This window comes from Enterococcus sp. AZ126, from assembly GCF_051714545.1.
Taxonomy (GTDB): domain Bacteria; phylum Bacillota; class Bacilli; order Lactobacillales; family Enterococcaceae; genus Enterococcus_L.
Map to the genome: position 1 here is coordinate 1 of NZ_JBIOSB010000002.1, position 57671 is coordinate 57671.

General features: G+C 34.1%; 65 protein-coding genes and 2 pseudogenes (1 of these 67 running past the window's edge). 58 read left to right on the plus strand and 9 right to left on the minus strand.

From position 1 onward, the window contains the following. From IGI43_RS16035 to IGI43_RS16055, 5 genes are all read left to right on the plus strand, one after another. Positions 1-1793: CHAP domain-containing protein (locus tag IGI43_RS16035; protein ID WP_438758872.1), on the plus strand; the 1793-nt coding region annotated here is incomplete at its 5' end. Positions 1794-1811: 18 nt separating this feature from the next. Next, a complete protein-coding gene (locus tag IGI43_RS16040; protein ID WP_438758873.1) occupies positions 1812-2447 on the plus strand; it encodes a hypothetical protein in 636 nt (211 codons plus the stop codon). Then, positions 2422-2727 carry a hypothetical protein gene (locus IGI43_RS16045; protein WP_438758874.1) on the plus strand — a complete coding sequence of 102 codons (306 nt, stop codon included), beginning with the start codon at positions 2422-2424 and terminating at the stop codon, positions 2725-2727. Before IGI43_RS16040 ends, IGI43_RS16045 begins: the two co-directional genes overlap by 26 nt. Next, the gene (locus IGI43_RS16050) at positions 2714-4033 is read left to right on the plus strand and encodes a hypothetical protein (RefSeq protein WP_438758875.1); all 1320 of its coding nucleotides are present in this window, start codon (positions 2714-2716) and stop codon (positions 4031-4033) included. Before IGI43_RS16045 ends, IGI43_RS16050 begins: the two co-directional genes overlap by 14 nt. A gap of 56 nt (positions 4034-4089) precedes the next feature. Further along, the gene (locus tag IGI43_RS16055; RefSeq protein ID WP_438758876.1) at positions 4090-4401 is read left to right on the plus strand and encodes a hypothetical protein; all 312 of its coding nucleotides are present in this window, start codon (positions 4090-4092) and stop codon (positions 4399-4401) included. Here IGI43_RS16055 and IGI43_RS16060 read toward each other — a convergent pair. Then, a complete protein-coding gene (locus IGI43_RS16060) occupies positions 4355-5287 on the minus strand; it encodes a hypothetical protein (protein ID WP_438758877.1) in 933 nt (310 codons plus the stop codon). The genes IGI43_RS16055 and IGI43_RS16060 overlap by 47 nt on opposite strands. 66 nt (positions 5288-5353) lie before the next feature. On the opposite strand from IGI43_RS16060, the gene IGI43_RS16065 reads away from it, so the two are divergent. The 9 genes from IGI43_RS16065 (at position 5354) to IGI43_RS16105 (ending at position 16827) form a co-directional block, all read left to right on the plus strand. Next, the gene (locus tag IGI43_RS16065) at positions 5354-6556 is read left to right on the plus strand and encodes a hypothetical protein (RefSeq protein WP_438758878.1); all 1203 of its coding nucleotides are present in this window, start codon (positions 5354-5356) and stop codon (positions 6554-6556) included. A 15-nt stretch (positions 6557-6571) separates the two neighbouring features. Next, complete coding sequence (locus IGI43_RS16070; RefSeq protein WP_438758879.1) at positions 6572-6796, plus strand: hypothetical protein; 225 nt, start codon at positions 6572-6574, stop codon at positions 6794-6796. Between the two features lie 18 nt (positions 6797-6814). Continuing rightward, entirely contained in the window at positions 6815-12268 is a 5454-nt protein-coding gene (locus IGI43_RS16075) for an LPD1 domain-containing protein (protein WP_438758880.1), read from the plus strand. Between the two features lie 17 nt (positions 12269-12285). Next, the gene (locus IGI43_RS16080) at positions 12286-13974 is read left to right on the plus strand and encodes a hypothetical protein (protein WP_438758881.1); all 1689 of its coding nucleotides are present in this window, start codon (positions 12286-12288) and stop codon (positions 13972-13974) included. Further along, entirely contained in the window at positions 13943-14302 is a 360-nt protein-coding gene (locus IGI43_RS16085; protein WP_438758882.1) for a hypothetical protein, read from the plus strand. Before IGI43_RS16080 ends, IGI43_RS16085 begins: the two co-directional genes overlap by 32 nt. 163 nt (positions 14303-14465) lie before the next feature. Further along, the gene (locus tag IGI43_RS16090) at positions 14466-14852 is read left to right on the plus strand and encodes a plasmid mobilization protein (RefSeq protein ID WP_438758883.1); all 387 of its coding nucleotides are present in this window, start codon (positions 14466-14468) and stop codon (positions 14850-14852) included. Between the two features lies 1 nt (position 14853). After that, complete coding sequence (locus tag IGI43_RS16095; protein WP_438758884.1) at positions 14854-15162, plus strand: relaxase/mobilization nuclease domain-containing protein; 309 nt, start codon at positions 14854-14856, stop codon at positions 15160-15162. Positions 15163-15199: 37 nt separating this feature from the next. Beyond that, positions 15200-16423, plus strand: coding sequence for a relaxase/mobilization nuclease domain-containing protein (locus tag IGI43_RS16100; protein WP_438758975.1), 1224 nt, complete (start codon positions 15200-15202; stop codon positions 16421-16423). Positions 16424-16467: 44 nt separating this feature from the next. After that, positions 16468-16827: a hypothetical protein gene (locus tag IGI43_RS16105; RefSeq protein ID WP_438758885.1), complete on the plus strand. Its 360-nt coding sequence runs from the start codon at positions 16468-16470 to the stop codon at positions 16825-16827. A gap of 249 nt (positions 16828-17076) precedes the next feature. Here IGI43_RS16105 and IGI43_RS16110 read toward each other — a convergent pair whose 3' ends face one another. Continuing rightward, on the minus strand, positions 17077-17328 hold the full coding sequence (locus IGI43_RS16110) for a hypothetical protein (protein ID WP_438758886.1): 252 nt from the start codon (positions 17326-17328) through the stop codon (positions 17077-17079). Between the two features lie 129 nt (positions 17329-17457). Here IGI43_RS16110 and IGI43_RS16115 point away from each other — a divergent pair, with 129 nt between their 5' ends. From IGI43_RS16115 to IGI43_RS16180, 14 genes are all read left to right on the plus strand, one after another. After that, positions 17458-17883 (plus strand): hypothetical protein, encoded by a 426-nt coding sequence (locus IGI43_RS16115; protein ID WP_438758887.1) that lies wholly within the window; start codon positions 17458-17460, stop codon positions 17881-17883. Between the two features lie 13 nt (positions 17884-17896). After that, positions 17897-18157, plus strand: coding sequence for a hypothetical protein (locus tag IGI43_RS16120; RefSeq protein WP_438758888.1), 261 nt, complete (start codon positions 17897-17899; stop codon positions 18155-18157). A gap of 40 nt (positions 18158-18197) precedes the next feature. Continuing rightward, positions 18198-18719: a single-stranded DNA-binding protein gene (ssb, locus tag IGI43_RS16125; RefSeq protein WP_438758889.1), complete on the plus strand. Its 522-nt coding sequence runs from the start codon at positions 18198-18200 to the stop codon at positions 18717-18719. Positions 18720-18874: 155 nt separating this feature from the next. Continuing rightward, on the plus strand, positions 18875-19453 hold the full coding sequence (locus IGI43_RS16130) for a thermonuclease family protein (RefSeq protein WP_438758890.1): 579 nt from the start codon (positions 18875-18877) through the stop codon (positions 19451-19453). Positions 19454-19496: 43 nt separating this feature from the next. Further along, positions 19497-19652, plus strand: a complete 156-nt coding sequence (locus tag IGI43_RS16135; protein ID WP_438758891.1) for a hypothetical protein — start codon at positions 19497-19499, stop codon at positions 19650-19652. A 35-nt stretch (positions 19653-19687) separates the two neighbouring features. Then, positions 19688-21673 (plus strand): DNA cytosine methyltransferase, encoded by a 1986-nt coding sequence (locus IGI43_RS16140; RefSeq protein ID WP_438758892.1) that lies wholly within the window; start codon positions 19688-19690, stop codon positions 21671-21673. A 125-nt stretch (positions 21674-21798) separates the two neighbouring features. After that, positions 21799-22275 carry a transcriptional regulator, ArpU family protein gene (locus tag IGI43_RS16145; RefSeq protein ID WP_438758893.1) on the plus strand — a complete coding sequence of 159 codons (477 nt, stop codon included), beginning with the start codon at positions 21799-21801 and terminating at the stop codon, positions 22273-22275. 103 nt (positions 22276-22378) lie between these two features. Then, on the plus strand, positions 22379-23878 hold the full coding sequence (dcm, locus tag IGI43_RS16150; protein WP_438758894.1) for a DNA (cytosine-5-)-methyltransferase: 1500 nt from the start codon (positions 22379-22381) through the stop codon (positions 23876-23878). 144 nt (positions 23879-24022) lie between these two features. Then, positions 24023-24247 carry a hypothetical protein gene (locus IGI43_RS16155; RefSeq protein ID WP_438758895.1) on the plus strand — a complete coding sequence of 75 codons (225 nt, stop codon included), beginning with the start codon at positions 24023-24025 and terminating at the stop codon, positions 24245-24247. Positions 24248-24339: 92 nt separating this feature from the next. Beyond that, a complete protein-coding gene (locus tag IGI43_RS16160) occupies positions 24340-24939 on the plus strand; it encodes a hypothetical protein (protein WP_438758896.1) in 600 nt (199 codons plus the stop codon). A 38-nt stretch (positions 24940-24977) separates the two neighbouring features. Next, a complete protein-coding gene (locus IGI43_RS16165) occupies positions 24978-25217 on the plus strand; it encodes a hypothetical protein (protein WP_438758897.1) in 240 nt (79 codons plus the stop codon). A gap of 382 nt (positions 25218-25599) precedes the next feature. Further along, a complete protein-coding gene (locus IGI43_RS16170; protein ID WP_438758898.1) occupies positions 25600-26337 on the plus strand; it encodes a hypothetical protein in 738 nt (245 codons plus the stop codon). Between the two features lie 17 nt (positions 26338-26354). Beyond that, complete coding sequence (locus tag IGI43_RS16175; protein ID WP_438758899.1) at positions 26355-26945, plus strand: hypothetical protein; 591 nt, start codon at positions 26355-26357, stop codon at positions 26943-26945. Then, positions 26942-27412 carry a hypothetical protein gene (locus tag IGI43_RS16180; protein ID WP_438758900.1) on the plus strand — a complete coding sequence of 157 codons (471 nt, stop codon included), beginning with the start codon at positions 26942-26944 and terminating at the stop codon, positions 27410-27412. Before IGI43_RS16175 ends, IGI43_RS16180 begins: the two co-directional genes overlap by 4 nt. Before the next feature lie 195 nt (positions 27413-27607). Here the strand turns inward: IGI43_RS16180 and IGI43_RS16185 are convergent. Further along, a pseudogene (locus IGI43_RS16185) lies at positions 27608-28162 on the minus strand (tyrosine-type recombinase/integrase). 249 nt (positions 28163-28411) lie between these two features. Between IGI43_RS16185 and IGI43_RS16190 the strand changes: the two are divergent. From IGI43_RS16190 to IGI43_RS16210, 5 genes are all read left to right on the plus strand, one after another. Beyond that, entirely contained in the window at positions 28412-28645 is a 234-nt protein-coding gene (locus IGI43_RS16190) for a hypothetical protein (protein WP_438758901.1), read from the plus strand. Between the two features lie 154 nt (positions 28646-28799). Further along, positions 28800-29144, plus strand: a complete 345-nt coding sequence (locus IGI43_RS16195) for a hypothetical protein (protein ID WP_438758902.1) — start codon at positions 28800-28802, stop codon at positions 29142-29144. 443 nt (positions 29145-29587) lie between these two features. Next, a complete protein-coding gene (locus IGI43_RS16200) occupies positions 29588-29815 on the plus strand; it encodes a hypothetical protein (RefSeq protein ID WP_438758903.1) in 228 nt (75 codons plus the stop codon). A gap of 41 nt (positions 29816-29856) precedes the next feature. Beyond that, on the plus strand, positions 29857-30501 hold the full coding sequence (locus IGI43_RS16205; RefSeq protein ID WP_438758904.1) for a hypothetical protein: 645 nt from the start codon (positions 29857-29859) through the stop codon (positions 30499-30501). Between the two features lie 142 nt (positions 30502-30643). Then, positions 30644-30838 carry a transcriptional regulator gene (locus tag IGI43_RS16210; RefSeq protein WP_438757330.1) on the plus strand — a complete coding sequence of 65 codons (195 nt, stop codon included), beginning with the start codon at positions 30644-30646 and terminating at the stop codon, positions 30836-30838. A 252-nt stretch (positions 30839-31090) separates the two neighbouring features. Here IGI43_RS16210 and IGI43_RS16215 read toward each other — a convergent pair whose 3' ends face one another. After that, positions 31091-31822: a LysR family transcriptional regulator gene (locus IGI43_RS16215; protein ID WP_438758905.1), complete on the minus strand. Its 732-nt coding sequence runs from the start codon at positions 31820-31822 to the stop codon at positions 31091-31093. Positions 31823-31936: 114 nt separating this feature from the next. Here IGI43_RS16215 and IGI43_RS16220 point away from each other — a divergent pair, with 114 nt between their 5' ends. From IGI43_RS16220 to lepB (IGI43_RS16275), 12 genes are all read left to right on the plus strand, one after another. Next, positions 31937-32470 carry a DUF4865 family protein gene (locus tag IGI43_RS16220; RefSeq protein WP_438758906.1) on the plus strand — a complete coding sequence of 178 codons (534 nt, stop codon included), beginning with the start codon at positions 31937-31939 and terminating at the stop codon, positions 32468-32470. Positions 32471-33013: 543 nt separating this feature from the next. Next, positions 33014-33193, plus strand: a complete 180-nt coding sequence (locus IGI43_RS16225) for a hypothetical protein (protein ID WP_438758907.1) — start codon at positions 33014-33016, stop codon at positions 33191-33193. 52 nt (positions 33194-33245) lie between these two features. Then, positions 33246-33923, plus strand: a complete 678-nt coding sequence (locus IGI43_RS16230) for a CPBP family intramembrane glutamic endopeptidase (RefSeq protein WP_438758908.1) — start codon at positions 33246-33248, stop codon at positions 33921-33923. A 1199-nt stretch (positions 33924-35122) separates the two neighbouring features. After that, on the plus strand, positions 35123-36241 hold the full coding sequence (locus IGI43_RS16235; RefSeq protein WP_438758909.1) for a tyrosine-type recombinase/integrase: 1119 nt from the start codon (positions 35123-35125) through the stop codon (positions 36239-36241). 304 nt (positions 36242-36545) lie between these two features. Further along, positions 36546-37223: a winged helix-turn-helix domain-containing protein gene (locus IGI43_RS16240; protein WP_438758911.1), complete on the plus strand. Its 678-nt coding sequence runs from the start codon at positions 36546-36548 to the stop codon at positions 37221-37223. A 167-nt stretch (positions 37224-37390) separates the two neighbouring features. Further along, on the plus strand, positions 37391-39841 hold the full coding sequence (locus IGI43_RS16245; RefSeq protein WP_438758912.1) for a WxL domain-containing protein: 2451 nt from the start codon (positions 37391-37393) through the stop codon (positions 39839-39841). Between the two features lie 14 nt (positions 39842-39855). Then, entirely contained in the window at positions 39856-40179 is a 324-nt protein-coding gene (locus IGI43_RS16250; RefSeq protein ID WP_438756809.1) for an LPXTG cell wall anchor domain-containing protein, read from the plus strand. Continuing rightward, positions 40176-40985: a WxL domain-containing protein gene (locus IGI43_RS16255; RefSeq protein ID WP_206836523.1), complete on the plus strand. Its 810-nt coding sequence runs from the start codon at positions 40176-40178 to the stop codon at positions 40983-40985. Before IGI43_RS16250 ends, IGI43_RS16255 begins: the two co-directional genes overlap by 4 nt. A 33-nt stretch (positions 40986-41018) precedes the next feature. Continuing rightward, entirely contained in the window at positions 41019-41816 is a 798-nt protein-coding gene (locus IGI43_RS16260) for a WxL domain-containing protein (protein WP_438758914.1), read from the plus strand. Positions 41817-41899: 83 nt separating this feature from the next. Next, a complete protein-coding gene (locus IGI43_RS16265) occupies positions 41900-43048 on the plus strand; it encodes a DUF916 and DUF3324 domain-containing protein (protein ID WP_438758915.1) in 1149 nt (382 codons plus the stop codon). 22 nt (positions 43049-43070) lie between these two features. Next, positions 43071-43739 (plus strand): hypothetical protein, encoded by a 669-nt coding sequence (locus IGI43_RS16270; protein WP_438758916.1) that lies wholly within the window; start codon positions 43071-43073, stop codon positions 43737-43739. A 15-nt stretch (positions 43740-43754) separates the two neighbouring features. Further along, entirely contained in the window at positions 43755-44456 is a 702-nt protein-coding gene (gene lepB / locus IGI43_RS16275) for a signal peptidase I (protein WP_438758917.1), read from the plus strand. Between the two features lie 230 nt (positions 44457-44686). Here lepB (IGI43_RS16275) and IGI43_RS16280 read toward each other — a convergent pair. From IGI43_RS16280 to IGI43_RS16295, 4 genes and pseudogenes are all read right to left on the minus strand, one after another. After that, positions 44687-45975 (minus strand): annotated as a pseudogene (locus IGI43_RS16280) (ISL3 family transposase). Positions 45976-46170: 195 nt separating this feature from the next. Further along, complete coding sequence (locus tag IGI43_RS16285; RefSeq protein WP_438758918.1) at positions 46171-46488, minus strand: type II toxin-antitoxin system RelE/ParE family toxin; 318 nt, start codon at positions 46486-46488, stop codon at positions 46171-46173. A 3-nt stretch (positions 46489-46491) separates the two neighbouring features. Next, the gene (locus IGI43_RS16290) at positions 46492-46743 is read right to left on the minus strand and encodes an AbrB/MazE/SpoVT family DNA-binding domain-containing protein (RefSeq protein ID WP_438758919.1); all 252 of its coding nucleotides are present in this window, start codon (positions 46741-46743) and stop codon (positions 46492-46494) included. A gap of 69 nt (positions 46744-46812) precedes the next feature. After that, positions 46813-47790 carry a hypothetical protein gene (locus IGI43_RS16295; RefSeq protein ID WP_438758920.1) on the minus strand — a complete coding sequence of 326 codons (978 nt, stop codon included), beginning with the start codon at positions 47788-47790 and terminating at the stop codon, positions 46813-46815. 258 nt (positions 47791-48048) lie between these two features. On the opposite strand from IGI43_RS16295, the gene IGI43_RS16300 reads away from it, so the two are divergent. The 5 genes from IGI43_RS16300 to IGI43_RS16320 all read left to right on the plus strand — a co-directional run bounded on the left by IGI43_RS16300 (position 48049) and on the right by IGI43_RS16320 (position 51283). Beyond that, entirely contained in the window at positions 48049-48648 is a 600-nt protein-coding gene (locus tag IGI43_RS16300) for a site-specific integrase (RefSeq protein WP_438758921.1), read from the plus strand. A 131-nt stretch (positions 48649-48779) separates the two neighbouring features. Further along, entirely contained in the window at positions 48780-49382 is a 603-nt protein-coding gene (fic, locus tag IGI43_RS16305; protein WP_438758922.1) for a protein adenylyltransferase Fic, read from the plus strand. Between the two features lie 340 nt (positions 49383-49722). Then, complete coding sequence (locus IGI43_RS16310; protein ID WP_438758923.1) at positions 49723-49872, plus strand: hypothetical protein; 150 nt, start codon at positions 49723-49725, stop codon at positions 49870-49872. Between the two features lie 47 nt (positions 49873-49919). Continuing rightward, complete coding sequence (locus IGI43_RS16315; RefSeq protein WP_438758924.1) at positions 49920-50633, plus strand: YoaK family protein; 714 nt, start codon at positions 49920-49922, stop codon at positions 50631-50633. Between the two features lie 209 nt (positions 50634-50842). Continuing rightward, positions 50843-51283 carry a DUF5348 domain-containing protein gene (locus IGI43_RS16320; RefSeq protein ID WP_438758925.1) on the plus strand — a complete coding sequence of 147 codons (441 nt, stop codon included), beginning with the start codon at positions 50843-50845 and terminating at the stop codon, positions 51281-51283. Between the two features lie 103 nt (positions 51284-51386). On the opposite strand, the gene lepB (IGI43_RS16325) is transcribed toward IGI43_RS16320, so the two are convergent. Beyond that, positions 51387-51926 (minus strand): signal peptidase I, encoded by a 540-nt coding sequence (lepB, locus tag IGI43_RS16325; RefSeq protein WP_438758976.1) that lies wholly within the window; start codon positions 51924-51926, stop codon positions 51387-51389. A gap of 266 nt (positions 51927-52192) precedes the next feature. Here lepB (IGI43_RS16325) and IGI43_RS16330 point away from each other — a divergent pair, with 266 nt between their 5' ends. The 8 genes from IGI43_RS16330 to IGI43_RS16365 form a co-directional block, all read left to right on the plus strand. Further along, positions 52193-52372, plus strand: coding sequence for a helix-turn-helix transcriptional regulator (locus IGI43_RS16330; protein WP_438758977.1), 180 nt, complete (start codon positions 52193-52195; stop codon positions 52370-52372). Positions 52373-52507: 135 nt separating this feature from the next. After that, positions 52508-53089, plus strand: coding sequence for a histidine phosphatase family protein (locus IGI43_RS16335; protein ID WP_438758926.1), 582 nt, complete (start codon positions 52508-52510; stop codon positions 53087-53089). A gap of 129 nt (positions 53090-53218) precedes the next feature. After that, positions 53219-53653: a MepB family protein gene (locus IGI43_RS16340; RefSeq protein ID WP_438758927.1), complete on the plus strand. Its 435-nt coding sequence runs from the start codon at positions 53219-53221 to the stop codon at positions 53651-53653. A gap of 35 nt (positions 53654-53688) precedes the next feature. Next, positions 53689-53916, plus strand: coding sequence for a hypothetical protein (locus IGI43_RS16345; RefSeq protein WP_438758929.1), 228 nt, complete (start codon positions 53689-53691; stop codon positions 53914-53916). Between the two features lie 453 nt (positions 53917-54369). Next, positions 54370-54564 carry a transcriptional regulator gene (locus IGI43_RS16350; protein ID WP_438758930.1) on the plus strand — a complete coding sequence of 65 codons (195 nt, stop codon included), beginning with the start codon at positions 54370-54372 and terminating at the stop codon, positions 54562-54564. Between the two features lie 226 nt (positions 54565-54790). Beyond that, positions 54791-56509: an IS1182 family transposase gene (locus tag IGI43_RS16355; protein ID WP_438758931.1), complete on the plus strand. Its 1719-nt coding sequence runs from the start codon at positions 54791-54793 to the stop codon at positions 56507-56509. 373 nt (positions 56510-56882) lie between these two features. Then, the gene (locus IGI43_RS16360) at positions 56883-57470 is read left to right on the plus strand and encodes a recombinase family protein (protein WP_438758932.1); all 588 of its coding nucleotides are present in this window, start codon (positions 56883-56885) and stop codon (positions 57468-57470) included. Between the two features lie 4 nt (positions 57471-57474). Further along, on the plus strand, positions 57475-57671 hold the 5' portion of the coding sequence (locus IGI43_RS16365; RefSeq protein ID WP_438758934.1) for a hypothetical protein. 172 nt of this gene lie beyond the right edge of the window; 197 of the gene's 369 nt are visible here — the first part of the coding sequence; its start codon is at positions 57475-57477; its stop codon lies off the right edge, out of view.

Genomic DNA, 57671 nt, shown 5'->3' on the forward strand with positions numbered 1-57671 from the left:
TTCCAAAAAAACAAGGATCAGGCTTTAAGGGAGAGCCTAAATCCTTAACAATTCGTGCTGGCACCATTGCAAAGTTGAAAGAAAAAGCTGCATTTGGTTCCACCAACCATAAGAAAAATATGGTGAATGAGAAAAAAAGCAAGCAGAAAAAAGACAATAAAAAGGATCATTCTTCTTTTAGTGAAAAAAAAGAAGCATCAAAGAAACAATCAAAAAAAGATTCTTCCACGGAAGCGAGCAACAAAAAAACGCAGCAAAGATTCCAAAAGAAAAAAGAAGCGAAAAAAGCTGAAGCCTATAAAAATAAAGCAAAGTCCTCTTCCTTTTCGTCTAGTATAGCTAAAATTAGCACAAAACAATTTTTAGATAAAAGTTTATCAGCCTTGAATCAAGAGGAAGAAAATGAAGGGTTAGAGAAATTTCGTGGTACAGCGAAAAACAGTAATAAGTTGTTTAAAACAGCGAAAAAAACACGTGGTTTTGTGACAAAAAATGAAAAATTTTCTAAGTCTGTTACGTCAGGAAAGTTGGAAAGTATTCGTTTTTCAGCTGGAAAAGAAGGAGGAGCAGCAAAAAAGGTAGCCAATAAAGCACTTAAAAAATCAATGAAGCAAAGAACAACGTCTCAGATTGGTGCAACAATCAAAAAGACAGTTGTGCAAGGCGTAAGTAAAGCGATTAGTGTCGCAGCAACTAGTAACCCAATCGGCTGGATCGGTGCTTTATTGGGATTCCTTTTATTATTATTTATGGGTATGTTGTTGATGTTTAGTTCTGGATCCTCGTCTGCTTCAGATAAGGGATCTGTTTACGTGAAGCATTGGGACGGAAAGGATGCGTATCATTCGTCACTTCTTGCCCAACGATATGGGATTACGGCCAAACAAATAGATGAGTTTATCAAGAATGAAGGATATACGGTCGATGAACGAGCAACAGGAAAAGAATTTCTTCGTTTACAAACTCTGTCAGGAATCGATGTACGAATGTTGGTTGCTTTTGCGCAAATGGAATCCTCTTTTGGGACGGCTGGTGTGGCCAAAGAGTTCCCGAAAGCGAATATATTTGGGTATGGGGCGTTTGATAATGACCCAAATCAAGGTGCTTCATGGGACAATACACGGGCGGTTAAAGAATTCAGGAGTACACAAATTGACAGTTTTGGGAACAAAACGATTGCGATCATGGATGATCGTGCCAGAGCCTATCATAATAATACGCTAAAGCCTGGTCAGTTTGTGTATTGGACCGCTTTAGACGCAGGCAAGCCAAGAGCAGCAATAGCAGAAAAACTGGATAAGTGGATCGATGATCATGGCGGAACGCCTGACCCACCAGGTGGTTTTGGACCGACAGGTGGAGGAGGAGCTGGATTGGCTGTACTAGATAAATTGTTAGGGCAATCCGTTTCCGGTGAGTTCGGTGGTATGTCGGGGCAATGTTACGCCGTAACAGCGTATTATGCTCATTCAATTACACCAGAAATTATACTAAGAGGTCACGATGCAGCAAGTAGTATAGGGGATGATTATCCCTGGTCAAGTTGGAAATGGACAGTGGTAAAAAATCCTAGTTACAAAGATATTCGTCCAGGAGATATCATCAATTTTCATACCGGAGCGAATATGGGGACATGGGTTGCGGATAGTATGTATGGCCATACTGGTGTAGTTGGGAAAGTAATGGGAAACAATCAATTTTTATTATATGACCAAAACCCAGGACCTTTAAAAACTTGGACAGTTACCTATGTTCCTGGTGGAATATCTTCTGTGATACACCCACCAAAATAAGAAAGGAGAAAATTACTTATGCGAGATAAAAAGAGAATGAATCTATTCTTAGGGATAGGATTTACAGTGTTTATAGTCTTCTTAGTTGGCTTATGTTTTCTGAGTGTTCGAGTGATGAACTCAAAGAAACAAATTGTATTGCCAGAAACAACGCAAACAACAACCAATGAAACGTCTCAATCAGAACAGACAACAAGCAGCATGAAAGAAATCACGGAAAATAGTGAACTAGAAGAATTTTTAGAAACCTATTTTACCTGGGAATTAACAGAGGAATCGGTAAGTAATCGTGCAATTAAACTCGAAAATATGATGAGTGCAACCTGTTATGATCTGACAGAAATTCAGTCAGATAGGGAACAATTGACGAAAATGATTCAAAAGTATGAAAAAACAAAGGAAATCAACACGTCTAACTCCATGCAGCTAGTCTCCAGCAAATATCTTTCCTCACAGATTTATCAGGATACCAAAGACTCTTCTTCCTACTATGTAAAAGTGAAGATTGAGCAAAAAGCACCGTATCAAGAATCAGCCTTTCCAATGCAAGAAGATGTTCGTATCACGTTAAGAAATGGAAAGATTACTCAAATAAAAACACTAAATTCTTCTCAAAGGAGTGAACAAAATGGGCAAGAAAAAGAATCAAAGTAATTTAGAGCGATTTAAAGCTCGATTAGACGAAGCTGTTGAGAAAAGAGACAAGCTGAATGACGATATAAAAAAGTTGCAACAACAGATCACTGAAGAAGAAAACAAAGAGTTTCGTTCTGTTATCAATGAAACGAAGTTATCCTTTGAAGAAGCCCTGGTTCTTTTACGAAAAGGAACGAAAGATTCTGTGTTAGGAACGTCTTTTCCAACAAATAATCAGTCTTCAGAAACAACTAGTTCAAATCCTGTAGAGAAGGAGAATAGCCATGCGACTGTTTAATCGAAAACCAAAGTTTTTATATGAATTTTCAGGGGTCGATTCTTTTCACGAAAAAGAGATTGTGGATCCACATGAGCTAGTTAATCATATGATCGATGAAGATAATCGATTTAGACGTGATTATCTTGAAGGCAGCATTACAGTGTCAAAAGTGAAGAATGATAAGAACGGGCAAATTTATTACGCCGAGCGGTTTGATTTACCACAAGATGAGGGTTTTGATTGGTTAGCTGCATTATCTTCTTTTTTCGTTAAAAAGCCGCAAGAGTACGATTTTAGCTCACTCTCTTCAGAGCGTGAAAAAAAACCTTTGGATACTGATAAAGAAACAACTGAAACTGTACCAGAAACCAACAAATCTCTTACATTAGAAGACTTTGAAGCAACGCTTCAATCTGATTCACCAACTCAGAACGACGAGTTATCAGCTGTTCCTAATGAAAAACAGGCTCAAAATGAGGCTATATTAACGAATCAAAGTGAAGTAGCAGCTGTAAAAGTAGAAGACGAAGCAGAGGTGGTTCAGCTCACGAAAAGTGATTATGAAGCTTTAAGATCAGCTATACAGGAACAAAAACAGGAAACGGAGCGTTTGCGTGAAAAAATTAGCCAACAAGAAACGCCTTCAGTAAAACCAGAGCCAATCCCTGTTATTCCAATTGAAAAGGAAGCCCCTTCTGTGATCGAGAATCTTTTTGTACAGGAAACGGAGCCACCTAGCGTGGTTGTTCCTGATGAACTTGTTCCAGGCGTTCTTCGTTCAACTCAAACAGAGATTGATCAAGTTCTTTCCCAATTTGTTCAGACAGAAACAACAAAAATCGATGAAGAAATCCAACAATTAGATAAACGTGATCAAATTTCAGGAATTATTTCTGAACGTCTTCAATTAGAAGAAAAAGAACAGTTGGATCAGCTAAGCCAACAACAAGCAACCAAAAAGAATCAGCTACTTCAAGAAGAAAATCAACGTCACCAACAGAAAGTACAGGAAATTGAGCATACCTGCAAAGAAGAACATCAGAATAAGGCTGCCGAAATTCGGTCTACATTTGAAGAAAAAATCACTACAGGTATCAAAGAAGAATACGACAAACAAACAGAACAATTAGTTCGTGTCTTTCAAGGGAAAATGGAAGAACTTCAGTTACGCCAACAAGCTATGAATGACGGTTTAGGTACTATTCTTAGAGAATCACTAGAAAAATTCAATCAGCAGCATAACCAAGTGATCCAGGAAGTAGAGCGAAAAAAGCAGGGATCACCTATTGATTTGGAAGAGCAGCGAAAGCTGAAGCAAGCGTAATAACAACAAAAGGACACATTTTCCTGTGTCCTTTTTCGTGTATAGGAGATGATTTAATGGAAACCCAAAAATGCTATTTGATTTTGATAGTACCTTTGCTAGAGTCAATACCTTCTAGTAGTCTTTGGCTACAAGTGAGACGAGTAGAAATACAAGGAGAAGAATATTTTCAATTTGATTGGACGAGTGAAATCAGAGAGACTATTTATTTCGATTCCAAAGAAGAAGCACAAAAAGTTGCTGATAAGCATGCTGAGATTGTTCAACCACGATTTTGTAGCGTAGTTGAAGTTAAGCAGCATGATGTTAAATTTTTAGGAATTAGTAAGGGAAAAAAATTAGAAAATCTAAGGCTTCTTGACTATTAAGATCAAAATTGATGTAAAAGTTATCGTTTGATTCATTCAAAATAAATGATCCAAAAAAGTAAACTTTGCACTTTGTACCTACTCTAGCTTGTTTTTCTAAGAATTTTTCTTTGTTAGCGACACCTCTGTGAATCGAACTTCTTTTGTTCATGTTTAAAGTTGGTTTTGCAATAACATTCATTAATTCGCATTCACTTGTTAGCTTTAAATGGTAATATGGATTATCATTTGATCCCCATAAAGCAACCCAAGCGTCTGCAATGTAAATTTTTACAAGACCTTCTTCGAGTTCTGGATGGATTCGCAAATCATGAAAGTGATTTTCTAAGTTGAGAGGGACTCCTTGTCGATCTACGATATCAAAAAGTTCTCCTTGTCTAACTCTTTCGTAATAGTCAATTAAAGATTTTAGGGACTTTATTTTTTTATGAAGTTCCTTTTTTTTCGTGTTGTCTGTAGAGTCTCCATTAGAAGAAGTGTAAGAAGTTGATCCAGTAGGAGAACCGGTCACTGTTTTTGTAGTCTTTGAGTTAGATACTTCAACTAATAGTCCTTTGATTAAATCTAGTTCAACAGTGATTTTGCTGTTATTGCGTGTAAAAGAATAACTATCTTCCCTCTGACCAATTCTAGCAATTGCTTGTTCTTTCATTAAAGTACAACCAGCAGTATGACTTTGTTCAAGTTTAGCAGAACGATAATGAGGTGCTTGAATGTAATCTTTCTTGCCAAAATTTACTAAGATAAGTTGAAAATCACAGTCTTCTGAACATTGAAATTTATTATTTTCTTTCAATTTCTTTTCGATGGATAGTTGGTAGGCCTCGTTTGGTTCTAACGGTTTGTTTAATTCTAAAGAATAAGCATTTTTGTATACTTCTGACATTGTAAGACTCCTTTCAAGCTGACATTTTATAAAAATTATATCACAAAAGATTTGAGGTGAATGTATATGACAGAATATAATCCAAATCGACTCGTAGAAATGGCCAAACAAAAGAGTATTTTAGACGTTGCAAGTTCTCTTGGAATGGAATTAAAGAGAGAAGGGCGAAATTATGCATGGACAGAACACCCCAGTTTTAAGATAAACCCTGAAAAAAATTATTTCTCCTGGTTCTCAAAAGGAAACGAACTGCTAGGGAAAGACGTTATTGCAATGGTGGAAGTCGTAAACCAAATGTCTTTTAAAGAAGCGTTGCATTATCTACTAGAAGCAGAAGTAGGGACGTTTGATGTGACAAAGGTTCCTAAAAAAGAACCCTTTAAATATACTGTGAAAGAAGCAAAGATGTTTGATTACGCACGAAACTATTTGAAAGAGGAACGAGGTCTATCGGATGAAACGATAGACTTTTTTTTATCGAAAGGGGTGATGGCACAAGGGATCCATAAAGATTTTGAAACAGGGAAAACGGAGCCAATGATTGTATTCAAGCATTTAGACATAGACGGAAAGGTTGTCGGAGGTGCTAGGCAAGGGATTTGGATTAACAAAGAACTTTATCCAGAGAGAGGCCGGCTGAAGAAAAACTTGTATGGCAGCGGTACTACAGGCTTTGTAGTGGATATTGGTGATCGTTCCACTTTCAAAAAAGCAACGGTTGATCAACCTTTTAAAGTTTATGCCTTTGAAGCGCCTATCGATATGTTGAGCTACTACGAATTACACAAGGATACATTGAATAACTGTCGCTTAGTAGCCATGAACGGTTTAAATAAAGGCGTAATCTCACGAGCAATCGTTGAGGCTTTAGCTGTTGATTCTAATCAGGTAAAAACGATCGCTAAAGAAGTTAGGTTAGAAGAGTGGTTGCATAAAATTGACGATATAAACTTCAAAAATGGTCGATCCTACGGACAGTTAAAAATTATCTTAGCAGTTGATAATGACGAATCAAAATTTAATCCACAAACAGGAAAAATTGAAACACCAGGGAAAGATTTCTTTGAAAATTTTGGGTTAAAAGACATTGAAGTAATTCCTCATATGCCCAAGTGTCATGCTGGTCAGAAGAAAAATGATTGGAATGACGAACTGAAATATCAAAAAGGCTTGCTGAAGGAAAAAGAATCAGAAGTAACCCTTCAAAGCCTTATCGCAAAAGTTCAGGTGAAATCGGATCCAGTGGAAACGTTGGGTATGGAACTGTGAGAGGAGGTGAAAAGAATGGAGGAAGAAACATTCAATACAGGTAGTTTTAACCAGTATTTATTACAGCTGATTCAAGATCACCAAAAAGGACCCATTAGTGACTACAATAAAGGCGCTGTAACAGCCCTTTTAGAAGTGTCTGAAGAATTCCATAGACTAGTTGACGAAATGGACAGTCAAGAAGATCCGCCAGCTGTAGGGGGAACCACAAATGATCCAATAGAAGCAGATAATGACTAAAAGAAGGGAGTTTAGTGCATGGAAAATCAATTAACTTCTTTGATGAAGCAAAAATACGGAATGACCAAATCTTCTCCATTGGTCTTTACAGAAAAAGATACGTTATATACGTCGTTCCGAAAACTTGCAGACAATATTTACAAAAATGGTGAGTGGTCACCTGAAGATGAACGAGCTGCTGTTGATACCATGATACGGAATCAGCAAGGTCTTCCGGTAGGACAAGAAACACTGACCTGGCGTTCAAAAAATACAGAAGAACCGCAACCATTAACCATTACTATTCAGGAATTATCTGAAAAGGAAAAAAACTTCTTTGAAGCAAGAATTGACAGTAATCGCAGTGGCTATAAAGCAATTACTACTAAATATGATGAAACTAGTGGTGCTGAAGAAGTAAAAGAAAATTTCATTTTTTTAGATCCAACAAACAAGACCGGAACAAAACACAATCTAAGATACTATTACAATGCCGATGCAGATATTTATTGGGATGGTGACAGAGTAGATACTCGAACCTTTTTTGCTGAAGGGAATATGAATCGAGGAATCGGCTACGATAAGTTACAACGGGATATTCTGAAAGTGTATGACTCTCGATCAGAAGAATTATCTGAAGCAGGATTAAGTCGAACCGATTTAGAGAGACTTTTAAGAGATTTAACAAATCCAAAGTATTCGGGTAAAAAGTGGTCGTCAACCTTCAGAAAGCATGAGTATGGTGAACTAACAGACGAATTCTTAGAAACGCTGCCACGAGACGAGAGTGTCCAATATTGGCAAGTACCTCCAACAAAAGAACAACTGGAAGAAGGCCAGTATGATAATTTTAACTGGAGAGATATCACTACAGCTCCACATAGTCAAAATAAATTGAATTTAGATAAAGCACCTTATATCCTTGAAAGTACTGACGGGTTGAGTCGTAGATTTTTGTATCCTAATCGCATAAAGGATTACCGTAAACACAATCGAGCAGTCGATTTTATTGAAATTTATATTCAAGACACCTATGACGTTTTTCTTCAGAGAGAGTATGAAAAGGATATTGAAAAACAAGTTCGAGCTAGTGCATGGCAAACAAAGAAAAATATTAATAAAGAGACACAAGAATTAATGAACCAAACAAGCCTAAACGATCATTTTGGCTTTATTGAGGTAGATAATGACGTTGATTTGGCTCTTTTTGATCAGTTCGAGAAAGAAATGAATCGAATAAGTACTTTACTACCCAAAACACAATCTACCGCTGATTTACGCTTAAGAAAGCTAGGGAATTATCATGCATTGGGAATCTATCATCCCTTAACACAAACAATAGCGATTGATTTCAGAGACTATGAAGATTCAATCGGAGGAATTGGGATTCAATCCTTCGTGCACGAATATGGCCACTTTCTAGATTATACAAGTGAAGAGAAAATGTTGAGCTTAGAGGAAGATTTTCAACCATTTGTGGCAAGGTATAGATCGAATCTAACGAAGTTACCAAGTGATAGTGTTGTCCGGAATAAAGCAGCTTATTATGGTACGCCAACAGAAGTATGGGCTAGAGCATTTGAGGTCTACGTTTCAGATGCAGGACTGAAAAGTAGTTTCTTGCAGTCAGCTGATGATTATAAAATACAGGATGCTTACCTGGTATTTGATGAAACGATGAGAAAAGAATTATCCGATTATTTTGATCAACGATTCCCTGAATTAAAAAAATCTATTGAGATTATGAATGAACATTCAATAAATGAAGTGAAAGAACGCACTGAGGTAGAAGAAGAACAAAGTCAAGCGGATGTGTCTTCTGAAGAATATGAAGTTGAGTCAGAAGAAAGCGATACTGAAGAGAAAGTTAAGGAAACTACTACTTCTATCGATAAACAAAAAAATGAGCAACTTGAAAAATGGAATAGTCTTTCTAGAGACGTGCAAAATGAAATTACGGTTATTTACGGTGAAAATCCTGTAAATTTTCAATTAGCATTAGAAAAACACGGATTAGAAGACGTTCATGAGGTTTTTACAGGCCTTGATTCTGTTGTCCATAATGAATGGATTAGACGGTATACAGAAGAGCTGGCAGCCCTTGTAAAACCATTCAATGAGGAAAGAAAAGAATGGTTGAATCATTATGGTGATGGGAAAACTATGTACATTCCAGAAAGCTTATGGGAAACAGCCGAAAAGCTTGGAATGATGGAGAACTATCCTAAAGTAGAAACTAATACTGAAGAATTTATTGATGTAGCAAATGAAGAATTAGACGCTATACCACAAGTTAATGAAGAACAGGACAGCGAGACTGAAAATACTCTAGTAGATGAAAACGATAATAGCCGTTTAGCACAAGCAAAAAGAAAACTTAATCGCTTGGAAAAAGAACTTAATGGAAAAATTGATCAAGTATATGCTCACCAACGTCTGACTAATGGTCAACCAATGAATGACAAGCGAAATGGACAGTCCTGGTTTAATCGAAAAGAACAACTTGAAAATTCAGCACAAAATCTTTCAAAAGAAATTGAATCACAGAAAGAACGTGTGGCCAAACTTGAATGGGCTGTGAGAGCTAAGGCTAGAGGAATGAATAAACAAGGTGGCTTAATTATGAGTGTTGATAATATTCCTCGTATTAAAGCTGAGATAGAGAAATCTAAGATAGGAGAATCACACTACTCTAGAGAAACAATTTTGAAATATGAAAAACAACTTAAATTATTGGAAGTCGAAAAAGAACAATCGAAAGTAGCTGAAAAGAACCTAAGCAATCATGCTGCAAGACTTATTGAGAGCGGAGAAATTACACAATGGGCTAAAAAACCAACCATATACTTTGTTAAAGGACTACGTAAAGTTGCCTTAGAGCTAACAATGGAGGGAGACTTCAAACAGTCCGAAAATTATCTGCCGCAAACAGATAAAGAAAAGTATCGTGTCGAAGAACTACTATTGGGCAATGAAAAATCGAAAGAGGGTGCCAACATGGCGGAAAAAGATCAAGTAGTAGAAAGTATTGATGGAGAAAAAGATCCTAAAGATGCATTTAGAAATTTTTATGAAGAACTCAATGATAATGAGAGAGAATATATTCAACTATTGAACGATTTTAATAGAGAAAAGTTAGACAATCACTTTGCTGATTACTCTATTAATCATAGTCATGAAGCAAAACTAAGTTTGGAAGAATTCTCAAAAAAATTAGATCCTACACGTATTGAAGAATTAAAAGTCAATTACACAAACCTTGTCAGTACAAGTATTTCTAAAGATGATTCAATGTTACACATGGACTCGTTGTATAAAGTCACGAACGAAATAGACGAAGAAAAGAAAGAAGAAAGAGAAAGAGAACTCTTAATTAATAAAATTAGTCAACTTTCTTCTGAGCAAAAACAGTATTTGGAGCTAAAAGTAAGTAATACTCTTTTATCGGAAGAGATATCGAATCTCAATGAAGGAATTATTGAAGAGGGTTCCTATAAAGAATATTACGAAAGTCAACTTCAGGATACCACGAATATTAGTGAATCAATTTCTAATTCCGAAAAAAGAGTCAATGAGTATGAGGCTATTTTATCTGAGGCTGAATCAAACTTAGAAAAATTAGATCATGCGCTTTCCGAAGATGAAAAGCAACAAATTGAAGAGCTTCTCTCAACAATTCCTTATGATGATGTACAAGAATATATGGAAAAGGCAGTACAAGCTACAACTGAATTAGACCAAACGAAAGAGAATTCAACGGGTGAACATAGCCTAGAGAGTTCTCTTTCTTCTGTTAATGAAGTAGGAGATAATCGTTATTTTCAAGTGGAATTTAATGAATCAAACCCTGATATTGGAATCAATCGGTATCAAGGAGAGATCGTGACCCCAGAGTTGATTTCAGAATTACAATCATTGGAAAGTTTAGCAGCTGACGAGTCAAAATCCTTTAAGTTTTATTTTGATGAGGTCGTTGATGGTGATGTTGTTAAACACCATAGAATGGACTTAGGAGATCAAGAAGGAATTAACAAACCAATGTATGGATTGCTAAGAGAAGGCGCAGTGAGTAAACGAAGAGCAATGCAAATTAGACCAAATAGAGTTGTTGTAGGCGGAAGAACTGCTCAAAGACAAACTAAAATGTCTTTAGATGATCAACAGACCGATCGCTATTTCCGTGTAGAGTCCAATGAAATGGACCAACGAGTATTTTCTACTGATTACAGTGGCAAAGTTGTTACGAAAGATTTTATTACTGAAATGTATAAATTAGAAGGAAAAGCTACCTATCCAGAAGCTTCAAGTGAGTTTGTATTTGCTGAAGTAACAAATGGAGAAGTTACTGATCACGCTGAAATTGAAGTTGGCCGAAACTTTGCTGAAAATAAATTAATCTATGATCGCTTATCTGAAGCAGCAGTGAGCCAAGAAAAGGCAAAAGAGCTTGAAAATGTGCAACCAATTCAACCTTCTTCTACCGAATTGAACGAAACAGTGAAGAACAATCCTGATTTCAATAAGATCATGAAGGCAAGTTCTTCTGAGTATCTCAGTGATTTTAAACTAGCTTTAGACGAAGTGTTTGATGTTATGGAAGAAAAGGAAGAAGGAACGAGTCAATATCTCACACGTGCCGAAATCGACTCATTATTAGATGAACATTTGACTAAGATCGAAAAAATGATTTCAAGCTACACAACCGCTGCTGCTGCATTAGAAAATGCAACGAAAGAGCAGAAATCAACATTCCTACAAGAAATGTTGAAAAATATTAAAGCTGAAGTAACGCAATTCAAGGAGAACTTGCTGCGTACATTGACCACTAAAAAAGACAACGTGATTTACAATGTTCAAGATAAAACGGATACGTTGCGAATCAACGTTAAGAATTCGATCAACAGCCGTATTCTAAAAGTAAACGACTCTATTAGAAAAATTGTTGAAAAAGTAGATCAAACATTTGTATTGGAAGAGAAAGAATTGCGCTCGAAAATCGATTCTAAGACCACAGAGGAGCAAGTAAAAGAAACGACAGAACAATCTGTTGAAACCCCTGAAAGTCCGCTAGAAGAGAAGATAGAGCTGCCAAAAGAAAAAGAAGAAGCAACGCAAACTTCTCTTGATCATGAACCTACGGTAGAAACAAAAGTGGAAGATCGAATACCTGCTTCAAAAGTAGATGAAAAGAAAGAAATAGAGAAATCTGTTGAACCAGCTGACGAGGATTCTATTGAGAAAACTGATTCCATTCCTGATAACAATCAACCTGATAAGGAAATTATTGATCATGAACCAACACAAAATAATTACACCGAACAGATTGAGCAGTTAAGTAAACAACTAAATCTGAAGATTACTGATGATGACAGAAAAGCAATCGAAGGATTGTCTACAGAAGAAAAAGAAGGATTGATCCAGGAATTAACTACAACTATTTCAGCAAGTTCAAAATCAGTTTCTACTGAAGAACCTGAGCTTGAAGTCGGATAAAAGGAGGCGCTTAGGATATGCCCACATTATTTCCTGAAGATTATGAAAAAGCAGCTATTGCCAAAAAACGAAAGTTGACTAAGTTTTTCAAAGAAGAAAGCGAAGTAACGGCATTGGCTATTGCTCTTCATGCACATGAAATTTATGACTATCTAAGGCAACAGGGCGTTGAAAAACCTAATCGTCTATTTGTTGAGGCATTTCAATATGCCTCAACAACTTTAGATGTTCCTTATGATATCATTGATGAAGCATTTTTGACTCAAACGAGATTAACAGAAAAAACACTCTTTGACGTTTCACAAAAGTTTAATCCCAAAGCAACGCTTCCTCCAGTTAAAGAATTACCACAAGTCCCTATTACGATTGATTTTTATAAACTTGTTGTTGCTCTTTTCGAGAAGCTTCCTGCTTCATTTTGGGAACAGTTCCGCAAGAAAGATAACGTACTTTCTAAAAATGTTAAGCAACTGTATGATCTAGAAGCACTTTTACAATCATTCTTACAAGAGGTGTGGTCAAAAACAAAAGCAGAAATAGAAGCAAAAAAAGAACCAACTCTTGAAGAAGCTCGCCAAATGTTTCTCGCCTATTTTTACCGAAATGATCAGAAGTATTATCGGAAAGAAACACAAGAAATGTTGTTGAATTGCTTTGATAAATGTTTGGAAGCACACTCGACAAAGAATGTTCACCTCGATGAAACGCTCAAACGTCTGTTAGAAGAAAGTGATTCGGAAGGAATTGCTGCTTACGTAGTTGATCACTTAGATGATTGGACCGAACAGGAAAACTACAAACGATTCTTAAGAAGTATTACTAAAACGAAAAACCTATCATTAATGAATCAACTGCTATTGCTTTACCAACGTTCTGAAGCTTCTGAAACAAAAGAGGTACATGATTGGATTCGAGAAGTTCGATCACTGAAAGAAGGAGCAACTCCGATTTTTCTTTTTGGTGAGAATGCGCATAAAGTAAATGGCGATACTGGAGAAATTATTGAAGAAAAACGGTTATCGTTAACAGATCATGAACAACTGCCGATCGTTCCCTATTTTGAAAAATCAGATACGGAAGGAAGAGGAACAAAAAACAAAAATGAAACAAGCCCCACTCAACTATTTCTGATTTTTGAAAAGATGAGTAAGCAAGAAATCATTTTTGATCGAGTGGAAAAATCTACGGTTGATGACTATAAAATTCGGTTAAAAGCAGATCAAAGTGAGCAGCAAACGTTGCAAGATTTGCTTGTTTGTCTTATTGAAAAAGAAGAACCTGAGCATAATAAGATTATACGTTTTGAAAATCAAAGCGTAGCTTCTGTCCTTTGTATGGTATTTGGAATGGATCCATTACCACTTGATTTTGAGGTGTTAGACAACCTTCGGTCTCTAGAAAATGGCAAAGTAAAAATTCAACGTGTATTAACAAAAGTAATTTTTAGAAGTGAACAATTCTTAAAAAGGTTTGAAACACACTTAAACGAAAAAGAACCTATAAAAATTCGTGCAACGTTAGAAGAAGAAATCAAGCAAGCCAGAGAATTACAAAGTCAAGCAATGGCCAATATTTCAACCAGTAAAGAAAACAAAGCAGAGAAAAAATCAGATACGCCATTTAGCATGAGCGACTATTTAGAAAAATTCAAAGATGGAACAGAAGGCAATAATGATGATGGAAGCAATAAAGAAGCGGCCACTTAGTCAGTATTATTTATGGCGTGTTTGTCAAAATTATACTGAAGGTGAGAAAGAGGATTCAGAGATCCTTACAGTAAAAAAAGTGATTGGCCAATTAAAGGCAGAACGACGTAATCTTGAAAAATTAAACGATCAAACGATCAGTGTTCATATTTCAAGTTTAGCTTTTTTAGAAGAGTCGTTGAAGGAACTATCAGAAGAATCGTTACAAACGCTCCTACAGGAAGTTCAAAAAAAGTATTTGCCTAGTGAAGCAGTAAATGAAAAGAAATGGGGTTTGGGGCATGCCCCAAAATTAAAAACAAAAAAAGGCAAATTTGAAAATCTGTGATTTTCAAATTCTGCTTTTTTTATTTTTTTCGTAAGGTGTACCCACCTTGCTATGCTTGCCAGAGAACGAGCCTCCGCTCAGGGAGCGGACGGTTTTACGGATCGTCTCTGTAGCAAGGCGAAGCCTTGCGTGACGATTTTCAACAAAGTTTGGAGATGAATGTATGAAAAGGAAGAACCTGTTTCGCAGTGAGATGCTGAAAGTATATGTAACAGAGGACGAAAAAAAACAAATTACTAAAAATATGGAGATTGCTGGTCTAAAAACACTTACCAATTATATTCGCATGATGGCACTAAACGGTAGGGTTATCAAAATTGATTTTTCCACACTAAAAGAATCACTTGCTGAAACAGGACAGTATGTCTCTGAACTTAACAGAATTGGAAATAACTTGAATCAAATCGCTCATAAGCTCAATCAAACGGATATCGTTGAGAGAGAGGATGTTGAGTTTCTGGTTTCTGAGTTTGCCAAAATGAAAAGCAATTACAATCAGAGTCAGGAAATATTACTTAGAGAAATACAAAAAGTTACGAGGAGTGAGTAAATTGCCAACGACAAAAGCACTCACTGTTAAGGGAGAAAAGAATTTAAAACGAGCTATAGAGTACATTTTGAATCCTGAAAAAACAAAAAATCAAACATTAACTAGTGGGCATAAAATTAATGCAGTGAACAACGCATTTTTTGAAATGAACTTAACAAGGAAATTAGCTGAGAACGTTCTAGGACAGTCGAATAAAAAATCAAATGATGAAGTTATTGCACGACACCTTATACAAAATTTTGATCCGAATGATAATCTTACGCCAGAAGAAGTACACGAAATAGGTAGACAGACAGCGACAAAATTTTGATCCGAATGATAATCTTACGCCAGAAGAAGTACACGAAATAGGTAGACAGACAGCGCTTGAATTTTTAGGTGATGAGTATGAGTTTGTGATTGCTACGCACGTTGACAAAGATCATTTACACAATCATATCATTTTTAATACTACGTCAACTGTAGATTTAAAAAAATACAGATGGCAAAGAGGAACAGCTGCGCATTTAAGAAATTCCTCTGATAAGGTTGCTGAGTATCATGGAGCTATGATTCTAGAATCTGTAAAGAAAAACTCATACACCAAATACCAAGAATACAGAAGAAAATATGCTTTTCGTTTTGAGTTGAAAGAACGACTCAACTTTCTTTTGAAACATAGTACAAGTTGGGATGATTTTCTAATTAAAGCCAAACTGTTGAGTATTGAAGTTGATCCAAACCATAAATCAAAAGAATATGGACAAGTGATCAACTACAAATTATTGGATATGCCACAAAAACGTCCTGCTCGTGATTACACGTTAAATAAGAAACACCGAATCTATAATGTAGAAAATATTCTTGAACGGACTAGCAAAAATGATCCAGATGCAGTTTTTCATGTGAGCGAAATTGCTCAAAAGTATGCAGAACAAAAAGCGGAGAAAGAAGAACTACCTGACTTAACTTTTGTTATTGAGCCGTGGCAAATACAAAAAGATACAATGACGGGAATTTATGTGGAAGTTGCGTACAGTCGATATGAAACAGGGGTAATAAAGATTCCTGATTATAAATTGGATCAACGAGAAGATGGACGATATGAAGCTCATTTTAATTATAAAGATACATTTTATTTTTGGAGTGACGATCAAGCGAACAAAAATAAATTTGTCAAAGGTTCTAGTTTGGCAAGCTATCTTTCTGGTGAAAGTGGATTAGTACCAAAACGAAAAAATTCAGCCATTCAACAAGTAAGAGAAATGGTCACAGCGTTAAATATTCTATCTGCAAGACAAGTCAGCAGCCAAAATGCTCCAAAAGTTTTAGGTAAAGATTTTCATGATAACTTTGAAGCAGTTCAGTTTGCAAGAAAAACACTAAAAGAAAAACTTTATAAAGCAAATGAACAACTTAAATATGAACCAAACAATCCTGAGTTATTAAGCAAAGTGAAGGCTTTGCGAGAAGAAAACAATGATCTAGAGAAGCAAGTGAAAATATTTGAGAAACAACTCAAAGCATATGATGCTGCTATGGGAATTCTTACAGATAAAGGAATGAGAGAACCAGGTGAATTTGAAAAATAAAATTGAAATAGCAACAACAAAAGAATAATAGAGGATGAATAAATATGATCCAATACACAGCTCGAGAATATAAAAATAGTCGTGTCACAGGAAGGATAAAAAATTTTAATGCTGAAAATGAATTGCTAGAATTTCTTAAATCGAATGAAGGAAAATCATATCGTGGGGAAGTTTTAAGACCAGTTATCTTGTGTAAGAGTTGTATTCATATACTTAAAGGTAGTGAAAAAGTATACTGTCGTGATTGCCAAAAAGAATTAAAAATGAAGGGGAAATATTTTTGTACTCGTTGTGAAAATATTTTAGAGTCAAAAGAAGAAGGTGAGAATTATTGCCTAGATTGTTATGAGATCCTAGCCCAAGAATGGGAAGATAAGCTATTAGATGATCATACTAGAAGATAAAAAAGACTTCTTCGTTTATGTTCTAGGAATTTTAGTGGATCGGATTCTTAAAAGATGGAGTTGATTTTTTTAAAAGTAATAAGCACTTGCGTTTCTTTTTTTCTAAAGAATGTGAAAAAAGAAATCTTGACGTAATAAAAAAAGACAAGAATCAATTGCTGCATGCGTAGCGTATAATGCATGGGAAAATAAATGGTTATCTCCTGATTGATTATGAACAAAAAAATAAGAACTCACATAGGTGGGTTCTTATTTTTTATTTATTTGTTTTTTTGTCTTTGCATATTCTTCTAATTGAGATTTCAAATACAATTTAACTTTTGCAGGACCTTTACCTTCAGTTTCAAAAATTGGATGGATATGCCCCATTAAAACAGATTGATTAAATGCAACAGAAGTTTGATCAGTTATTAGTATAGCTTCATTTTTTGTTAATACATTTTCTTTAAGGAATTCTTTGAACTCTTCTAATTCTTGTTCGTTGGATAAATCAATATTCATATTCATTCTCCTTAGTAATATATAAGTAATAGTATAAAGAAAAAAGAAAAAAAAAGCAACAACATAGTTGTACTTATATATAAGTAATGATATAATAAGGTATAAGGAATTAAGAAAAGAGGAATAAATATGATAACAAAAGAACGAAAAAAAGAACTGAAAAAAATGTTTCTTGCAACTCAAAAAGCACTAGAAATCAAAAAAGAATTAGCTCTCTTTTACCTGTATTTAAGAGGATGGATACTCGCTTTTCCAGAAGAAGGTTCCAAAGATGCACAGCTTATGATCAGCATTAAAGACGTCATAAAAGCACATGATATCTCATTAGATGTGATGCTAGAAATTGATCATAAGTATACCGTTAACCTAATTAAGGAAAGTTTAGTTCAACAGCACTTAGCACTTGCTAAAGTGTTAACAGCAATGAGTGAATGTGGCTTGGATAATTTACCTTCGTGGGATTCGGATACATGGACTATCAGTGCAGTTCATAATCTTTTCGTGGACCTTGAATATGTACTTAATGAAAATGAACTTGAAATCATTTATCCATAAGGAGGAACTTCAAATGAAGATAGTAGACAATTTTTGGTCAGGAAAAAGAAAACTTAAGGAAAATCACCCTCTTACAAAAGAAGAGGGTGAAGCAATCCTGTTCGTTCTTACTGAAGTTGACGAAACGTTGGTTCCGACACCAAGAGAAGTGGAATTTTACGCTGAAGCCAAACAAACGTTAGAACATTTCAACAATCGAGATCAGCAAGAATCTTTATACAGCTACTTTGAACCTGTAGTCAAACAGTTTGAAAAAAATATGAAAAATTATTGAGAGTAGCTTAGGCTACTCTTCTAAAAAGGAGAGACTTTAAATGATCAATAATGTTGTATTAGTCGGACGACTCACGAAAGATCCTGATTTACGCTTTACACATAGTGGTTCAGCAGTTGCAACGTTTACTTTAGCAGTAAACCGTAACTTTACAAATGCAAATGGAAATCGTGAAGCAGATTTCATCAACTGTGTTATCTGGCGTAAACCTGCTGAAACAATGGCGAACTATGCGCGTAAGGGTACATTGTTAGGCGTAACAGGTCGTATTCAAACTAGAAACTATGAGAATCAACAAGGTCAACGTGTTTTCGTCACTGAAGTTGTGTGTGAAAATTTCCAATTGTTAGAATCACGAGCTACCGCTGAACAAAGAAACAATTCTATTGGTAACGATCAACCCAATTCGTTTCAGAATAATCAACCCAATTCTAATTATGATACCCATACTCAACGTCATTCTCAGGACAATAAGTGTATGCCTGATTTTGCTAGAAGTTCAGATCCATTTGTTGGAAGTGGATCAACGATTGATATTTCTGATGATGACTTGCCCTTTTGAAGATGTTGTTAAAAGAGAAGTTAATCCAAACGCAATCTTTGATGTTGCTGAAAATATAAAGAAACCACAAGGTGAATATCAACCCTCTATGGACGGATTAGATCCAAGAGGGTTCAATATCAAAAGGTAAATATAATTAGTTTAAGGAGAATCAAATGTATAAAAAACGTAAAACAATAAGAAAAATAATTCTCTTGATCATTTTTCTATTTGGTAGTGGGTTCCAATTTATTCATTCAAACCTTCCTTCAAATAAACTAGATTCAATAGAAAATACTGATCAAAAAGAAACGATTCATTCAGTTTCACTGAGCCGATTAATTGATGGAGACACAACTGAATTTTTGATTGATGGGAAAAAGACAAAAGTTCGATATTTACTGATAGATACACCTGAAACGAAGAAACCTGGTACACCGATACAGCCATTTGGATTAGATGCTAGCAACCGGACAAAGGAACTGCTTCAGCAAGCACAATCAATTGAGCTGAAGGAGGACCCAAATAATTCCACTGACAAGTATGGACGTTCGTTGGCCTATGTTTATGTTGATGGTGAGTTGTTACAAAAAATACTCGTGCGTGAAGGATTAGCAAGAGTTGCATATGCTCAAAGTTCTTCTGATAAAGGGATTCTCGACTCTTTATTAACTGAAGAACGACAAGCAAAAACTGAGAAAATTGGTATCTGGAGTATTGATGGCTATGTAACGGACAAGGGATTTAAACCGTAGCCGTTAGAAACTGACTAAGACAATAATGAGGAGGATATTTATTATGATTGATGAAAAAGTGATGGTGCTAATGTTTTACTTGTTTTTTGGTCTATTATACTTAGCAATTAAATATACATTTAAAGTTTTATTTTTACTTGTTAAAAGTGTTCGTTTCGTATTAAAGATGATTATTCAAAAGAAAAAAATAGTTATCTAATTACAAAGATACTGAAGAAAAGGATAGAGTGAGACATGAGAAAAAACAAAGAGATTATAGTAGACAACTTTGCAGGTGGTGGTGGTGCTTCAACTGGAATGGAAATGGCAATTGGGCGATCGGTGGATATTGCTATCAACCATGATCCAGATGCTATCGCAATGCATACGGCTAATCACCCGAACACGAAGCATTATTGTGAGAATGTTTTTGATGTAGATCCAATCAAAGCTGCGGCTGGTAGACCAGTAGCATTAGCTTGGTTTTCTCCTGATTGCAAGCATTTCAGTAAAGCTAAAGGAGGCACACCAGTAAACAAAGAAATCAGAGGATTAGCGTGGGTTGCACTTAATTGGGCTTCTAAAGTCAGGCCAAGAGTTATTATGTTAGAAAACGTTGAAGAGTTTATGACATGGGGACTATTGAAAGCTGTAAGGGATGATGAAACAGGTCGAATAGTGACAACGGATTTGGTGCGTTTCTACAATAAAAAAACAGGAAAATGGACAACAAAGAATCGTATTGCTGAACCTGGTGAAGTCACTCCTAATGAAAAACAATTATTTGCACCAATAAAAGAAAAAAAGGGACAGATTTTCAAAAAATTTATTAAACATTTAGAAGCATTGGGTTATTCCGTTGAGTATAAAATTTTAAAGGCTTGTGATTTTGGCGCTCCTACAACAAGGAAGCGATTATTTTTAATTGCAAGATGTGACAAACGTCCAATTGTATGGCCACAACCGACTCATGGACATAAAGATAGTGAAGAGGTCGAAAAAGGGGATTTAAAACCATATCGTGCTGCTAGTGAAATCATTGATTTTTCTAAAAAAGGTAAATCAATTTTTAACAGAAAGAAGTCACTTTCACCAGCAACAATGAAGAGGATTGCCCGTGGCTTATTCAAATTTGTTCTTAACGAACCAGATCCATTTATTGTAAGGATAGGTCAAACTGGATTTGGAAAAGACGGATTACAATACCCTATTGATGAACCGCTGACCACAATTACAACAAAAGCAGAGCATTGCTTAGTAACGCCAACACTTTTAGTAAATACAACAGGGCATAAAGGTAGTAAGGTTGATGAACCATTGAAAACAATCACGACAGGTGGACACCATGCACTTATAAGTCCTACTCTAATTCAAATGGGTTATGGTGATCCTGAAGGCAAGAGAGTACTGAATATGGATCAACCAATTGGAACTGTAACTAGTGGCGGAAATAAGTTTGCCTTTGCTTCAGCTTGGATCAAAGAAGACTATGGAAATAGTACGGGAACAACTGTCAATAATCCATTGGGAACAATTACGTCTCAAAGTAACCACCATTCACTAATGACAGCCTTTCTTTCTAAGCATTATGGGGGAAATTATACAGGCGCTGGTATTGATCCTAGAAATCCTACAGATACTATTACCCAAGTAGATTACCATAGTTTAGTTACAGCATTCATTTCTAAAAGTTATGGCGGTCAAACTAGATCAGTAGCGAGTGATATAAAAGATCCATTGCATACAATTACAGCAAGAAATGTTCATTCATTTTGTGAAATTGAGCTAAATGGAAATATAGACAATAGCTTACAAGTGAAAAGTTTTTTATCCGAATACAGTACGGATGTTTCTTTTGGGTATAGTCAATCAGCTTTTTTAACAAAATACTACGGAAATGATGTAGGACAATCACTAGATGAGCCAATTCATACAATACCAACAAAAGATCGATTTGGACTAGTAACGATCAAAGGCGTTGATTATCAGATTACCGATATCACACTGCGAATGTTAGATCCACGTGAGCTATTTAATGCGATGGGCTTTCCTGAGAACTATGTGATCGATCGAGACCACGAAAATAAGATAGTGCCTAAAAGTGTGCAAGTAGGAAGATGTGGAAATGCAGTAAGCCCGAATATACCTGTTCATTTGGTAAGGAGTAATCTTCCTGAGTTATGTAGCATGGCGCCATTTGAGGAACAAGTGGAATTATTGAATGCTGACTTTGGATATTGATTGGAAAGACAAAAAGAAAAGGCTAGGGATGCCTCCCCAGCCATTCTTCGTGCCACTATAAGACTAAAAATATAAGATCAAAAGCCTCACAGTAACTTGCTTATTATAACATAGGGAAGTGATAAATGGTGAGGCTTTTTGATGTCGAAAAATATGAAATCCCTACAATCGATAAGATTAACTGGAAAGAAACAAAAACAAACGTGGGAATCTTTTTATCTGCGTATAAAACAGCACGGGAACGTGTAGGGCTTCCTATGCTGCCAAAGTTAACAACAGTGTATCATTTGACCAATGAAGAAAATAGTTGGATACAGTCGAATGAAGGACTGAACGCTTATGAAGAATATCGTTATGATTTTCTCCGATTAAATAAATTATTTATATTGGGCTATTCCTCTATCATGCACCCTTATCGCCCTGAAGTGACTGAACGTAGTAGAAAAATATTTATGTTGCGTTATGTTTATGGGCTTTCTGTACCATTGATCAGTGAACGTATCAATTACCAAAAAAATATTATCATTGAAGATTCCAAAGAGTCGATGTTACAGTTTTCTCGACCTTTAGATCTACTGGTTTTAAAAACCAACATTCCATAAACCTTTATACAACAAAGATCCTCCTCTTTACCAACGGACTAACCGTTAAACTATGTATATCAAGCGCTTGAAATTCTTGATACACATGTGGGAAAGAAAATATATGAATACTTTAAAAGAACAACAGCAAGTTGACACACATTTACCAATAATCAAAACAACAATCAAGAAGAATAGATCATTAACTTTTTTAGATCTGTTTGCTGGTGTAGGTGGTTTTAGGTTTGGAATGGAAAAAGCTGGTCATAAATGTATTGGATTTTGTGAAATTGATAAGTTTGCAAGACAAAGTTATAAAGCAATACACAATACAACAGGAGAGGTGGAAATGCATGATATCACAACAGTTACAGATGAATTTGTTAGAGGAATTGGACCCGTTGACGTTTTGTGTGGAGGATTTCCATGCCAGGCTTTCAGCATTGCTGGAAAACGGAGAGGATTTGAAGATACAAGAGGAACTTTATTCTTTGAAATCGCACGGTTTGCTAAACTACTCAAACCTAAATACTTATTGCTTGAAAACGTCAAAGGATTGCTCAACCATGAAAAAGGATCTACCTTTGAGACAATCCTCAGAACGCTGGATGAATTGGGGTATGACTGCTCGTGGCAATTGTTTAACTCTAAAGTATACGTACCGCAAAATCGAGAACGGGTCTATATTATCGGATGTCTTAGAGGAGAAAATACCCGAACAATTTTTCCTCTCACGGGAGAAGACAGCGCAGCTGATTGTCAATCAAGCAAAATAAATTTAGCTGGTACTACACATAAAGACAATGATTGTTCTAAAAACACAAGAGAGCGCACATTTTATACGGATGGGTTGATGGGAACTCTAACTGCGACTGATTACAAAGCCCCAAAACAGATTGTGATTGGAAATGTCAATCCGTCAAAGCATGGGCTGAATGGCAACGTTTATCATGCAGAAGGTTTGTCACCAACGATCACGACTAATAAAGGAGAAGGCAGTAAGATTGCGGTTCCAGTTTTAACGCCAGACCGACTAAACAAACGCCAGAATGGGCGCAGATTTAAAAATAATGGTGATGAAATGTTTACGATTACTGCACAAGACAGGCATGGAATTATGGTAGTGGGTCAACTACCTGGTACCTATAGACAAAGTGGTAGTGTGGTTAGTCCTGAAGGCGTATCTCCCACTTTAATGACAATGCAAGGTGGAGGACAAGAGCCAAAGATAGCAATAAAAGAAGCAACCAAAAAAGGCTACTCTGAAGCAACACCAGGTGATAGCATTAACCTTTCGTTTCCTGGTTCGGCATATAGACGTGGACGTGTTGGGAAAAAGCTGTCAAATACAATTTTGACAGGTAGCCAACAAGGAGTATTAACTGAGGAATTCAGAATAAGAAAACTTACTCCTTTAGAATGCTGGAGACTACAAGCTTTTCCTGATTGGGCATTTCTTGCTGCTAAGTTTGATAGTAAAGAAATTGCATTTGATATCTTAAAAAGAGGTTTAGATCATTATGATTGTGAGTATGAACAAAAACAATCAAATAGTCAGTTATACAAGCAAGCTGGAAACAGTGTGACAATATCTGTTGTCTATGACATTGCTCGCCGATTATAGAATAAATATGTAGAAAAGTAGTGAAAAAAATCGCTACTTTTCTACATATTATAGTTGTACTTATATATAAGTAATGATATAATAAGGTATAAGGAATTAAGCAACACATTTCAAGAAGCTAAAAAAATAATAAGGAGAATGGCTATGAAAATTAACAAAGATAAAGTAAAAGAAATGGACTCAAATTGGAAAGAGGTGATGAGAATTGCTGAAGAGAATGGATTCATTTTAGATGCGTATAGTGGAACTGCTTCATTAGCAACAATCAATGCGCAAATTGAATTTTTAGGAGAAAAAGAATTTATCAAAAGGTTCAAGGCTAGGTTTGGTGAGAAAGCTTTATCAAAGATTATTACAACAGAGGATTAATAAAGTAATTTAATCAAATAGTTGAAGTCAACATGAGAATAAATACATGTTGACTTCAGTAAAAAATACATAGATGTAAAGGGGAAATTAACATGGTAGCAGTTGAAGAATATGTAGATTTAGTGGAGTATTCAATGACTTTGGAAGAAGAGATTGTTGCTGATCTTAAAAATAAAATACAGGTTGTTGGCGAAATGCTATCCGATAAAACACAACACTCAGACTTAGCAATTATTTTAAATACTGAAACAGTTCTGAGCGATTCAGTAGCAAATATGGCTGAGAGTTTTTCTAAAGAAATTGTACTGAATATGGAAGATGCACACAGAGTATATTCTGATAGTAAATACTTTTTTATCCGTGTGGGGACAGAAATGGGAAGTGATAGTTCAGGTGATTGTAAACACGAATTTTTAACTGTGAGTAATATAGAAAAAGTACCTTATTATGAAACATTGTGGGGGTCTCCAGCTGTAGAACGTTTCAAGTCGTTACTTAATATTTTAGAAACATACATTTCAAATAATTATGATGTAATCATATTAGATAATGTTTTATTTGAATCTTATAATCAAATAAGCTCTATACTTGATTTATGTTTACAGTACCCAAACACAAAGTTTTTTATCTTACTAAGTGAAATGTCAGATCTTAAATATGAAGAAATCGCCAATCATTTTTTTATTGAATAAAACGACGGTTTTTGGGATAAGAAAGAAGGTTGAAAAATATGGTTAATACACAAGGAATTAAGAAAACAGAAGATAGTCAATTTATGATACCTTTTACAATTGATGAAGTAAATTCTATTTGTGAAGCAATATCATTCTTAGATAAAAATAATTATTCTAGAACAAATGAATTAGAAGCTGTCACAAATAAATTTGTAACTTGTTTATACATGGATGCTGTTTGGATAGACGGAATTTATAATACAGAAGAAATCGAAGATGATTGTGAGTTGAAATGATTTGAGAGAGAAACATATAGAAAATTCTCTATGTCTCTTTTATCATTATGTGGTGTAAATATAGAGTATAGTCAAAAGTGATCTTGTGCAGTTGTAACGAGATCACTTTTTTGTTGTAAATTATACGTGTAAATAATCAGAATCTTACATAAGCACGTTGAGTAAGATTTTCTTAAATATGCCTATACCAAAAACATTGGTTTTTGAAATAAATAATAAACTCAGATTACATTCAGAGCAAATCATAAAAATGAAAAATCAAAAGAAGATTAATGTTCGCAATGACTCTCTAGCATACTTTTTCACATTTATGTACATGTACCTCAAAATTAAAGATATGGTATAATAAGTAATAGTGGTGAAAAAATCAAGGAGATTACATATGAATTGTTCAGAATTTTATAACAAGTATTGTACAACTACAAAAAAAAAAGATATTGTATTATTTTCTTGTAGAAATAATCAACTACAAATAAATAAAAATGAAAGTGAAAGACAATATTTAGAACTAAATATTATCTTTAGGTATGTTAACCCTAAAGTTTGTATGACTGCTGATCATATTTCAGAGGAAAAATTAAACGATGATTTTGATTTAGCAATAAAGTATCTTACAGATAATAAATTTGAGAAATTGGAACTGGATGTAGATAACAAAGAGGTTTATTTTTTACCTAGTGACCTTGAGAGAATATTGAAAGATGTTTTACACAATAATAAAACTAAAAAAGTATCTTCAGAGATAGAAAAATTTATTCCAAATGAGTTGCTTAAGAAAAAGTCAATTGAGTTTAAAGAATTAGAATCTAAAATAGTTGAGTATGAAAATATAGGTAAATACTCTGTTTCGTTTTTCAAAATATTCGATAGTAAAAATGAAGAATCAGATGTTGAAAAAACTAAGTTAAAGCTTAAACAAATAAAAGATGAACTTCATGCTAAATTTATAGGTGAGTTTGATTATTGCTATATTGGTAATATTCCTAAAAATTTTGGATTTATAGAAAGAAATTTAAAGTGCCAATTCCCTGACCCATTAACATTTCACTATAATTTCTGGGAACTCCCAAATTATTCATTTGAAAAGCTTTTCGAAAACTTTGAATTAGAAGAAATATAAGAAAGGAGTATAATAGCATGAATAATAAACTAAATGAAATAGATTCAGTTATCTCTCAAATTACAAAGGGAAATAATAAATCAAATATATTACCATTAATATGTTTTTCAACACCATTATTTTTTATAACAACGCAACTAGATGATGTTTTTTTCTGTTATGTTTTACAAAATAGAGCTCTAACAGATGGGAATAATAGTGCGGATATAAAAGAATTATATATATCAAAGACAACTTTTGACCTTGCATTAGAGATGCTGGATAGGAAAATTAGTATTTATGAGGCTTTAAATAAAAGCGAAGAGAAATACAGAGTAGGACAGATAGGAAGGAAAGTATTTCCTAAAAAAAAGGTATTTAATCTTACGGAAATTGCAAATAGAATACCGAAGAAAAATTATTTTTTAGAAATAAACAATGATAGTATTAAGTATGCTCAAAATGTTCTTCATAGTAGAAAAAATATAATTGACAAATTTGATGTATTTGAAAAAATAATTGATATAAGTGATCAGCAAAGGAAAACTGAAATTATTACCAAGATTAGAAAAATAGATAATGAGACAATAGAAAAAGACTATACATTTATAGACGGGGTAACTCAATGAACATTATTTTGGAAGATTTAAACACTTGTATAAATAAACTAACATACGAAACTTTTTTACCAGAAGAACTAGATACTGAAAATGGTATTTCTGAAACGCAACATGTAGATATATCTGCAAAACTTGCAACAGCAAAAAAAAAGAAAAATATGTTTCTATTTTTGTGTGAAATTTCTGTAACTGGGAAGAATGAAGAATATATACTAAGGAATTTTGATATAGATATTTTTTTTGTGTATTCTTATAAAAATTTTGAAGAATATAAAAATTTTTCTAATAGAGAAAAAAATAGTATAAACCAGTCTGTTTTGTTAGAATGTTTATGTAGAATAGAAGAAATAATTAATTGTAATACTAAGATTGGACAAGTTGATCCTTTATCAATCCAAGATGATATAGAAATATTAAAGGACAATATTAACAAAGACTCCTTTAAATGTGACATACAAATTGATAAAGATGATTAATTCTAAAAGATTTGAATAGACAAATTATCGATCGTAGGAAAAAACTGGCCTCTTCATTTTTTTTAAATGAAGAGGCCTTGATTTTACACTAGAACTATCAAAACTTAAAAGTATCGATTAAATAAAATCAAGCAATAATAATCAGGAAGTTTGGCTATCAAAAGTTACAATCATAAACAACTCTGCACAACCCATTTAAAAGCCTAAACGGAAATTTTTTAATGAATCGCTGATTTCGTCTTGAGTGATCCCAATGTATCGTTTTGTGATCTGTTGATTTGAGTGGCCGAATATTTCCATTAAAAAAACAATATCCTTAGTACGTTTATAATAATGATAGCCAAACGTTTTGCGGAGTGTGTGTGTTCCAATATCGTCTCTGTCTAATCCAGTTGCAACCTTTTGAAAAATCTTGTACACAGCTTTCGGCTGAAGGTGATCCTTTCTATTTCGACTAGCGAACAACCAATCATTATCGTCCATGTCTTTTATGTAGTCTTCAATCTGACTTTGCATACTCTCTAAATAGAGGGTTCTTTTTTTTCCTGTTTTTTTCTCGATGATTTGGGGTGTACTGGAATATGTTATATCACTTACTTTGCGACAAACAATATCGGACATTCACAAACCTGTATTGATCCCAAACAAAAAAAGAAACACGTCTCTTTTAGCATATCGATGTCGGCGCAAGAAAAAAAGAAAGTCATTAATTTCGTCATTTGATCGCAATGGCTGCACATTGTAACTCATGATTTTACCCCCTGATAGAATGCGTTATTATATCTATATTTTAGCATAATAACGCATTGAGAGCTATTGGAAATAGAAACCTATATTTCACTGTGATTTGAAAGCGTAAAAATGAACATATTTACGCATTGGAAAAGAAATGAAAAAATTCCACCTATTAATAATTTTTTGAATAAATTCGCACTTTAGTGTTGACTAACGCACTAAAGTGCGATATACTGTATTTAAGATAAAGAGAGGATGATTTAGATGAATGCAAAAAGAAGAGGCGTACTAAAAAATATTGAAAAAGCCTTACACGTTGAGTTAGAAAAATTAAGAGACGTTTTGGAAGAGGAAGAAACAGTGCTTGATAATATACCCGAAAATTTATGGGGAACAGATCGTTACACAAATTGTGAGGATGCTATAGAGAGTGTGGAAGATTCTATAAATTCTGTTGAGGAAGCGATGGAGACTATCAATTATGTTGTTAATTTGTAAAAATAAAAAGGATAACACAAGAAAAAAGCTCCTGTCCTGCTGTAACAGAACAAGAGCGCATATAACGAAAACCTACTAGAGTCATTCGCTACTATTATACTATATCAAATTTAATAGTAGCGAACAACTTCGCTGCAACGAAAGGGAATTGCTTATGTATGCAGATAGAAAATTAGTTGAACAACTTTTATTCAACACTAAAATGACAAATACTAAAATAGCCGAGGTTGCAGGTATTAAAAGCGAAACAACGATTAGGAAATTCAGGAGTGGTGAATCTAATCTCGACAATATGAGGTTAGGAAATGCTGAAGCTTTAACTTCATTTGCAAAAGAGACGTTTTATCCTAATTCAGATATGGATAAAAAACTAGAATGGATGTTAAAAGAATTTGATGAAGCAGGCAATGAGATCTCATACACTGAGTTGTTAGAAAAAATGGTAGATAATTATTATGAGTTGATGAAAGGTAAATTTGTACAAGCAGAAAAACAATAAATTAAACCTAAACTTATAACTAAATCTATATTCGGTAAAACTACGTTAATGGTAGAGAGATTCTAAGCTCATTTCAACTTTTAAACTGAGGTATTATCTTGAACAAGCAATCAGAGGATTACCAAAAACGACGTTTTAGGTAGAATAAAAAAGTTGCCCCAAAACTAGGACAACTTCCAGTAATACTCTACTTTTATATTAGTCAAACCATTAATAAGTCAAATTTTCGAAAACGCTCGTTTTAGGTATAACAAAGAGTTATCTTAACTTTAATGGTAAATGAATATTGTAACATTGTCAATTTTAAAAAGGATGAGAAGGAGTAATTTGTATGGAAAGTTTAATTGAAGCAATTGTAAATTTTTATGATTCTATTGTTTTAGCATTGTTTAACAAAAGGAGAAAGTAATTTTTATCAAAAAGGAGCAGTAGGAGGAAAAATAATGAAAAGAACGTTAAGTGAGATTGAATCAGACTTCAATGAGATCAAAAATCAGAAAGGCTCATACAATAGGAATTTGGCACTCGTAGAATTAATGAATGAACTGGAAAAGCATTACACAACAATGATGATTTATGAAACTCAAGAGCAGCTGCAAACAGAATTAAAAAAGAATGCTGCAATGAGATTATACAGGGAAATTTCTTTTGCTAGAACCGATGAAGATTAAATGCCAAAAAGGATTAATACAAGAAATGAGGACTTTTAAGTATGAAGATTAACATTCAGCAAGAAGAGCGAATTATAAATTTAACAAATTTTTTATGGGAACAAATTATCGTAGTTAATTGTAACCTTGATATAATTTTACTTCTGTCAAAAATGAAGAAGAATTATCCAGAAGCAATGGCGTTATCTCCAGCGTTCTATTCTTTAACTTACAAGTCCAGCATAGAATCCTGTTTATCAATCATAACAAGATTATATGATAAAAACGGAAAGAGTACGATTATTTCCTTATTGGAGTGGTGCGAAAAAAATCCTGAAACTATTGTCGCTATTCAAAATAAAGTTGGAAATAAACAAATAACCCTTAATCATTTTAAGTCTGTAATGGTGGAAGGAAGAAAAGAATTTGATTCAATGTTACCAAAACTTTTAAACTTAACAAAATTGAGAGACAAAGTAATTTCGCATAACGATTCCAAAAGTTTGGATTCGTTAGATAAAGTTATAAATGAAAATCCAATATATTTCTCAGATATAAGATATTTAATTGATTTTGCTTCGGAGTTCACCAAATGTATAATCACATATTTAACTACTGTCGTAAGGAATCAACATGCAAAAAATATAAGTGATTTAGAAATCACACTTAAAAAAGTGGATAATGTTCTTAAAAAGGATCGTTCGTAAAAGTAGTTGATTTCTGCCAGATGCAGTGTGAGATCCACCAGGTAAAGCTTGACTATAAGCGAACGATCGATAATGCCAGGGCAATGGCCAAACTCAAAATGGCGAACTATACGCCAAAAACGATAGATAGGAGGAAGTTAGAATGGCTCGAGCAGTATATGATAGTTGGGAAATTCCAATCGATAACTACAATAGAACCACGCCATTTTACGTGGAGTGTAATTGTGGTAAACTGGCAAGAAAAGTATACCAACATTCCTATTTTGATTGTCCAGAGTGTGAACGTAGATATGTGCCACATGCAGGGACATATGTAGAAGTGAATAAGAACAAATGAGAGCAACAAAGTTATTAACGATTCTTTCAATCTATTTCAAACACGGATAATCAATGGATTGAGTAGTAAAAGCAGTAATCAGCTTAAAATGGAGAAAGAGCTTAAGACTTATGTCCCAAGCTCTTTTATTATTTAAAATGATAAGAATTTTAAAACACTATCAAAACTTAACAATGTTGATAGCTTTTAAGTAGTATGTGTGATTTTTGGATTTAAATGGCCGCTTTTTTGTAGATAAATGGCATTAAAATGCTAGTTTCTATGGTGATAGCTATAAAAATTTATTTTGAAAATATTATCGTCAACAGGAATAAGACCTTCTTTTTCTAAGTATATAGGTAATAAAGCTGATGCCTCTCCTTTAGAAACTAACTGTATAATAGCTTCTAAAGAATCTATTTCAATTAATCGTTCTGTTTCTTTGATTAATTTTAGTGTTAATTTTCTTAATGGGCATGAGGCGTCACTATTGATTAATATTGGTAAATTATTTTTTTTATCTGTATTGCCACATAAAAAACTAGTAGATAATTCGTGAACTGATTTAAGAACATAGTCTGGTCTATTTAATTTTTTAAATGTTATTACAAGACTATAATAATTTTTATTCAGTTCTGGATTTATGCTACTTGTTTTCACACACGTTATTTTTGTAGATTTGATAGAAATTAACTGATTATTCATTACTAAATGCTTAAGTAATAATTCTGAAGTTAGTAACTTAGGTCTCTCATTAGAAAAACTTTGTTTCAATGAATCAAGTTTAGATAGAGTAGTAACAACAAAACCATAGAATTTCTCTCCATTTTTAGTAGGAGTTACACCAATATAATTACGAACGAATAAAGTAGTATTGCACTCCTCTTCAATGGCATGGAGACGTGCAGTAATGTTAGATTGCGCATAACCTAATTTTTTTGAAGCTTTGTTTATTGTTTGTTCTTCATAAATAGTTTTAAAAATAGTCAAATCGTTTAGATTCATTAGTCTGACCACTCCTCGCTTATCATTTTTTCTGATAATAATAACATGATTTTGTATTATGCACCACTAGATAAGTTAAGTATATTGTAGATATAAAGAAGGAGGTTAAACAACATGCAAGCAATGCAATATAAAATAGGATTACCTACTGACTACGATATGGACATTATTAAAAAAAGAGTAAGAAATAACGGGTATAAAACAGACGGATTCCAAGATTTGCTATTTAAAGCTTATCTAATAACAGAAAGAGGAACAGATAACCAAGAAAACAGCTATTGTCCTCTATATGTTTGGAAAAAAACGGAAGGAATGACAAAATTTATTTTTGGAGGATTTTTTGATAATATAATTGATTCTTTTGGATGGCAGAATATTGAAGTAGGTGTTACTTCAAGTCTCAGTTTAAGTCCTTCTTTTTCAAAAAGCAAATATGTCATTGAAGAGTACCACAATATTTATAAACAGCCTTCACTAGAAAATATAACATTTAAAGCTGGAGATTTTAAAAATACATTAGGCCAAGTAACTATTTACAATCCAGACAAATGGAAGTATGTTAATTTTTATTTTTTTGAGCAAAAACCAGAAACTTTTAAAGAAAATCAAAAGTTGTACTCTATTTTACATTTGTCATTAGAAAAATAATTAAAACAGAGTGTACAGGAAATGACATTCTTTTAGAGCGAATATTGCCATTTAAAAAGAAAAATGACAAAAATCAAGCAAAAACAATCAGAATATTAGGCTATCAAAAGTTATGATCATAATTTGAACAACAATAGAGCTGACACAAAAAAAGTGTGTCAGCTTTTTTTTAAATGTTGGTTTTAGGTGAAGAAAAGAATGATCCATTTCATATCAAATTAATAAGTAATTAAAAGTGATTTTGCGCAGTCGCAGCGAGATCACTTTTAATTTATAAATATTTGACTGATCTGGATTTGCTTAATCAGATAATTCTCAAAAACAGTCGTTTACGGTACCTCCTAAAATTTCCCCTTATTGTACAAAATAACAGCAAAATTTTTAAATTTATGTCTTATCGATACAAATTGCCCGTAGGCGCTCGGGACCCCTATTATAAAAACACAAAAGTATAATATTTGAAAAAAAAAATAATTAAAGATATAGTTGGCATGTATCTATCACTATAAATTCATATAATAGTATTGAAAGGGTGAGATTTTTATGCAAAACTTAGCGACTGTATTATTTATTATTAGTTTATTCTTTCTAGGTATTGCAGGTGTAAATTATGAATGGAGAGCTGTAATGAACAAGCGAGCATGGAATGGAATATCTAAACCATTCTCTACAATTGGAACAATCCTATTAATTATATCGATAGGATTATTTTACTTTTTTTAATGGGTAATCATTAATAATTATTTTATGTTGATAAAATTCTAAGGGGGAAAATATGTTAAAAGTTATTAGAAGATCCGTTTTATTAATTATTTTGTTTTTAATAAGTCAGATACCTACGACTGTTTTTATATTCGCAAAGGAATTATATTCATTATCTGGACAACAAAGTGTTTCTAACAGTGCAATATTATGTATTGTCCTCTTAACACTGATTACTATATTAGCAGTCATTTTTTTAGCTGAAAAACTTCATTTTTTTGATAGATTACGATTGGATTTTCTATCTAAAAAAAATACTACAATTATACTAGTTAGTTTGTTCGCACTCTTTTTACTATCCTTTCTATGTACAGTTGCTTTAAATAGTATGGGAATATCAGATACAGCTAATGAAGAAGCATTTAACAGCTTATTTAAAAATGAGAATCCGTTACTTAATATTCTTTTAGTTGGAATTGCTGCACCATTAATGGAGGAAGTAGTCTTCCGTGCAGGTATCATTCGATATTTGCTACCTAATACAAAATATCTAAGTATCGTTTTTAGTTCAGCATTATTTGGATTAGCCCATGGCCCAACCAATATACCAAGTTTACTACTCTATGTTTCTATTGGTTTAATATTAGCATTAACATATGTTAAGACTAAAAGAATAGAAGTAAGTATGAGTATACATTTACTCAATAATCTAATTTCTGTTCTTTTATTCATTTTTGGTATAGCCATATAAATGCTTTTAGGAAACAGTCAATGTATTAACGATCGATATTATACCCAAAAAGTTATGTAGTTTAAAAGATTTAAGCCGTGACTCATTCTGATATACTTTATAATACTGTACACTTTTCAAATTTGTACATTCAATTCCTCTTTTTCCTCTGGAGTTCTTTTCTATATAAATCCTTTCATATTATTGAGCCCCCAGCGCTTCAATCATTTGATTTATTAATAAGATTTTGCATGATATCCGTTCATTTATGAATGAATGTGACAAAACTTGTTTTATTATTTTTACGATTAATACAAATAAATTTTTAGTACACAATTTAGTAGGGCAACATTTATCAGGACCTATTCCTCTGAATGGTAAAAAGGTTGGAGATGGAAGTGGACGTTACTAATTTAGGCATGTTACACATGACAAATATTGAGTAGGTAGAATTGAAGATAATGACGAAACTATTCTTAAATTTTTTTCTCAATCTCTATGTTTCACTATTAATAGTTAATAGTCCAAATTCTGTATTTAATGAAAATACATATAAAAAATATCAAAATTTAGTCAATGAATTGGGAAACGTGTCACATAATACAAAAAATAAGTTCTTTTTTAACTAAGAATGTCAAGAATTAACTTTTGATAAATCATAACTGACGGTAAAAACTGACATAAACTGAATACGTCAGTTTTTTTAATATACTAATTTAAAAAAATATTACGAGTAGATAATGTTTGCTTGTAAAAAAGTAGTACCTTAACTTCTTTTGATACTCGATAGAGATACATTAAATTTTATCTAAAAATACTAATTAAATCATAATATTATATAAAAATAATAGAGGCAATAACGAAATTATTTTAAAATTATATGTAATAAGAACTAAAAATAGTAAGTAATATAAGTTCTTATATTGAATAAAAAAGATTTTTTTGAGGTCATAAAGTTGAATTTGTAGATTGATATATACAGGATGAATAAAATAATTTTATCGATCTAATACATAATATTTCTTAGAATGATTAATACCAAGTAAATAAATGAAAAAACTTTATTTATAAAGTAATTATAATCATTATACTTACTAAATACAAGCTTAATTTTTATCATTAATTTTAAATATTTTTTAAGAAATTGATAAAAACAGCCTTTTATCTAGTAATTATCTATGTACCGTCAAATAAGCCGTCAAAAAGAAAGGAAGAATTATATGTCTAGAAGAGGCGAGAATATTTATAAAAGAAAAGATAATCGATGGGAGGGACGTTATAAAAAAGGACGTAAAAGTAATGGTCAATTAAAGTATGGGTATATCTATGGTAAAACATATGGCGAAGTAAAAGAACGCCTATACGCGTTAAAATTAAAATACCAAACTCTTATTCAACTTCAAGGAGAGAGCGCCCTTACGTATGAAGAATGGGGGGAAATATGGTTGAAACAACAACAATTTACCACGAAACCATCCACTTATAGTGCGTATCTGTATAAATTAACTCGCTATGTCTTTCCTATCATAGGAACAACGGCTCTTAACCAAATAACAAAGCAAACGATTCAAACCATTATTGATACCTGGCAAGAGCAAACATTACAACCGAGTACGATTCAAGTATTGTATCAGATCATGAAAAAATCATTGAAGGATGCCCATGAGCAACAACAGATTCTTACACTGCCTTGTCAACAAATCCGATTACCAAAGAAGAAGAAACCTACAGTAAAAGCACTATCTACTCTGGAACAACAACAGTTAGAAAAGCAAGCGAAAGCATTACCTTTACACAAGGGACTTCCCGTTTTGCTTGCATTGAACGCAGGCCTAAGAATAGGAGAAATCTCTGCTCTACGTTGGGAAGATATTGATCTAAATAATCGAATGATTTATGTAAAAAAAACCTACCAACGATTACCAATTACTGGCTCCATAACAAAAACACAACTTGTCTTAGACAGTTCAAAGACAGATCAATCAATACGCGTAGTTCCAATGACGTTTAGCCTTTATAAGTATCTTAAAAAATGGAAAAAGAAAGCACCAGGAATCTTTGTTTGTTCAAATAAGACAGCACCTAGTGAACCCCGTTTATTGACCTACTATTTTCATAGAATTCGAAAAATGTGTGGTATTCCCTCTACTCACTTTCATCATTTGCGCCATACATTCGCGACGCGTTGTATTGAAGCAAATGGGGATATTGCATCTGTTAGTAAACTATTAGGCCATGCATCAACACAAACAACATTAGATGTTTATACAGATTCATTAGTAGAAAGTCGTCAACGAGTGATACAACAAATGGAAGAAAAGAAGGAGGGACAGGAATAAAAAAACGATTGTTTTTATAATAATAGAGATTCTTTCTTCCTTTATTGCAACTAAATGAAAGCGCTATCTCGCCCGTTTTATAAACAATTTAGAATAGTAAATGTATCCCTCTTTCTTTTCAAAGAAAGTTTCCCTCCTTTTTTTGCGCCGTCATTCATCGTCAATGAACTAGTAAGAAGGTTGGTCTATCAAGGATTCTAAAATAGAACTTGGTATTAATCATTCCAAGATAGTTTAATAACATTTTTTAAAGAATATATCCCAAATGTTATCGTTATATAGGGAGAGGAGGAATTAAATTACAATGTTAACTATAGGCATATTAGGAATTAATCCATCAATGTATCAACTACTAGAACAGCAATTTGAATCTCAAACATATCGGGTAGTTAAAGTAGAACAAAAAGAGCAATTGAACCAGATAGATGGATTAATTCTTTCTATGGATGAAAAAGAGCAAATGAATCTTGTGATTGATTGGTTGTTAATTTGCCAAAAATCACCTAGCGTATTTGTTTGGATTTTTTCAACTATTCCACTTGATTATGAAGAAAATATCTTATTCGCTCTTGGAGTCAATGCTGTTGTGATGACCAAAGAAAAAATGCATTATTTGACACACTTAGTTAATAATACATTTAGTCGGTTAGAAAATTCAAATATAAAAATAGAAAAACAATCTACGAATCAAATAATCAATGAGAAAAATCAAACTGTTTTAGTTAATGGTGTTGAACAAGCATTAACAAGAAAAGAATATCAGATATTTTCACTGTTATATGAACATAGAGGTACAACATTACCATATGAAGAACTGATTGAAAAAATATGGACAAATCAGCCAAAAGAAAATAATTTTTTGATAGCGAATACCGTCTTTCATTTACGAAATAAGGTGAATGGAAGTAATGATTTCGAGATAAAAACAATACGTTCTAAAGGGTATATGTTAAAACTCAAAACGAGTCAAACAGATCAATGACGACGTGTACATCTATTTTTTTAAGTAGTATTTTCAAAACATTAACTAGTTTTTATGTCAAACATACAACTAAAATATCTATCTGTCTGAATCAAACATATTTACTGAATTTAAAAATTATTTTTATATGACGTTTACATAAATTAGAAAGGAGGTGAATGTTATTAATGAATTTTTATAAGAGACAATCCATGATAAGTTTTTTATTATTTGTCAGCATGCTAGTAAGTTTCACTATTTTCTATTCTGATAAAGCAGAAGCAATAGTAGGATCTAATCATGCTCCTGGTCAACCAGTGGATGTGACCTCACAACAATGGAAAAATCAAGAACTCACAAAAGTAAGTCCAGCGATGACTGGTGCTGAGAATTTTACATTTGTTGATCCTAATAATCCCAAAGAAATTGACTATTTAACACAAGTGCAATTCAAACTTAATGAAGAGACTTCATATGATAGTAATATGACAGTTTCACGTGGCAGCCTCACAACACCTGCTTCTTATTACTATGAAAAAAGTAGTGCATTATCAAATGCCTACTTTAGGATAAATAACGCAGGAACTTACTTTGGGAAAAAAATAGACATACTGTATAGTATACCTAATAAAAACTGGGATGCTACTCCTGCTGGAACTCAAGCACAAATAATCTTTTGGGCACCTAGGTATGATCAAAAAGATAACGAATTTACAAATTCTTTTTATGGTAACACAATGAGCACAACCTTTATGGGCTTTTGGCTGTTTGTTGCTGGATACAATACTGGCGTAGCTATAGATGTCACTTTATTTGATCATGAAACAGGAGAAGAAATAGCTGCTAATGGGATATACTCTATGGGAAGAATGCACTTTGCAAGACAGTACACAGCAAGTACAAGTGACTTCTCTAATTTTTACGTTAGAAATGATACAAATGTGTGGGAAAGAACTATTTCAACAAACCCACTTACGTATGAATTCACATCACCAGCAGCTTCAAGTTCAGCAGATTCAACGAGTCCAAAGAATTCTCTGGGAATGGAATTTAAGGATACGAGTAAGTTTCGATTTAAAGTAGCTAATTCTTGGATTTTACAAACTAATGTTAGTAGTACTAGTCCAGTAATAAACCATTATCCATTTAAACAAAGTGACCTTGTTCGTTATAATCAGATCGCACCTGAAGTTATAGGGGAAAAGAATGATGCAACTCATGAAGATACAAAGTATAAAAATCTCCTATTTAGTGTGAAACAACAAATCCCACCGAACTATCAGGGAGCAAGAGATGAAAAAGATATGATTAGACTGAAAGTGCCAAAGGGATTTGATATTAAATCTGTTGAACCTAAAAAAGAGGACGGCACGTCAGCAGCAAACGTATTTAGTTCACCAAATAAAGTAGACAATCAAACATGGGAATTTTCAGCAGTAGATAGTACATCAGAAGATTTCGTAGACCAAACCTACTTATTTGAGGTTACAGCCACTCCTAATGCTCAATTTAAGTTAGCTGATTATGGCTACAATAAAGAAGATGGGTATATGCATATTGAAATGGGGATGAATGATTTATTACCTGCCACAGAGGGTGTTGAGACGCCAACTGCAGAATGGCTATCTACTTACAAAGGAACAACGAAAACATTGTCCAGCAGTAAAGTAGAGCCCACTAGTCAATCTCAAATCAAATATGAAGGTATACCATACGGACAACCTAAAACAGGACTAACAATCCCTGTGGGAAAACAAATTACAGAAGTATATGCGCAACCAGAAGATTTATTAGAAAGCTACGGTACAGATACGAGTAGTCCATTAGACGAACCAGTGAGTATTGCCTATAAAGGCGGGAAAGCACCAGATACAAGTACATTAGAACCTGGAAGTACTGTGACTGTACCGTTGACGTTGACTTCAAAACAAGGAATTGAAACAGAAGTGACTGTTACCATTCTTATACAAGGCGAAAACGGAGAATTAACCGTTAATTTTGTCACGCCATCAAATGAGCCATTGGCTACTGCAATAAAAATCAATACTACTGTTGGAGGAGATACAATTGATTTGACAGATACAACATATGGTATTGATCAAATAATCTCTTCAATTATAGACAAAGGGTATACATTAATAAGTCGTCCATTGAACGAAACAGAAGTCAAGATTACCGATAAAAAGCAACAGGTATCTTATGAGTTTGAAGGATCACTGATATTACAATCTGTACCGATGTCATTTGATTTTGGAAAGATAGAGTATACGGCAAAGCATGTTCAAGTAGACGATCCAAAATATACTCAACCACTTGTTGTCACGGATACAAGAACAGACCAAAGTGATGGCTGGTATTTGACAGCTACATTAACTTCCCCAATGAAAAATGGTAAAAATCAAGAATTAGTAAATGTACTGCGGTATGTAACAAAGGGAGAAGAGAAGATATTAAATTCGGATGCCCAAGTAGTATATGTAAATACTGTTGAAAATTCTGGTAGCTACGCTGTCAGTGATGATTGGGGAACAACTGCTAATACTGATGGTGTGAAACTTAAAATTGATTCAGATGACACTATCTATACAGGTACGTATACAGGGACTATCACGTGGAAGGTCATGGCAGGACAACCATAAAAGGAGAGAGAAATATGAACCATTCACGCATTATCTTGTTCGGCTGTTCTCTGCTTCTATGGCTGGGCGCAATCATTTCAGGACCCATTGTCCAAGCAAGTGAAGGGACCGGTGGTCAAGTCAGTACGACAGGCAAGATTTCATTTTATGAAGAAGTGACTGAACCTAGCAGCTCTGTTTCCACGGAACCAAGCACAGCGAAGCCGACTAAACCCATTGGGAAATTTCCTAGTACTGGGGAACAAATTCGAACGTACAGTTTGATTTTGGGCAGCGTGCTCCTCTTATTCCTCCTCTTACTCTTTTTACGGAAGCGTAGAAAGGAGGAACAGGAATGAGAGTGACACAACAAACTTTTTTATTCAGCAGCATAATAATTACCGTGCTTTTCAGCACTACTCTCGGTTTGACTGCTCATGCAGCACCTGAGTCGTTGAACCAATCTGGCGCTGTTTCAGTTGAAGGAAGCGTCGTGACAAATCCAATCGACCCTGAAAATCCTGGAATACCCGTTGATCCAGGACCTGGTCCGTCTACGGAAGGGCCACTGCGTATCGACTATGCATCAGCTCTGGATTTTGGCGAAAGCGAAATCAGTAAAGGTACGCGCAAGTACAATGCATTAGCGCAGCAGTTTTTTGGAGAAACAGGTCCTAGAGGGAGTTATATCCAAATTACGGATCAACAGGCAGATTCCTCAGGTTGGATGCTGCAAGTCAAACAAGAGACTCAGTTTACCAACCCAATCATTCAAGAAAACGGGGAACAAGAATTAAAGGGAGCTGTCCTGTCATTAGACAAAGGCTGGGCGAATTCCAGCGGCACCAGCGAAGCACCGACGGTGACCCGTGAAACAATTGCGTTGAATTCTATTGGTTCAGCATATGAAGTAGCTACAGCACGAGCAGGCAGTGGAAAAGGAGTCTGGACAATTGCATTTGGGGCATCACAAACCAATACGAATGATCAGCCTCACACCTTAACTCCTGTAGTAGATGCATCAGGCAAACCAGTGATAGACCACACATATAACAAACCAGTCTATAGTAATTCAGCAATCACTTTAACTGTACCAGAAACGACTGTTATTCATCCAGTCGAATACCAAACGGAGATAACTTGGATACTAGCCAAGTTGCCTTAATAAATCACACACATTTTTAGGAGGAAAAACAATATGAAAGCAAGAAGTCTTTGTGCAACAACATTAGTAGCAATTTTAGGAGTAACAGTAGTAGGAACTGCATCTCCAGTGTCTGCTGCACCAACAGAATTGGATTCGACAGGAAATGTAACTGTAGAAGAAGGAACTGCCGGTGGTGGTGAGCAAGGAACAATCGATCCAGAACATCCAGATCAAACATTACCAACACCTGATCCAGACTCTCCAGGAGAAAATACAAATCCAGATACTGGTTCTTTAGTAATTGAAAAAACAACAAATTTAGATTTTGGAACAATTAAAACATCAGCAAATGCTGTGACAAGTTTTGCGAAACCAATGAGTTTTGAAACTGGTGCGAAAGTACGTGGTGCTTATGTACAATGGGCAGACGTTCGTGCAGGAGGTACTTACGGATATACAGTAACGGCTCAATTATCAAGTCAGTTTAAAGATAGTACTGGAACAAATGTATTAACAGGATCAACTATCGATTTCAGCAATGGAATGATTGCAGCACAAAGTGATAATACAAATCCAATCCCATCAAGCGCACAAACAGCTTTCCAATTAACAGAAGCTGCAAATGATGCAAAAACAATTGTAACGGCAAGTAAAGATCAAAAAGAAGGAAAAGGTCGTTTCATAATGGAATTTGGTCAAAGTGAAGACTCACCTACAGGTACGAAAGGTACGGATGCGAATTCAGTGAAATTGACTGTACCAGCAGCAACAGCATCAAATATGGCAGTAACAGATTACACAGCAACAGTGACATGGAAAATTACTGCTGCACCTAGTGCAGAAGTATAAGATAAATTTTTAGTTTTGCAGAGCAACAGGTTTACTTGTTGCTCTGCGTACATAGAAAAAATCTAGAATAAACGAGGTTGGTTATGAAAACACATATAGTTTCTACAAAACAATGGATGAGTATCTTATTGAGTTTCATGGTTGTCGGCGTCTTCTTTTTAAAACCAGTTCCTAATTATGCTGCGGATAAGAACCCGGCAGGTGCAACAGGTTTTACGTACAATATTACGTTTCCGGACAATCAAGTAGACAAAGAATTAGGCTATTATCAATTAAAAATGACGCCAGGACAGCACCAAAAATTAGCGATTGCGTTAAGCAATCCCAGTAATGAAAAAGTGACTATTGATGTGAAAATCAATGGAGCAAAGACCAATCAAAATGGTGTCATTGAATATGGAGAGTCTACGATCAAAAATGACCCATCGTTAAAATTTGACTTTACAGATTTGGTAAAAGCACCAGAATCTGTCGAACTAGCGCCAGGAGAAACCAAAAACTTAGAGTTGACGGTGGCTATGCCAGAAACCGGCTATGATGGCGTCATAGCCGGAGGTATTCAGTTGATGCGTGCTGGACAAACAGACGCCACAACAGACGGTGGAGGCTCAAAAATCATCAATCAATATGCCTATGTTATTGGGATGGTTTTACAAGAAACAGAGACAGAGATAGTTCCAGATTTGTCTCTAAATAATGTCAAAGCTGGCCAAAGCAATTATCGTAATGCCATTTTCATCAATTTTTCTAATGTGACAGCTGCGTATTTAAATGATATGACTGTTGAAGTACAAATTACAGAAAAAGGAAAGGGGACGGTTTTATACGAACGCAAACAAACAGCGATGCGTATGGCGCCAAATTCATTTATTGATTTTCCTGTCAGTATGAATGGAGAGCGTATGGTTCCGGGAGATTATGAAGCTGACATCCTAGTTACTTCAGGAGAAAAAAAATGGGCATGGAAAGAAGACTTTAAAATCAAAGACGAAGATGCCAACAAATTTAATGAACGGGATGTAGGTTTGGTTCAAGAAAAAGGATTAGATTGGAAATTGATTTTACTAATAGTAGCAGCCTTCTTGTTCTTTATCATTCTAGTTTTTCTTTTTCTACGTTTTCTTCGAAAAAAGAAACAAACCAAAGAGGATATAGCGAAAAAAGCACGCCAACAAAAGAAAAAAAAAGTAACTGAACCAACAAGTAATAAACGAAAGAAGCCAAAGAATTAATGGAGTATAGGAGCTGAAGAGAGTGTCTATCGTAGATTGGATTTTCGTTACAGGTATTGCACTAACGATCGTTGCACTCCTAGGATCCGCCTATTTTTTGGTACAGGTCTTACGAACATGGCAACAGATTCGCCGGCTACCAGTTAAACGAATAAAAAATAAGAAAAAACGACGTGTTATCGCGCGCAAACGTCAACAACTGACAGATAAGAGGAAACGAAGCCTTCGGAATTGTCTTATTCTATTGGTAGTGACTGTTTTATTTGGTGGAGCATCTGGTTATCTTTCCTACTATCAATCAATGAATCTGACAACAGATGACTCAGATTCTGTGGTTAAAGGGTACTATCTATTGCGGGATTTTGAACAACAGATTACCATTGCCAAAGAAAAGGGCGATGACGAAGAAAAAATGCAAAAAAATATTCGATATCTTGCCACAGCAATGGCAAGTTACGGCTCGAAAACAGCAAGTACGTCCAATTCGCAAGAAGGACAATTGACATTGAATCGATATTATAATGCAGTCAAGCAAGTAGGGATGAATGCCAGTACTCAAACTAAAAATTTTTACGGAAATGATGCTGTCGTAGATGATTTTTTAGAGGATATCAAAAAGGCACAGACGTATGAAAAAGCAGCATTCGCTTACTATAATGTAGATGAGTCTGCCTTCTCACAAGAGAAATAAGTGGAGTGAGAAACGATGAAACAACGACCGACTTCCGACGCACGAAAGCAGACACTGCACAAAAAAAGGACGCAACGACCAACACCTAAAAAAAAGAGAACGATCAAAGTTAGAAGCCACGCCCATACATCACCTAAGGGGAAAAGACGCAGTCACCTAAAAAGGAAGCGAAAATCTAAAAAAAAGTGTCGAAGACACAAGTGGCAGATAAAAGAATTTTTTGTAGCCTTGATTTTGGGCAGTATGATAGCCATGGGGTTGAGTGTTTTCTTTGTCAGTCTCATAACGGTCCACGGCTATAGCATGGTTCCGGCGTTGCGTGAAAGAGATAAGGTACTGATCAAAAAAAACAGCACGTTCCGCAGATTTGATTTAGCTGCATATACTGTTGGTGATGGAGACCCGCAGATTCGACGAATCATCGGATTACCAGGAGAGACGATCCGATATACGCAAGATACGTTGTTTGTGAATGAGCAGCCAGTGGACGAAAAATTTTTGGTAGATGAAATCAATGAAAGTCAAAAAAACGGGCGTGACTATACGGAAGACTTTGAGCAACAGCCAGTCGTTATTCCAGAGGGCTATTATTTTGTATTAGGAGATAACCGCCCATATGCGACAGATAGCCGACATTACGGATTGATTGCGAAAAATCGCTTCATTGGTAAGGTGACCACACAACTGTTTCCGTTCAATGAAATCAAAGCATTCTAAAATTGAAAAGGTATGATTGGAAATCTTATTCAAGGTTGTGTTGCAAAGTAAAAAAAATAGACAGACGCATCCAATTTTTGATTTATGGTCTACGCTGCCTTAAATAGATTTTCAATTTCATCCCACGGGGAAAAGGCAAAGAAGGTAATTTCGGCTCTTTGTTAAATAATGTTGGTGAAGAAAATCCAAAGAATTAAATCAATTATTGTAAGGCCTAGAGGAAAATGCCTCTAGGTTTTTCTATTCGGCTGAAAAAGAATGTTACCGAAGCATAAAGCAATTCTCAATTTAAAGTTATAAAAGTTACGAAACCCATAAGCATTTCTCTTCAACACTTTAATATGGTTATTTAAATATTCCAATGGTCCATTAGAATAAGGCAATTCTAGGGCAATTCTAGGGCATTTTTAATGTCATTTTGATATTTCTTAAACGTATCTATCTTCGTTTGATAGTAGGGAGGAAGACAGCTGAAATCTTCGCCTAATAGTTGCGAAATCTCTTGTCTGTACGGCATAAAGAAAGTCCTAACAACAGGTGTGGCCACTTTTCAACTCGTCATCATACGTAAGTAATCGATCAACGACTTCTGTTTCAGTTAAATAGGCACGGAATGAAGAACGCCAAAGACGTTTTTCAAAATCAAACTTCGATTGATTTTTTTGAAGAAGTTTCCAGTATTTCTTCAAGTGTCGATACTTTTTCGCGTCTGTATTTACTTGATGAAGAAACGTGTTCATTCTCTGAATACGGTGTTTTAAAAAGGTTCGACTAATGTGTTGAACAATATGAAAGCGATTAAGAATAATCTGAGCTGTTGGAAATAGCTTTTTGACTAAAGAGAAATAAGGCACATACATATCGCAAACAATATATTTTACTGTTTTACGAACGGACAAAGAAAATCGTGAAAAATATCGCTCTAGAAAAGGGAGCTGACGGTTTTCAACGACATCAATTAACTGCTTTGTTTGACCTTCCATTATGATGAAACTCATAGAAGTCGCGACTTGCTTAACTGATTTGAATTCTTCGAAGCAAAGGACTTCAGGTCAGGTGAGGAGATTAATTTTTTTTAGGTTCATAAAATCGTTTCAAGACATGGTAAACAGAGGAAACGGACACTGTCTTTTGACGCGCGATCTCACCCATAGAAGTCACTTTTCTGAGCCGATCGGCAATTTTAGTTGAAATCGAACAATGTTTTTCCACAAGACTTGTTTCAGCAATGAACGATTACAGGATTGACAGAAGAAAGGTTGTTTCTTCAAGCGTAAATACGTTTGATACTCCGAAACATCATTCAGTAAAATCAGACAAGTGGTATAGCTCCAACGAATAATAGCCTCTTTATCTTCAGATTCGCAATGAGGACAAGTGTGAGCTGAATAATCGAGCGTACCTGAGAAGACCTGACAGATTCTACCTTTGATTCGTTCTTTTTTAAGGCATTTTCATTAAAAGTAATGTTTAAGTCTAGAGTATCTAAGGTTTCTTTGATAAGATTTGTATAGGAAATCTTGATTTCCCTTTTTGATTGGATTTAGTCGACTTAATTCTAAAGGATATCGAGGTGTCTTTTCTACTATTTTGCATTAAAAAAGATGCCGATGATTTTTCACCAACATCAGAAAGTATAGAGCCTTAATTCTTTGGATTTTCTTCACCAACATCAGTTGACAAAGAGCCAATAAACCTTAGTGATCATGAACTACTAAAAAGTGATATGCATTTGTTTTTGATGGAAGATATTTCCAACTAAAATATTCTTTTCATGTTCATTAATTCGGTAAAATATTGCGTAATTTTTTCCTATTAGCATTCTATAAGTGGGGATTTTAAAATTATAAATTGATGCTACATTTTCATGCATGTTTGGAAAGACTTTGGTTAGTTCGATGGATTTGTATATGGATTGAATAAAGGTTGATATTTTTTCATCTGTAAAAAAATACTCTTCAGACCACTCTCGTATGTTTTCTCTTAGACTAAGACGGAAACTTTCTGAGTATTCTATTGAGAAATTACTCATAAATTATTTTCCCCATCCATAACGTCCAAATTCTTCTAGCATCTCAGCTTCAGTCACAAGATTATTATTTTCAAATTCTTTAAAACTATCTTCAATTAATTTTCGATCATATTTTTTTTGTGCGTCAGATAAATCTAGCTGAATAATGGAACCATTTTTTTGATAAATCAGGGCTTCTCCTTCTGCGATACCACTATCTTTAGGAAGAATTATACCTAAAGAATTTCCAATTTTTCGTACTTTTATTTTTTGCATGAGAATCACTTCCTTCCTAAAGTTTATTATAACATAGTTATAACTTTTTTTGAACTTATATATTTGCTTTCAAAGTACTTTGACCAAAGTTTCCTGATAAATATCGACTTTGTTAGAGACTGAAGTGTAAGGAGACTTTCTCCAAATGCTTGTAACTCTCCCTACCCCTATCTCAATTATCCCATAGTCTTCAGAAATTAACGGACCAATTTCTTTTATTACTATAGAGGGAATGGCAATCCATAAATAATTCATATGCTGTTGGTACTGTCTGCTGTTGAAAGCCTGCTGTAATTCTTCTTCAGAAAGTACCACTTCAATGGAATGTAGATTTAATTGATGAGGTTTACTAGTATGGTTTTCAAGTAATAAAAAGTCGATAGTATGTGATCGATCAGTGATTGAAGAGTAAAATGAAAATTTAGGCAACAACTTATAAACTTTTTTTTGTGAGTGGGTCATTAGAGTATCTATATTAAGATCAGAGAAAGCATCTAGCCAAGAACTATAGGTCAAAGAAATAGCGACGTCCGAAACGGATAAGGCTATTTCTTTTTCTTTTTTAGATTGACTAATCTCAGTGTGCCGGTTCTTTTTAACGATACTCCCCGCAGCCCCTTGTCTAATTGTTTTAACGGAACTCCAAGCATTTAATAAATCTGAACGCTTTAGATCTCGTTGAAGGACTTTTTCCATTAAATCGTCTTTTATTTCTTTATTCCCCTGGCTAATCTTCTCCACCAGTTCAAAGTTATCCGGACTAACTTCAACGTCTTCGATTCTTGGTACAGTGATCCCTTTCTTTTTGGCTCTCTTTTGATAATCGGAATAAATTTCTCCGGCTTTTTTTCGTTTCCAGATTAATGATTCGGTTACTCCAGATTCATAGGCTAAGTGTCTGATCCAACGAGTAAACGATTTATGCTCGGGTTTCCATAAAGTGCCAATTTCGACTTCTCTGATTAATTCAAATAATCGTACCCAGGATCGTTTATCTTTAATTAGAATTTTTTCGATTTCTTCTTCAATCGTTTTGATGTTCGCCATAAAAAAACTCCTCTCTTAATAGTTACTATAACGTATTATAGTAACTGTTACAAACGAAAATAATTCAGTCAAAATAGTTGGTTTTTGTGAATATGACACAACTATGTTGTGTCATATTCGTTAAGAAAGGGGAAACTTAGGTGGCTCTAAGGGTTGTTTAGCGTTTTGAAGTCTACCTAAAATTATAGGTTGTTTGAATACGACTAAAAATGTAGTATAATAGGATTAAGTCATATTAGAAAAATGAGGAACTTTTACATGAAAATTGTCCAACCAATCAGAGAAAAAAAGCAAATCGATGCAATGAAGGCCATTTTGTCTTCCGGAAAAATGGGGCCTAGAAATATGTTACTATTTTCGATTGGAATAAATACCGCTTATCGCATTTCAGATTTACGTCGACTAAAATTATCAGACGTGCTAATTATTTCTCGTGGTCGGGTGATCGCGAAAGAACGATTGGAAATGAAAGAACAAAAGACCGGTAAACACAATTCTATTATTATTTCGAATAAATTGAGAAAACAGATTTTAGAGTATGCGAATGACTCTTTTCCAAATCAGGTAGCAAATCATGAATTTGATCATTTTTTATTTCCAAGCCGAAAAGGAAAGGATCAGCCATTAAGCCGGCAAGCTCTTTGGGATGTTTTGAGTAAAGCAGCCAAAAGTATGGGGATGAAAAATATTGGCAGCCACTCGATGAGGAAAACGTTTGGCTATTTTCTTTATAAGAATGGAACCCATATTGAGATCATTCAAGAATTATTAAATCATTCATCGCAGCGTGAGACATTACGCTATATTGGGATCACACAAGAAGATAAAGATACTGCCGTAATGAGTTTAGATTTATAGGTTGAGATTATTTACTATATAATAGAAGAAATACGTCATTTTTTTGGAAATTTGCCGTTTTTTTATAGATAGAATACGGTAGAGATTTTGATCATTGGTTTGAAAATTAAGAATGGGCTAGGAGAGGAAATATGTTAGAAAATAAATTAGGCATTACAAACCAAGTCGAATTAGCAAGAGTAGAAGAAAAGATCAGTAAATCGAATGCAAAGAAATTATACGATAGTGGTGATATTAACAAACTAGAAGTAGGAACGTTCAAAGGGCTAGCAGCTATTCATCAATACCTTTTTTCAGATATTTATGATTTCGCTGGTGAAATTAGGACGGTAAATATTGCTAAAGGGAATTTTCGATTTGCGCCAGTGATGTATTTGAACGTTTCTTTAGATCATATTGATCAAATGCCACAAGCTACTATTGATGAAATTGTAGCAAAATATGTTGAGATGAACATTGCTCACCCGTTTCGTGAGGGAAATGGTCGTAGTACTAGAATATGGCTAGACTTAATTCTTAAACAAGAAATCAACAAAGTAATCGATTGGAACCTGATTAACAAAGAAGACTATCTTTCTGCAATGGAACGTAGTCCAATTAATGATTTGGAAATCTCTCATTTAATCAAGCATGCTCTAACTTCTTTAGTAAACGATCGTGAAACATATATGAAAGGTATAGATGTTAGCTATTACTACGAAGGATACACAGAATATAATACTAAAGACTTGTAGTCTGTAAAAAGACTAAAATATCGCCAAAAATTATGCCAAATTCTATCTACCATAAAATTATGTTAATGACAGAGTGATTCTAAGGACGTTTCAACTTTTAAAATGAGCTACTATCTTAAATGAGCGCTCGGAGGATTCTCTAAAACGCTGTTTTTAGCAAAATAAAAAAGTTGGCCCAAAACTAGGACAACTTCCAGCAATATCAGTATTTTATTTTCATTAGATCAGTGAATAGACAAATTACCGAAAACACTCGTTTGGTGTATGAAAAACATTGATGTTATACTTGTGATGTTAAATGAAAAATAGATCGATGTCAAATAGCAGGAGGCGACTGAAATTGAAACTATACAGGGTAGAATGTATTTGCGAGTCCAATTTTAGTGCAACAAACTGGACAAAAGATTTGAATGAAGTAAAAAGAATTCATGAACAGACAAAAACAGAAATGATTAATGGATTAGTTCGCCTTGTTACAATAGAGGTATGACCTAAAAGGATAATAAATGATATTGATTTTAAAAAAGGAGTATTCATATGTTCAAGTTTAATCGTAATGTACCGCCTATCACTAATGATAGTAGAATATTTGCTATTCTAATGTCGTTTTCTGGTGGAGCTATTGATGTTTATTCTCATATTTACTTCCATGGTTTAGTAGCTACTCAAACAGGAAATATCGTCTTATTAGCATCCAATATATCCGAAAAAGAATGTTTACTAACAGTACCTAAAATTATCTCTATCGTTACATTCACATTAGGATTCTTAATATGTATTTGGATTAAACATAGTAATTTAAGTATTTATTGGCGTAGTTATACAATGTTACCTGTTATATTTACTAGTTCTTTAGTACCATTCTTGTCAGAACAATTTGATTTAATCAAAATAGGCTTTCTCGCTTTTGGATCTGGATTGATTATGCTAACTTTTACTGGAAGTAAGATTGAAAATAACCCTTATACAATTATGATGACATCAGGAAATTATCGTAAAATGTTGAATGAGTGGTATCTATATATTGAGTCAAAAGATAGGTCAGCTAAAATCAAACGTAATGCACAAAATTATACAATTGTAGTCATAGCATTTCTAGTTGGAGCTTTTTTGTTATCATTTGTCAATATTTTTATAGGTAAATATTCTATTATTTTGGCTACGGTAACTTTCTTTTTCTCTTTTTATATTGAAATTTATCATGCCCAAAATATTTATAGTAAAAAAAATAGGCGGAAAAGAGCTTCTTGATAATCGCTAAAATGATTACTTGAGTTTTAAAATAAAAAAGAGGTAGAGATGATAATGAAGAAAATTAAACTTGTAGAACCTTCGCTAAATAAGGATGAGAAATAAACCAAGTACATGGTATGTTAACACTTTGCCTTTTTTTAGTAAAAATGTCAACATACACAATGTTTTGTCAAAAATGATCAATAAAATTAGAAAGAGGGATGGATATGAAGGGAATTAATGATTGTTTAGCTGCTAGCAAAGAACTATCAGGAGAGAAAAAACGTACTTTCCGAGAAATGGGATATAAAGATGAAGAAGACTTTTACGATATAGATACTCATGCATTTACTCCTGGCAAGAGCTTAATGTACAATGAGTTAAGGAAAGCCTTTATTAAACTAGAAGATTTCAACTATATTTTAGAATATTTGAACTCACCAATTCAATTTGAAGGATTGCTACGAGAAAATGAAAATGGTCGTTTTGAGTTAGAAAACGGAGATGAATTCACGAGTGGCAGCAGAATTGAAGCTCTTGTGTACTTTGATTTTAATGATAGAGAATCATGGGTTCGCACGTCAGTAGAAAGTAACGAGAGTGGTTATTATCTTGTAGGGTATAACAATGTACCAATGGCAGGCTTAAAAGTTAGAGCGAGAGCTTAGCAAGTGATTTCGTAAAGGGATACTTAGAAACGAACAATCGACAATAGCCAACTCTTTAAATAAATAAAAAATCGTTTAATATTTTTTATTTAATCAAATGAACTCAACGTACTGTTCCTATTTTATTAATGGGCCAATAAGAGAATTTAGCATTTCCGATAATTTTATCCTCAGAGATAGATCCTATCACACGACTGTCTGTTGAGTTTCGGCGATTATCTCCCATTACGAAATAATGGTTTTCAGGGACTGAATAAGTAAAATTGTCTTCAGTTAATAACTCATTAGATGGTAATGCTTGTTTAAGTTCCCCTAAAAAAGGTTCCGTAATTTTTTCACCATTAATATATAAACTATCATCTGCATAAGTGATTGTCTCACCCGGCAAAGCTATTACTCGCTTGATGTAATTTTTTTCAGGATCACCGGCTTCAGTTGGAGCCTTGAATGAAATAATATCAAAACGCTCAATTTCACCTATTTTCAAACCAAAGATCCTTTCTTTATCCTCTAGGGTAGGATTCATTGATTCTCCATGTACGCTTATATTTGATAATAAAAACATCCTAGAAAAAATAATAACTATTAAAACGCTTAAAAATAAAATTAAATCTTTTTTATCACCTTGTTTTTTTTCATCTATTTCCTCCTTATAAAATCAATTAACTGAATTAAACAATGTTATAATTAAGTATAATATATTAATATCTCCTAAGTCAAAAATCCGAATGAAAAAAGTGATAAATAAAAGTGTGAACTATTCCGCTAAGAATTAGTAAAGGGCTGATTGCGAAGCTACTAACATTATTGAGAAGTAGAATAAACAATTGAAAAGCTATGTTCCAAAAAAGGAGAGAAAAATGGGGAAAAGTAAAAATTATAGAAAGTCATGTTTCTATGTATAGAGATATGAAGAAAATGAGTCAAAAGGAGTTAGCAAAAAAATTTGGTGTATCAAGAGCGAATATTACAAATATTGAGCTGAATACGCAAAAACCTTCAGTAGTAAAGATGTATGATATCTCAAGAGTTCTAGGTACCACAATTGAAGAACTATTTACATTTGAGACACCAGACGAAAAAAAATGATTTATCCTGAAATGATGTTGAACTCCTGGTAAATAAAAAAGACCTACCTTTGGGATAAGGTAGGAAAGGAATTACCTATGAAATTTTATCTTAAGGATGAAAATAAAATATATCTAAAAATAGGAGGAAGTAACGATGAGAACATTATATTTAATGAGACATGGGCAGACATTATTTAATTTAAGAGGTAAAATTCAAGGCGCATGTGATTCTCCTTTAACTACATTGGGAATCGAACAAGCGAACATCGCAAAAAATTATTTTAAAGATAATGAAATTACATTTGACTATCTTTATTCATCAACACAAGAAAGAGCAGTTGATACCGCTGAAGTAGTTTGTGACTATCGAAATGTTATTCGTTCAAAAGGACTAAAAGAGTGGAATTTTGGTTTATTTGAAAGCGAAAGTGAAGAGTTAAACCCAAAGATTAAACCTGGTGAAACATCTTATGGAGATTTTTTTGTAGATTATGGTGGAGAATCTAGCGAAGTAGTACAAGAAAGAATGAATGATACTTTAACCGAAATAATGGAAAAGGAAGATCATGATACTATTTTATGTGTTAGTCATGGAGGTTCTATGTATAGATTTATACAAAAATGGTTATCACAGGAACAAATTAAAGCAATTAAATTTACAAACTGCTGTATTTTAAAATTTGAATATCTAAACGGACGGTTTGAATTCATTGAATCAATTAGTCAGGATAACTAATTTCTATCAAAAACTATGATTAATTAGTATAGAATTTCTGAAATAAAATTAGAAATAGTGATTATCAAACAGGATGAAAAGAGATATAGTATTAATTATTAAGTAAATCAAAGTTGAATGGAGAAAAACATGGATATAAAAAAAATGTTGGAAAAAGAATTTGGTAACTATCAAATATTGAATTATGAGGAACAGAACCAGGAATATGAAGGGATGGTCATTAAAAATTTTTCTAAAAAAATTAGGTACAGAATAGCAAAAAAAACACCTAAAAAAGCAGGTTATTTTGTTGCATTTTGGGAGAAAGATCAGCACTTTCAAAATCAACCTTTTAGTTCCAGAAATAGTCCTGATTTGTTAGCAATATCAGTTATAGATGGTAATAAAAGAGGGATATTTATCTTACCTAAGCAAATTTGTATTGATAAAAAGATTCTATCAAATGGAATAGAAAAAGGGAAAATGGCTATGCGTTTTTATCCTACATGGTGTACAAATTTGAATAGTACAGCATTACATACACAGAAGTGGCAGGTAAATTATTTTACAGACTATTCGAAATAATTCCTAAAAAGATCACAATTGAAGGAGGAAAAATGATGAAAAGAACGTTAAATGAAATTGAATCAGATTTTTGTAAGATCAAAGAACAGACTGCCTCATATGATAGAAATTTAGCACTGGTGGGATTGATGAATGAGCTAGAAAAAGATTACGGAACAATGATTGTTTATGAAAATGAAGAACAGCTGCAAGAGGAACTTAAAAAAAAAGCTGCAATGAGACTGTACAGGGAAATTTCTTTCGCAAGAACCAATGAAGATTAGTTCCCAAAAGGATCAGATAAGTACAGTCTAATTAATAAAATAGTAAGAGGTATATATGAAAAGTGATATTAACAAGAAATCTATTCTACTGCGTTTTGGTTTCCTAGGTTGGTTACTGTATCAAAAAAGAGGAATGAAATTTGAGGATAATATGTGGTATGTCTTTAGACTGTACTCAGCCGCGTTCTTCTTAGTATTTTCTATAGTAGCAAGCTTGTTGCTACTAATATCAGGAAGGAAATGGATTTACATTGAGATAATTATAATTTTAATTTCATTTTTGTATGGAAGTTGGGCGTCAAAATTTTTTAGCAAAAGAAATATCAAAAGGATTGATTCCGAACGGTAAAAATACTGAAGCCGAAAATAGTTAGGAAATCAGTAGCAAAGTTTGAGTACCTGGTTGCACGTTCGTTCGTGATTGCCAAAAAGGATAGATAGGAGGAAGAAAAAATGACTCGAGCAGTATATAATAGTTGGGAAATTCCAATCGATAACTACAATAGAACCACGCCATTTTACGTGGAGTGTAATTGTGGTAAACTGGCAAGAAAAGTATACCAACATTCCTATTTTGAATGTCCAGAGTGTGATCGTAGATATGTGCCACATGCAGGGACATATGTAGAAGTGGATAAGAACAAATGAGTTATTAACGATTCTTTCAATCGATTTCAAACACGGATAATCAATGGATTGAGTAGTAAAAGCAGTAATCATCTTAAAATGGAGAAAGAGCTTGGGACGTAAGTACTAACGAAAAATCCAGATACCAGTCAAATTGATTGGCATCTGGATTGTTTTTTTGTACAAAAATAAGAACACCTTTGCTAAAATAAAAGTGACTAAACAAATAAGTCAGCGAGGTGTTCTTATGTTTAAAAATTATACCACAAATCAAGTCGTTCTTCCTCTAGATTTTAGTTTTCAGTTAGAAAAAAACGATATTGCGTTTGTCATTGATCAATTAGTTGAAAGTATTCCGGAGGAACGCTTTCTTCCTTTTCATCATCAAATGGGGCCTTCTTCTTATCATCCGAAAATGATGATGAAGATGATTTTATGTGCCTACACACAATCTGTATTTTCTGGTCGCAAGATTGAAGCCTTGACGAAAGACAGTATTCGCATGATGTGGCTTACTCAAAGTTATCAACCTAGTTATCGAACCATCAATCGTTTTCGAGTGAATCCTTTAGTGAATGCACTCCTTCGGGAGTGCTTCGTCCAGTTCCGTAGCCAATTAGTCAAGGAACAATTAATCGATGAAGAAGCCATTTTTATCGATGGTACAAAGATTGAAGCCAACGCCAATAAATACACCTTTGTTTGGAGAAAATCCATTGATAACTTTGATAAAAAGCTTACTGAAAAATCAAATTTTCTCTACGATGAATTGTTAAAGAATCAAATTATTCCTGAAATTGAGCGAGAGTCCTCAAAAGAATTATCTGTCACTGAATTAGGTAAGATTGAAGAAAATCTCGCGCATGTTGTCGAAAAGTTTACAGAAAAAATCGAACAAGCAGAGGATGGAATTACGCGCAAATCAATCCGTTCTAAACGAAAAATTCCTAAAAAATTAAGGACACTTTTCAAGGACTTTAAAGAGCGAAAACTCGCTTATCAAAAACATAGACAGATTTTAGGGCAACGAAACAGTTACTCTAGAACTGATCTAGATGCCACTTTTATGCGCATGAAAGACGATCATATGAAAAATGGTCAGTTGAAAGCAGGTTATAATCTTCAAATCGCCACGAACAGTCAGTATATTTTAGGCTATGATCTTTTCTCAAATCCAACAGATACACGAACATTGCGCCCTTTTTTAACCACTTTAAAAGAGCGTTTCTTTGATCTGCCAAACTATATTGTCGCAGATGCCGGCTATGGAGGAGAAGAAAACTATCAAGCGGTTTTAGAGGATCACGAGCGAACACCACTCATCACTTATGCCATGTACCATAAAGAACAGAAGAAAAAGTTTAAACAAAATCCGTTCCTTCCAGCAAACTGGTCGTATCAGGAATTAGATGATACGTTTCTTTGTCCAAACGGACGAAAAATGAATTTTCGAAACTATTCTATTCGTACAGATAAATATGGCTTTAAACGTTATTTAAAACGGTATGAATGTGAAGACTGCTCGAATTGTCCTCTTCGAAGCCAGTGTACAAAAGCGAAGAGTGACAAGAATCGTGAGATTCAAAAGAACATGAATTGGGAATACTTTAAAGCAAGAATTCAACAGCTGCTTTCAGAAGAAGAAACAGGTAAACTCTATCGTCAACGAAAAATTGACGTCGAACCAGCTTTCGGACATTTGAAGGCTTGTTTAGGGTTCACTCGGTTCTCTGTTCGAGGGAAACAACAGGCACACAATGAAATTGGATTCGCGTTAATGGCAGTAAATTTAAGGAAATATAGGCTAAGTAAGCTAGAAAACATGAAGGATTCTCCCAATAATCTAAAAAATAAAAGACTGAAAATCATTTTTTACGATTTTCGGTCTTTTATTTTAAGGTTTTTGGGACTTACGTCCCAAGCTCTTTTCGTTAGACAAAAGTTCAATAGAGTTGTTCAAAATTAGAAAATGAAAAACACCATTTTTCGAGATTATGTTATAATAGAAAAGTAGAAAGTTTATGACGGTGGCAATTTCTCTATAAAGGGGGAATGCCTATGTTTTTCATTGTTTGCTTTTTCCCTAGAAGGGAGTAGCCTTGTCTGTTTATGAAGCATTAATGTTTGCGATAGCATTCGCAACGTTAATACTGAAGATCAGCAACAAAAACAATAAAAAATAGACCGTCATAACCTTTGGCTGGGTTGATGGTCTATTTTGCCTATATTACCTAAGCTACCGTCTTAAACGGGCTACATGAGGGCGTATGTAAGAGTACGTCCTCTTTTCTTATTTAGTATAACAGAATTACGTTTAAAAATCTAGTGGAGGGCTGTATATGTCAAAGATTGGTTATGCACGTGTTAGCAGCAAAGAACAGAACTTAGATCGGCAGCTGGTTGCGTTAGAGGGCGTTTCTAAGGTCTTTTCGGACAAGTTAAGCGGACAAGTCACCAAACGGCCGCAATTAAAAGCGATGCTTGATTATATCCGAGACGGTGATATTGTCGTTGTAACAGAATTAGATCGATTAGGAAGAAACAACAAGGATTTAACCGAGATCATGGGATCAATTCAACAAAAAGGGGCAACGTTAGAGGTTTTGAACTTGCCAACGCTGCAAGGAATAGAAGATGATAATCTCCGACGTCTGATAAATAATTTGATGCTGGAGTTATATAAGTACCAGGCGGAATCGGAACGAAAAAGGATTAAGGAACGTCAAGCGCAAGGTATAGAGATTGCTAAAAAGAAGGGTAAGTTTCCAGGTAGGAAACCTAAGTTTTCAAATGGAGGCACTTATTTGAAACTTGCTAACTTTTCGTCTGTGTCCGAAGCGGAACAAGCGGTACAGAGTTATTGGAGCGGATTTGATAGTCTTTTCTTAGAGAATTCTAGTGTTCCCAAAAAGGATCAGAAAGGTTAGTGTTATGGATCAGTTTAAATCTGAAGAGTTTCTAACTAGTGTAATCGAAGAATTACAACGCATAAAATCATATTGGAGTGAGCGTCTAAAAATAGCTACAGCCAATTCTATTGACGAGAAAAAGTCGAAAAAGGCAATTATCTTGTGTGGCGATGCTGTAAACACCTTTAATAATTTGATCGAGTATATTCAAAATCATAG

Bases quoted from the DNA above. Each gene is read 5' to 3' on its own strand.
- IGI43_RS16040 (WP_438758873.1), top strand. From the start codon at position 1,812: ATGCGAGATAAAAAGAGAATGAATCTATTCTTAGGGATAGGATTTACA.
- IGI43_RS16045 (WP_438758874.1), top strand. From the start codon at position 2,422: ATGGGCAAGAAAAAGAATCAAAGTAATTTAGAGCGATTTAAAGCTCGA.
- IGI43_RS16050 (WP_438758875.1), top strand. From the start codon at position 2,714: ATGCGACTGTTTAATCGAAAACCAAAGTTTTTATATGAATTTTCAGGG.
- IGI43_RS16055 (WP_438758876.1), top strand. From the start codon at position 4,090: ATGGAAACCCAAAAATGCTATTTGATTTTGATAGTACCTTTGCTAGAG.
- IGI43_RS16060 (WP_438758877.1), bottom strand. From the start codon at position 5,287: ATGTCAGAAGTATACAAAAATGCTTATTCTTTAGAATTAAACAAACCG.
- IGI43_RS16065 (WP_438758878.1), top strand. From the start codon at position 5,354: ATGACAGAATATAATCCAAATCGACTCGTAGAAATGGCCAAACAAAAG.
- IGI43_RS16070 (WP_438758879.1), top strand. From the start codon at position 6,572: ATGGAGGAAGAAACATTCAATACAGGTAGTTTTAACCAGTATTTATTA.
- IGI43_RS16075 (WP_438758880.1), top strand. From the start codon at position 6,815: ATGGAAAATCAATTAACTTCTTTGATGAAGCAAAAATACGGAATGACC.
- IGI43_RS16080 (WP_438758881.1), top strand. From the start codon at position 12,286: ATGCCCACATTATTTCCTGAAGATTATGAAAAAGCAGCTATTGCCAAA.
- IGI43_RS16085 (WP_438758882.1), top strand. From the start codon at position 13,943: ATGATGGAAGCAATAAAGAAGCGGCCACTTAGTCAGTATTATTTATGG.
- IGI43_RS16090 (WP_438758883.1), top strand. From the start codon at position 14,466: ATGAAAAGGAAGAACCTGTTTCGCAGTGAGATGCTGAAAGTATATGTA.
- IGI43_RS16105 (WP_438758885.1), top strand. From the start codon at position 16,468: ATGATCCAATACACAGCTCGAGAATATAAAAATAGTCGTGTCACAGGA.
- IGI43_RS16110 (WP_438758886.1), bottom strand. From the start codon at position 17,328: ATGAATATTGATTTATCCAACGAACAAGAATTAGAAGAGTTCAAAGAA.
- IGI43_RS16115 (WP_438758887.1), top strand. From the start codon at position 17,458: ATGATAACAAAAGAACGAAAAAAAGAACTGAAAAAAATGTTTCTTGCA.
- IGI43_RS16120 (WP_438758888.1), top strand. From the start codon at position 17,897: ATGAAGATAGTAGACAATTTTTGGTCAGGAAAAAGAAAACTTAAGGAA.
- ssb (WP_438758889.1), top strand. From the start codon at position 18,198: ATGATCAATAATGTTGTATTAGTCGGACGACTCACGAAAGATCCTGAT.
- IGI43_RS16130 (WP_438758890.1), top strand. From the start codon at position 18,875: ATGTATAAAAAACGTAAAACAATAAGAAAAATAATTCTCTTGATCATT.
- IGI43_RS16135 (WP_438758891.1), top strand. From the start codon at position 19,497: ATGATTGATGAAAAAGTGATGGTGCTAATGTTTTACTTGTTTTTTGGT.
- IGI43_RS16140 (WP_438758892.1), top strand. From the start codon at position 19,688: ATGAGAAAAAACAAAGAGATTATAGTAGACAACTTTGCAGGTGGTGGT.
- IGI43_RS16145 (WP_438758893.1), top strand. From the start codon at position 21,799: ATGGTGAGGCTTTTTGATGTCGAAAAATATGAAATCCCTACAATCGAT.
- dcm (WP_438758894.1), top strand. From the start codon at position 22,379: ATGAATACTTTAAAAGAACAACAGCAAGTTGACACACATTTACCAATA.
- IGI43_RS16155 (WP_438758895.1), top strand. From the start codon at position 24,023: ATGAAAATTAACAAAGATAAAGTAAAAGAAATGGACTCAAATTGGAAA.
- IGI43_RS16160 (WP_438758896.1), top strand. From the start codon at position 24,340: ATGGTAGCAGTTGAAGAATATGTAGATTTAGTGGAGTATTCAATGACT.
- IGI43_RS16165 (WP_438758897.1), top strand. From the start codon at position 24,978: ATGGTTAATACACAAGGAATTAAGAAAACAGAAGATAGTCAATTTATG.
- IGI43_RS16170 (WP_438758898.1), top strand. From the start codon at position 25,600: ATGAATTGTTCAGAATTTTATAACAAGTATTGTACAACTACAAAAAAA.
- IGI43_RS16175 (WP_438758899.1), top strand. From the start codon at position 26,355: ATGAATAATAAACTAAATGAAATAGATTCAGTTATCTCTCAAATTACA.
- IGI43_RS16180 (WP_438758900.1), top strand. From the start codon at position 26,942: ATGAACATTATTTTGGAAGATTTAAACACTTGTATAAATAAACTAACA.
- IGI43_RS16190 (WP_438758901.1), top strand. From the start codon at position 28,412: ATGAATGCAAAAAGAAGAGGCGTACTAAAAAATATTGAAAAAGCCTTA.
- IGI43_RS16195 (WP_438758902.1), top strand. From the start codon at position 28,800: ATGTATGCAGATAGAAAATTAGTTGAACAACTTTTATTCAACACTAAA.
- IGI43_RS16200 (WP_438758903.1), top strand. From the start codon at position 29,588: ATGAAAAGAACGTTAAGTGAGATTGAATCAGACTTCAATGAGATCAAA.
- IGI43_RS16205 (WP_438758904.1), top strand. From the start codon at position 29,857: ATGAAGATTAACATTCAGCAAGAAGAGCGAATTATAAATTTAACAAAT.
- IGI43_RS16210 (WP_438757330.1), top strand. From the start codon at position 30,644: ATGGCTCGAGCAGTATATGATAGTTGGGAAATTCCAATCGATAACTAC.
- IGI43_RS16215 (WP_438758905.1), bottom strand. From the start codon at position 31,822: ATGAATCTAAACGATTTGACTATTTTTAAAACTATTTATGAAGAACAA.
- IGI43_RS16220 (WP_438758906.1), top strand. From the start codon at position 31,937: ATGCAAGCAATGCAATATAAAATAGGATTACCTACTGACTACGATATG.
- IGI43_RS16225 (WP_438758907.1), top strand. From the start codon at position 33,014: ATGCAAAACTTAGCGACTGTATTATTTATTATTAGTTTATTCTTTCTA.
- IGI43_RS16230 (WP_438758908.1), top strand. From the start codon at position 33,246: ATGTTAAAAGTTATTAGAAGATCCGTTTTATTAATTATTTTGTTTTTA.
- IGI43_RS16235 (WP_438758909.1), top strand. From the start codon at position 35,123: ATGTCTAGAAGAGGCGAGAATATTTATAAAAGAAAAGATAATCGATGG.
- IGI43_RS16240 (WP_438758911.1), top strand. From the start codon at position 36,546: ATGTTAACTATAGGCATATTAGGAATTAATCCATCAATGTATCAACTA.
- IGI43_RS16245 (WP_438758912.1), top strand. From the start codon at position 37,391: ATGAATTTTTATAAGAGACAATCCATGATAAGTTTTTTATTATTTGTC.
- IGI43_RS16250 (WP_438756809.1), top strand. From the start codon at position 39,856: ATGAACCATTCACGCATTATCTTGTTCGGCTGTTCTCTGCTTCTATGG.
- IGI43_RS16255 (WP_206836523.1), top strand. From the start codon at position 40,176: ATGAGAGTGACACAACAAACTTTTTTATTCAGCAGCATAATAATTACC.
- IGI43_RS16260 (WP_438758914.1), top strand. From the start codon at position 41,019: ATGAAAGCAAGAAGTCTTTGTGCAACAACATTAGTAGCAATTTTAGGA.
- IGI43_RS16265 (WP_438758915.1), top strand. From the start codon at position 41,900: ATGAAAACACATATAGTTTCTACAAAACAATGGATGAGTATCTTATTG.
- lepB (WP_438758917.1), top strand. From the start codon at position 43,755: ATGAAACAACGACCGACTTCCGACGCACGAAAGCAGACACTGCACAAA.
- IGI43_RS16285 (WP_438758918.1), bottom strand. From the start codon at position 46,488: ATGAGTAATTTCTCAATAGAATACTCAGAAAGTTTCCGTCTTAGTCTA.
- IGI43_RS16290 (WP_438758919.1), bottom strand. From the start codon at position 46,743: ATGCAAAAAATAAAAGTACGAAAAATTGGAAATTCTTTAGGTATAATT.
- IGI43_RS16295 (WP_438758920.1), bottom strand. From the start codon at position 47,790: ATGGCGAACATCAAAACGATTGAAGAAGAAATCGAAAAAATTCTAATT.
- IGI43_RS16300 (WP_438758921.1), top strand. From the start codon at position 48,049: ATGAAAATTGTCCAACCAATCAGAGAAAAAAAGCAAATCGATGCAATG.
- fic (WP_438758922.1), top strand. From the start codon at position 48,780: ATGTTAGAAAATAAATTAGGCATTACAAACCAAGTCGAATTAGCAAGA.
- IGI43_RS16315 (WP_438758924.1), top strand. From the start codon at position 49,920: ATGTTCAAGTTTAATCGTAATGTACCGCCTATCACTAATGATAGTAGA.
- IGI43_RS16320 (WP_438758925.1), top strand. From the start codon at position 50,843: ATGAAGGGAATTAATGATTGTTTAGCTGCTAGCAAAGAACTATCAGGA.
- IGI43_RS16330 (WP_438758977.1), top strand. From the start codon at position 52,193: ATGAAGAAAATGAGTCAAAAGGAGTTAGCAAAAAAATTTGGTGTATCA.
- IGI43_RS16335 (WP_438758926.1), top strand. From the start codon at position 52,508: ATGAGAACATTATATTTAATGAGACATGGGCAGACATTATTTAATTTA.
- IGI43_RS16340 (WP_438758927.1), top strand. From the start codon at position 53,219: ATGGATATAAAAAAAATGTTGGAAAAAGAATTTGGTAACTATCAAATA.
- IGI43_RS16345 (WP_438758929.1), top strand. From the start codon at position 53,689: ATGAAAAGAACGTTAAATGAAATTGAATCAGATTTTTGTAAGATCAAA.
- IGI43_RS16350 (WP_438758930.1), top strand. From the start codon at position 54,370: ATGACTCGAGCAGTATATAATAGTTGGGAAATTCCAATCGATAACTAC.
- IGI43_RS16355 (WP_438758931.1), top strand. From the start codon at position 54,791: ATGTTTAAAAATTATACCACAAATCAAGTCGTTCTTCCTCTAGATTTT.
- IGI43_RS16360 (WP_438758932.1), top strand. From the start codon at position 56,883: ATGTCAAAGATTGGTTATGCACGTGTTAGCAGCAAAGAACAGAACTTA.